This window comes from Hydrogenophaga sp. L99 (assembly GCF_058731905.1).
Window position 1 is genome coordinate 226565 of the sequence record NZ_CM178972.1, and the last position, 55602, is coordinate 282166.

Sequence of the window (55602 nt, forward strand, 5' to 3'; positions counted from 1 at the left end):
ATGGATGCGGGTGGCCACGTCCATTTCGCTGCCGCTCCAGGGGAAGCAGCGCGCCAGCAGTGCCACCAGCGCGGGCAGCGCACTGCCCAGCCACAAAGCCTTGGGCAGTTTGCGCAGCACCACGCGCTCCAGGCCTGCGGGGGTTTGCTGAAAGCCGGGCCAGATGTTGAGCAGATTCATGGTGGCGACTTGGTGAAACAGGGCAGTTTTGACCCGATACACCAATGTAGGCTGCACAATCTGTTTTGTCTAGGACAAAATGCAGGGCCATTCGTTTCTTAGCGTTTTATTTCAGGAGTCGACTCATGGTTCGTTTCACGATCTCCCATTGGCCGCTCCGCCCTTGCGGGGTGGTCCAAGGCGCCACCGGCGGCTGAACGCGCAACGCCATGAGCTACAGCGTGGTCTGGTTCAAACGCGACCTGCGCGTGCACGACCACGCGGCGCTGCACCAGGCCGCCGCGCGCGGGCCGGTGCTGTGCCTGTATGTGGTGGAGCCCAGCCTGTGGGCCGAGCCCGACGCGGCCACCCAGCACCTGCATTTTTTGCGCGAAAGCCTGCTGGATTTGCACGGCGAGCTGAAAGCGCTGGGCGCCCGCCTGCACGTGGTCACTGGTGAAGTGACCGATGTGCTGTCGCGCCTGATGGCGCTGGCGCCGTTTGAAGCGCTGTACGCCCACGAAGAAACCGGCAACGCCGCCACCTACCGGCGCGACTTGGCGGTGGGCCGCTGGTGCCGCGCCAACGGTGTGGCCTGGCAAGAGACGCCCCAGTTTGGCGTGGTGCGCCGCTTGCCCAGTCGCCAGCGCTGGCAGAGCCAGTGGGCCGCGCACACCGGCGCGCCGTGCGTGTTGGCGCCCGCCGAGCTCAGCCCCGTGCCGCTGCCGTGGCGCGAGCCCGCCATGCCCGGCACGGCCCAGTTGGGCTTGCTGGACCCCGACCCGCCCCTGCGCCAGCGCGGTGGGCGCGCCCAGGGTCTGGCTGTGCTGCACGAGTTTCTGGACGCCCGCAGCACCCAGTACCGGGGTGGCATTTCGTCGCCCCTGCGGGCGCCCAGCGCTTGTTCGCGCTTGTCGCCCTACCTGGCGCTGGGCTGCCTGAGCCTGCGCGAGGTGGTGCAAGCCACCCGCGCGCACCTGGCCCAGCTGCCGCCCGAGGCCAGCCGCCAGCAGCAGGGGCTGGCCGCGTTCATGAGCCGGCTGGTGTGGCACTGCCATTTCATTCAGAAGCTGGAAGACGAGCCCGAACTGGAATGGCGCAACCTGCACCGGGGCTACGACGGCCTGCGCGACGAAGCGGGCAACCCGGCCCACCTGGAGGCCCTGATGCAGGGCCGCACCGGCTGGCCCATGGTGGACGCCTGCGTGGCCATGTTGCGCGAGACCGGGTGGCTCAACTTTCGCATGCGGGCGATGCTGGTGTCGGTGGCGGCTTACCCGCTGTGGCTGCACTGGCGCCCGGTGGGGCTGTGGCTGGCGCGCCAGTTTCTCGACTACGAGCCCGGCATCCACTGGAGCCAGCTGCAAATGCAGAGCGGCACCACCGGCATCAACACCACCCGGGTTTACAACCCGCTCAAGCAGGCGCGCGACCACGACCCGCACGGCCACTTTGTGCGCCGCTGGCTACCCGCCATGCGCCGCGTGCCCGACGCCTGGCTGTTTGAACCCTGGCGCATGCCGCCCGACGTGCAGGCGCGCTGCGGCGTGCGGGTGGGTGTGGACATTGCCATGCCGCTGGTCGACCTGGAGGTGGCCACCCGCGAAGCCAAGGCGCTGCTGCATGCGCGGCGGGCGCAGCCCGAGGTGCGGGCCGGCAAAGCCGCCATTGTGGAGAAACATGGCTCGCGCCAACGCCGCACGCCAGCGCGTGCAAAGGCCGGGCCTGTGACGGACCCGGGCCAGGCTTCCTTGTTTTGACCCGGCTCGCTGGCGCGCGACAATCCGGCCACCTTGCTACAAACCGGAGACACCATGGCCCGCCTGCAACCCCTGCCGCCAAGCACCACGCCTGAGCTCAAACCCCATTTCGACTTTTTTCTGGGCACGTTCGGCTTCACGCCCAACAGCGTGCTCACCATGCAGCGCAAGCCCAAGCTGGCCCAGGCGCTGGCGGTGATGAACGCCGCCGTGATGGACCCCGAAGGCGAGGTGGACCTGGGCTTTCGCCGCCTGGTGGGGCATGTTGTGAGCAAGGTCTCGGGCTGCCTGTATTGCCAGGCACACACGCTGCTGGGTGCCAAAAATTTTGGCGTCAGCGACGCCAAGCTGGCCGACGTGTGGACCTATGCCAGCAGCCCGCACTACAGCGCCAAAGAGCGCCTGGCGCTGGACTTTGCCCTGGCCGCGTCTTCACAGCCCAACGCCGTGACCGACGCGCAGTTTGCCGAGCTGCAACAGCACTGGAGCGACGGTGAAATTGTGGAATTGCTGGGCGTGGTGGCCATGTTCGCGTTTCTCAACCGCTGGAACGACACCATGGCCACGCCGCTGGAAGCGGTGCCCACCGCGCTGGCCCTGGATGCGCTGGGCGCTCAGGGCTGGAACCCGGGCAAGCACGGCGCATAGCCGCCCAGGTGGCTTACTTCCAGCGAACCGGCTCAATGTGCACGCTGCCTTGCGTGCTGGACAGCGTGAGCGCACCTTCTTGCACCGTGGCCTGCAGCTGCATGCTGCGCTCGGCCATGCCGGCCAGGGCGGGCGCCACCTCGGTGGGCAGGCGCCACACCTGCAGCCGGTCCAGCCGGGTCAGCTTGGTTTCCATGCCGCGCCACCACACGTCCGCCGCCGAGCCAAAGGCGTAAAGCACCACCGCGTCGGCCTTGCTGCAGGCCTTGGCCAGGGGTTTGTCTTCGGGCTGGCCCACCTCGATCCACAGGCGCTTGCGCCCGGTGTAGTCGGTCAGCGACACGTCCGGGTCTTCCGGGTCAGACAGCCCGGCGCCAAACGCCAGCGTGCCGTCGCCGCGGCAGGTGTCTTGCAGCTCGTGGGCGTGCAGCGCCAGCGCCACCAGCCGCACCATCATGCGTTCGTCGTTCTCGCTGGGGTGGCGGGCGAGGGTGAGTGCGTGGTCGGCGTAGTAGCCGTGGTCGATGTCTGCAATTTGCAGATTCGCCTTGAAGATGGTGGATTTGATGGCCATGGCGCAGGGAGTGCAGCGGAGCGGGCCCGCTGGCTAGAACACAAAGGGGCAGTGTAGCCCGCACCGCTTGGCGCCCCGACCGTGGTCAGCGGGCGTTTGGCTTGGGCCAGGGTTCAAAAACCCGTTTCGCGGACCAGCACCGCCAGCGCCTGGCGCAGGTAGCGGCTGGCCGGGGCTTCCCACCGGGCCTGGATGGCCAGCTGGCCGCGCCAGGCATGCTGGCTCAAAGCCTCCAGGGCGCGCGCCTGGTCAGCGTTCACCGCCAACTGCACGCGGTAAATGGCCCGCTCAGGCACCCATTCGCCGGCTTGCTCGCGCACCAGCACATGCCCGCCCAGGTGCGCCGCCAGTTCGCTGCGCGACAGTACGCGGGTGGCGTCCCGGTCGATGGCTTGAACCGTCAGGCGCAGGGCGGGGCCCGAAGCCGCATCGGTGATGAACAAGGCGCCGTCACCCGGTGCAATGCGCTGCACCGTGTCTTCATCCAGCCAGGTTTCCACCAGCCAGGGGCTGCCTTCGCGCACCAGCATGGCTATCTTTTCCTTGCGCGCCAGCCATTGGCCGGTGTGCAGGTCGGGGTCCATGTCGTGCAGCGTGCCGGCAAAAGGCGCGGTGGGCGCGTTTTGTTTCAGCTCGGCTTGCAGGCTGAGCATTTCGGCCTCGGCGGTGCTCAGGCTGTCCTGGGTCAGCAGCCACTGCTGGCGCGATTCAGAGCCAAACCCCGCCGACGCCGCCTGCCAACGCAACTTGTCGATGCGGGCCTGCAGCGTTTGCTGGCGGCTGTGCAGTTCGGGCACATACAGGCGCGCCAGCAGGTCGCCGGCGGCCACGCGGTCGCCGGTTTTTCGGGGCAGCTCGTCCAGTCGGGCTGCGCTGCTGGTGAAGATCGGCCAACTCTCTGCCGGCCGCAAAAGGCCACTCACGCCCACCTTGCCAGGCCATGGCAGCAGCAACAACAGCAGCAACCCGCCCAGCAGCCAAGCGCTGCGCCGGGCCCGGCGGCTGCCCTGTATGGCCTGGCGCCGTGCGACCCAGGCTTTCCATTCCCGGTGCAGCGGCAGCAGCACAAACCACAGAATCTCCACCGCAAACAGCAGCACGCCCAGCACCTTGAAAAACAGGTGGTACACCAGCAGCGCAATACCCAGGAACAGCACCAGGCGGTAGACCCAGGTGGCCCAGGCAAACGCGATCAGCCAGCGCTGCGCGGTGGGGCTGAAGTGCTCGGGGGGTTCTTCTCCCAGTGCAAACAGCCATTCGCGCAGCTTCCAGCGCGCCAGCGCAAAGCTGCGCTCGTGCAGGTTGGGCATGTCCAGCCAGTCGGACAAGATGAAGTAGCCGTCAAACCGCATGAAGGGGCTGGCGTTGATGGCCAGTGTGGCCACCCAAGACGTGGTGGCCAGCACAAAGGCGGCCGAACGCAGTGCGCCGTCGGGCAGCAAAGCCCAGGCCAGCGTGGCCCAGGCGGCAATCATCAGTTCGGTGGCAATGCCGGCCGATGCCACGCGCAGGCGGTGCAGGCTGTTGGTGAGGCGCCAGGTGTCGTTGGTGTCGGTGTAGGCCACGGGCCACAGCACCAGAAAGGCCACCCCCATGGTGGGCACCCGGCAACCCAGGCGCTTGGCCGTGAACGCGTGGCCCAGTTCGTGCAGCAACTTCACCGCAAACAAGGCCAGGCCGTAGGCCGCCAGCCCTTCCAGGTTGAACGTGTCCACCAGGCTGGTGGTGAACACATCCCAGTTGCGAAACACCAGCGCCGTGCCCAGCACCAGCGCACCCAGCGTCATCCACAAAAACGCGGGCGAGACAAACCAGCCCGCCACGCTTTGCCAGCGCCCCAGCCAGGCGTCGGGCCTCACCAGCGGAACCCTGAAAAACAGATAGTGGTGCAGCATCCATTTGAATGCACTGCCTTGCTGGCGCTCCAGCCGCTCAGCCATCTGGCGGGCGCTGTCCGGGCCGTCGGCCTGGGTCAGTTGGTTGTTCAACAAAAATTGGCCCATGTGCTCCACGTCTGCTGCGTCCATGTGCAACGCCGTGGCAGCGCCAATGTCGTCGGCAATGGCCTGGCGGTCGTTCAGCTGCCAGCGCTGCAAAATCTCAAAGCTGGGCCAGTCGATGCGAAAAAACAGGTTGCGGGCTGGGTCGTGCAGCGTCCAGCTGGGCTGGCCGTCGGGCAACGACGGGCCGGGCAGCAACGCCAGGTCTTCGCGCAGGCGGGGCAGGGCGGGGTTCATAGGCCCACCGTGGTGCGCAAGGCGGCCAGCGGCCGGCGCAGCATCCAGAAGGCCAGCGGTGTCCAGCTGCCCTGCAGGCGCGCGGTGCCCTTGAGTCCCACCCGGTAGTCGGTGGTGCCGTCCAGCGTGGCGCGCACGCGGTAGGCGTGTGTGCCATCGGGGCGCTGCACGGCGTCGTGGGCGATGTACCGCACCCGAGCCGTGACCGGCGCCAGGGGGCTGGCGTTCAGGTACAGCTTCAGTGGCGCCTGGTCGTCCAGCCCAATGGCGTCTGCCAGCGGCAGCCAGGCTTCCACCTCCCTGTCGTCGGGCGCGGCAATGCGCATGATGCGTTCGCCCGTGGTCACGGGCCGGCCAATCCACTCGGAAGGGTCGTCAAACAGCGCCACACCGTCGCGCGGCGCCAGCACGCGGGCGCGAGAACGCTGGTCACTCAGGTAGTCCACCTCGGCGCGCTTTTCTTCAATCTTGCCGCCCAGCATGGCCAGCTGGCCCTTGAATTTGGGGTCCGTCAAGGCTTGCTGCGAGGTCTGGCGGTACTCGGTCTCGGCGCTGGCCAGCACCTGTGCGGCCACCGCCAGCCGGCTTTGTATCAGCGCCTCGTCAAAGCCAAACAGCGGCTGGTCTTTCGTCACGGTCTGGTTGGGCTGCACATGGAATATGTCCACCACCCCGTCCAGCGGCGCACGCACCACCACCGGGCTGGCCGGCACCAGCTCACCCGGGGCCAGCACGCTCAGGCGCACCGGCAGGCACAGCACGACGAGTGCCAGCGCTGCCCAGCGCCAACGCGCCTGCTGCCACCAGCGCTGCCCAGGCTGGCGGCTGAAATGGTGGCGCAGCCGCGCCGTGACGGCGCGCCAACCGCTCGCTTTGGGTCGGTGCAGGGCCGCAAAGGCGTGGTGCCAGGTGTCGAGCCATTCGGTCAGCAGCCGTTGTTCTTCGGTGGTCCATGGCGTGTCGCGGGCCAGCAGCAAGGCCGGCCCAGGCTGTGTCGGGGCAGCGCCCTGTTTCGCGGGCACGCTGAGCCACAGCGCGTGCGCTGGCCACCAGGTGGCCCAGTCATCGGCCAGCGCTGGCGGCAGCTGCGCCGGGTCCACCGCCCGCACCGCGTCACCGCCCTGCGCAGCCAGGTGTTCGCTCAGTTGCAAGAGCCACTGCACGTAAGGCGCATTGGCCTCGGGCTGCACCACGCCCGACAGGGTGTGCACACCCGAGTCCGGCACCCACAGCACGGCCTGGCGGTAAGGCACCAGCTGGTGGGTGTCGTTGGCCAGCAAAAAACCCAGCTCACGGGCTGTGGCCGCCTGGCGCGCGCGGCGCGCCAGGTCCAGCAGCACCGCCAGCGATTGGACCGTGCGAATGGCCGGGTGGTGTGCGTCAGCCATCAGGCGGGTGCCTTCACCGGTGCGGGTTGTGCTCGGGCTTTCAGCTCGTCGCGCTCATCCGTGCGGGCCATGTCAGCCCAACCGTGAGCGCGCCGCGCCTCCAGGCGAAGCTGCTCGCTCAGCGCATTGCGGCCTGTTGGCACCAGCTGAGCGTCTCCCACCCGCAGGCGGAACTGCGTCTTCACTTCATTGCCCTGCTCGTCCCGGGCGGTCACTTCAATCACCAGTTCGCCGCTGAAGTCTGCCGGTGGCTTGGCGGTGAATGTTCCGCTGCGTGGGTCAAAAGTGATCCATGCCGGCAGGTTGTCGCCACTCGCCAATTTCGCTTGCAACAGAATCGTGGCGTCGGCCCTGGCGTGCACGAAGGTGTCGTAAGGCAACACAATGCTGCCAGCAGCGGCCCGCTCAACGAACTGGTCGCTGATGGATCGGTTCAGATTCAACCCACCACCCGCCGCAGGGGACACCAGCGCCTGGAACCCGGTGGCGCGCGTCAAGGTGGCGGGTTCGGTGCGTTCCATCGCAGGCTGAAGCAGGGCCAATACCTCGACCGACAAGGCTGGCATATCCTGCAGCGGTGCGGCCGTGAACGTCGTCGAGTCAAAGCGCAGCGTCGGTGGCAGCGGCGTGGGTTCTGGCTCGGCCGGTGCTGGTGCTTCGGCCACCGGTGCTGCTGGCTCGGTCCCCAGGGCCGGCGCCTTGGGGCGGTCGTCGTCCAGCACGATCTTGGCGGCCGTCAGTTCCTGCGGTGTTGCTGCCGTGGTGCTGTCACCGATCCAGTAGTCGCCTGTGCCATCGTCAACGACGGTGCCCAAGCCAGTGTCAGCCGCGACAGCTTGCAGAACCGCATTTCGCAGCTGCGCAAAAAAATGTCGGTCTGTCTGGGGGCCGGGGAATTCATCCGGTCGGTGCGCAAAGAGGGCTACAAGCTCTGCGTGGATCTGCAAGTCCGCTGATGCTGCGGCCATGAAAAAAGCGGACCCTGTTACCAGAGTCCGCTTTTTAATTTTGGTGGCGATAGGTGGACTTGAACCACCGACATCAGCATTATGAATGCTGCGCTCTAACCAACTGAGCTATATCGCCGAAGCAGGCAGAATTATAGCGACATTTTTGCCCGTTTTTTTGGGCCGTGCTGTGCGCGTTGTCTGGCCACGCAGCCGGGTTCAGGCGTGTTTGAACACCGGCTTGCGCTTGTTCACAAAGGCGTCCATGCCTTCCTTCTGGTCTTCGGTGGCAAACAGGCCGTGGAACAGCCGGCGTTCAAACATCACGCCGTCGGCCAGGCCGCCTTCAAAAGCGCGGTTCACGCATTCTTTGGCCGCCATCACGCTGGGCAGCGAAAACTCACAAATCATGAGCGCGGCACCCAGGGCTTCGTCCATCAGTTTGTCCAGCGGCACCACACGGCTCACCAGCCCGGCGCGTTCGGCCTCGGTGGCGTCCATCATGCGGCCGGTCAGCGCCATGTCCATGGCCTTGGACTTGCCCACCGCGCGCGGCAGGCGCTGCGTGCCGCCGGCACCGGGAATGATGCCCAGCTTGATCTCGGGCTGGCCAAACTTGGCGTTGTCGGCGGCGATGATGAAGTCGCACATCATGGCCAGCTCGCAGCCGCCGCCCAGGGCAAAGCCGCTCACGGCCGCGATCACCGGCTTGCGGATGCTGCGAATGGTTTCCCAGTTGCGGGTGATGTAGTCGCCCTTGTACACGTCGGCAAAGGTGTAGGTGGCCATGGCGCCAATGTCGGCGCCGGCGGCAAACGCCTTTTCACTGCCGGTCACGACCATGCAGCCAATACCGTCGTCCAGGTCAAACGCTTTGAGCGCAGCGCCCAGCTCGTTCATGAGCTGGTCGTTCAGGGCATTGAGCTGCTTGGGGCGGTTCAGCGTGACGATGCCGACACGGCCTTCGGTGCGCACCTGGATCAGTTCGGGGGTGGTGGTTTCGCTCATGGATGTCCTTTAATGGGTGATGCTGTGTTTGACGTGTACGTCAACTATAGCCGGACCGCGAGGCCTGGGTGGTTGGGGCCAACCAAGGGAAAACATTAACCGACTCATCGGTCGGTTAATGGTAAATTGGCGGAAAACCACCCGCCACAAGCGCCGCACAACAGCGGCCCGAGGAGACCTTACCCATGAATGCACCCGCCGCAGGCGCTACCGTGCTCTACGAAACGCGCGGGGCCGTGGCCCTGCTGACCCTGAACCGGCCCGAAGCCCTGAACAGCTTCACGCGCCAGATGCACCGCGACCTGTGGGCCGCACTGGACCGGGCCGAGGCCGACAAAACCATTCGCGCCCTGGTGCTTACCGGCGCCGGCCGTGGCTTTTGCGCCGGGGCCGATTTGGCCGAATTCGACTTTGAGCCCGGCCCCGACTTGGTGCAACGCGCCGACCCCGGCCCGGTGATTGACCAGGCCTTCAACCCCACGGCAAGGCGCATCCAGTCGCTGCGCATGCCGGTGGTGGCGGCGGTGAATGGTGTGGCCGCGGGCGCTGGTGCCTCGCTGGCCATGACGTGTGACATCGCCATTGCGGCCCCGGGCGCCAGTTTCATCCAGGCGTTCAGCAAGATCGGTCTCATTCCCGATGCGGGCGGCAGCTGGTTTCTGGTGGAGCGGCTGGGCCTGGCGCGCGCCATGGCGCTGGCCATGACGGGCGACAAGCTGCCCGCTGCCCAGGCCAAAGAGTGGGGAATGATCTGGGACGTGCAAGACGACCCGCTGGCGGCTGCGCTGGCCATGGCCGAAAAGCTGGCCACCATGCCCACCCAGGCGCTGGTGGCCACCCGCGCTTTGCTGCGCGACGCGGGAACGCGCACGCTCAACGAGCAGCTGGACGTGGAGCGCGACACCCAGTCGGCCATGGGCCGCACGCACGATTACATCGAAGGCGTGATGGCCTTCCGGCAAAAGCGCCCGGCGCAATTCAAGGGGGAATGAGATGACGCCGCAAGAACGGGCCGCGAAGGTCGGTGAAGCCATGTTTGCCGCCGATGTGGCGGCCCGGGAAACCATGGGCATTGAAATTGTGAGCGTGGCGCCGGGCCGCGCTGTGTTGCGCATGGCGGTGAAGCCGCTGCACCTGAATGGCCACAAGATCTGCCACGGCGGTTTTATCTTCACCCTGGCCGACACCACCTTTGCCTACGCCTGCAACAGCTACAACAAAAATGCGGTGGCGGCGGGCTGCAGCATTGAGTTTTTAAAACCCGGGCAGGACGGCGATGTGCTCACCTGCGAGGGTGTGGAGCAAACGCTCAGTGGTCGCCACGGCATTTACGACATGAAGGTCAGCAACCAAAAGGGCGAAGTGATTGCCATGTTCCGTGGCAAAAGCGCGGTGATCCCCGGCCAAGTTTTTCCTGAAGAGGTGCCCGCATGAGCCACTTGCCGCTCGAACCCATTGAAAAGGCCAGCATCGACGAGCTGCGCGGCCTGCAGCTCAAACGGCTGCAAGCCACGCTGCGCCACGCCTACCAAAACTCGCCGGTGTACCGCGCCAAGTTTGACGCGGCCGGTGTGCACCCGGACGACTGCCGCAGCCTGGCCGACCTGAGCAAGTTTCCGTTCACCACCAAACACGACCTGCGCGACAGCTACCCGTTTGGCATGTTTGCTGTGCCACGTGAAAAATGCGCCCGCATCCATGCAAGCAGCGGCACCACGGGCAAGCCCACGGTGGTGGGCTACACGCTCAAAGACATCGACACCTGGGCCACCGTGGTGGCGCGCTCCATTCGCGCGGGCGGTGCCCGCCCGGGCGACATGGTGCATGTGAGCTACGGCTACGGCCTGTTCACCGGCGGCCTGGGCGCGCACTACGGCGCTGAAAAACTGGGCCTCACGGTGGTGCCGTTTGGTGGCGGGCAGACCGAGCGCCAGGTGCAGCTGATGCAGGACTTCAAGCCCACCATCATCATGGTGACGCCGAGCTACATGCTGGCCATTGCCGACGAGTTTGAGCGCCTGGGCCTGGACCCGCGCGAGAGCAGCCTGCGCCTGGGCATCTTTGGTGCCGAGCCCTGGACCAACGACATGCGCGTGGCCATCGAAGCCCGCATGGGCATGGACGCGGTGGACATTTACGGCTTGTCCGAGGTGATGGGCCCCGGCGTGGCCAGCGAATGCGTGGAAACCAAAGACGGCCCCACCATCTGGGAAGACCACTTTTACCCCGAGATCATCAACCCCGAAACGGGCGAGCCGGTGGCCGACGGCGAAATGGGCGAACTGGTGTTCACCAGCCTGACCAAGGAAGCGCTGCCCATCATCCGCTACCGGACGCGCGACCTGACCCGCCTGCTGCCCGGCACCGCGCGCACCATGCGGCGCATGGAAAAGATCACCGGTCGCAGCGACGACATGATGATCGTGCGCGGCGTGAACGTGTTCCCCACCCAGATTGAAGAACTCATTTTGAAGCGCCCCGAGCTGAGCGCGCACTACCAGTGCGTGCTGAGCCGCGAAGGCCCCATGGACAACCTGACCGTGGTGGTGGAAACGCGCCCCGGTTTGTCGCCCGAGAGCATCGAGGCACGGGCTGCTGCCAAGATGCTGCAGCACGAGGTGAAGGTGTTTGTGGGCAGCAGCGTGGCCGTGACCCTGAAACCCGAAGGCGGTGTGGAGCGCAGCCAGGGCAAGGCCAAGCGCGTGGTGGACTTGCGCCCGCGCTGAAAGCTTTTCGCTCAGGTCAGCCGTGTGAGGCGGGCGCCAGCCAGGCGTCCAGCCTTGGGGCATCGGCCACGGTCAGGCGCACGGTCTGGTTTTCGGTGGGCCAGTCCAGCGTGCAGCGCAGCAAGCGCTTGTCGCGCGCCACCAGCGCCACCAGCCGGGTGCGTTGCCCGCGCAGCATCAGCAGTTCGTCCAGTTTGTGGATGCGCCAGGCCTCAGCGGTTGCTCCGCGCTTGGCCGCGGGCATTTCCACGCCCAGCCATTCGTCGCCCGCCGCCAGGCCGGCCGCCTCTGCGGCCCCGCCGCGCAGCACGGTCTTGACGGTGAGGCCGCCCGACTCGCTCACGCGCAAACCCAGTTGCTGGGCCAGCGGTGCTTTGTCGTGGTGCAGCTTGGCGCCCTGGCCTTGCAGCAGGTCGCTGGTGGGTAGGTCGTTGGTGCTGTGTACCCATTGGGCCAGTTCGGTGTCAAACGGGCGCTTGCCCAGCTTTTTCAGCACGCGCAGCAGATCGGCTTCGCGCATGGGGCCGCCCTTGCAGCGCTCCCACAGTTCGCGCATCACCGCGTCCAGCGTGGTGTGGCCCTCAGTGCGCAGGGTCAGGTCCAGGCACAGGGCCACCAGCGATCCCTTGGTGTAGTAGCTCACCGTGGCGTTGGGCGTGTTTTCGTTGATCCGGTAGTACTTCACCCAGGCGTCAAAGCTGGCCTGTGCCACGCTTTGCAGGTGGCGCCCGGGCGTCTGCAGCACCTGGTTGATGGTCTTGGCCAGCAATTGCAGGTAGGCCGCGTCGTCAATCAGGCCGGCACGGCGCAAAAACAGGTCGTCGTAGTAGCTGGTGAAGCCTTCAAAAAACCACAGCAGCTCGGTGTAGTTTTCCTGGGTGTAGTCGTAGCGCGCGAACTCGGCCGGGCGCAAGCGCTTCACGTTCCAGGTGTGAAAGTACTCGTGGCTGATGAGTCCGAGCAGGGTGGTGTAGCCGTCGGTGGCTTTGAGCGCGGCGGGTTTTGCTGCGCCAGTGGACGTTTCACCGCCGGGCCGCCCCAAGGTGAAACCGCCCCCTTGGGGGGCAGCGACCCGCGCCGCGGCGGAGCGTGGGGGCGTTGCATGCAGGCGCGGCAGGTCGGCGCGCTGGCAAATAAGCGCGGTGGAATTGCGGTGTTCCAGCCCGCCGTAGCCGTCGGCGCTGGCGTGCATCATGAACACATAGTGCTCAAAAGGCGGCGCTTCGTCGCCATGCCAAAACGCGATCTGCGCCTCGCAAATGCGGCGGGTGTCGTCCAGCAGGCGCTCACCGTCCAACCAGGCGCCGGCGCCGCTCACCACAAAGCGGTGCGGCACGCCGCCGGCGGTGAAGCTGCCGCTCCAGAAGCGGCCCATTTCGACCGGGCAGTCGGCCAGTTCGTCGTAGTGCTGGGCGCGGTAGTGGCCAAAGCCGTCGCTGTCCACGCTGTGTGGCGCCAGGCCGGTAGCCACCTGCCAGCCGGCGGTGGCCGGGCCGGACACGAGTTCCAGCGCGTGCGGCTGGTCTTCCTGGCCGAGCACCTGCAGGCACAGGCTGGTGGGGTTGAAGAAGCCGCGCGTGGTGTCCAGAAAAGCGGTGCGCACCGACGCGTCGAGTGCGTACACGGCGTATTGCAGCTCCAGCGGCTGGCCAGGCACCGCAGCGGCTTGCCAGCGGTGTTTGTCGAGCTGCTTGAGCGCCACCGGCTGCCCGCCCTGGGTGGCGCTCAGGCCTTGCAGGTGTTGGGAAAACTCGCGCACCAGGTAGCTGCCCGGAATCCACACCGGCAGGCTGACGCGCTGGTTGTTGGCCGGCTGGTCAATGCGCAGCGTGACGGCAAACAGGTGGGCTTGCGCGCTGAGCACCGACACGGTGTAGTGCAGCCCGGCAGGCGCTGGGGCGCTGCGGCTGGCGCTGCGGGCGGGTGCCTTGGCGCGGGTGGTGCGGGCCGCGCTCATAGGGCGCCCGCACCCACAAAGCAACTCAGCGCGGCCACGGTGGACAAGCGAAAGCGCAGCGTGAGCCAGTGTTGCAGGCCGGCACGCACATACAAAGTGCGGTCGGCCAGGTAGCACAACACCAGCACAAAGCCCAGCCAGGCCAAGCCGGCAAACGGCGGCATGAGGAGCCCCGGCCAGGCCAGCAGCGAGGGCACCACGCCCCAGAGCAGGTGGTTGCGCTGGGCGTGGTGGGGTGCTTCGCCGTGTGCTGCGGCATGGCGGGCGGCCAGCCAGGCAATGCCCCAGTGCACGCCACCCATGAACGACGCGATGAGTGCCGCGTAGCCGGCCAGCGCAATGGCCACCCAGGCTTGCAGTTCCACGTTGACCAGCCAGAGCAGGGCGGCCAGCAACACAAAGGGAATCAGCCCGGCGTGCCCCAGCGTGCGGGCCAGGGCGGTGTCGTTGGGGTCGTGCAACACAGGGTTGGCGGTGGCGGCGGTCATGGGGTGGTGCTCGGGCTGGGTTGCGCGCGGTTTTAGGGCTTGGCTTCGGTCAGGAATTTTTCAATGCGGGCTGTGTCAATGGCGCCGGGCACACGCGAGCCGTCGGCAAAGATGATGGTGGGCGTGCCGGTGATGCGGGCCTTTTTGCCAAACTCCACGTTGCGGGCCACCGCAGCGGCGTCGCAGCTGGCGGCAGGGGGCGTCACGTCGCGCACCATCCAGTCGAGGAAAGCTTTGCTTTTGTCTTTGGCGCACCAGATGTTGCGCGACTTTTCGCCCGAATCGGCGCTGAGGATGGGGTAGAGAAACACATGCACTGTCACGTTGTCGATCTTGACCAGATCGCGTTCGAAGCGCTTGCAGTAGCCGCAGTTGGGGTCTTCAAACACGGCCATCTTGCGCTTGCCGTTGCCCCGCACGATGGTGAAGGCGTCCTTGAGCGGCAGGTCTTTGTAGGCAATGGCGGTGAGCTTTTCCAGCCGCTGTTCCGTCAGGTCGACACGTGCCTTGGTGTCGATCATGGAGCCCTGAATCAGGTAGTTGCCTTGCTCGTCCGTGTAGAAAATTTCGCTGTGGTTGACGCGCACCTCGTACAGGCCCGGCATCGGCGTTTTGGTCACTTCGTCGATCTTGGGCAGGTTGGGCAGGCGCTCGGCCAGGTTTTTGCGAATGGCGGCTTCCTGGGCCACAGCGCCCATGGACAGGGCGGCCAGCAGGATGAGCAAGAGGGTTTTGATGGGTTTCATGGCGGTGCCCGGGTTGGGGCCAGTGGGGTGGGGATTTAAAAAAGTCTGCGGTGTCAGCCGCTGATGCCGGAAGCCTGCCGGGCGATCCAGGTCTTGAGCGCACCGCTGCGTTCAAACCCCTTCATGCCCCAGTTGCGCAAGGCCTGAACGCGGCTGTCGGCGTGGGAAAACAGGCCAAACAGCCCGTCGGTCACCCAGCCCATGGCGGCCACGTCGGCTTGCCGCGCCCGCTCGTAGCGCCGCAGCAGCTTCAGGTCGCCCAGCTCGCGCCAGTACTCGCGCGCATGCAGCACCCGCGCCAGTTCGGCCACGTCGGCCAGGCCCACATTGAGTCCCTGTCCGGCCAACGGGTGCATGGCGTGGGCCGCGTCACCGGCCAGGGCCACACCGCCACCGCCCATTTCAGGGCGCAGGCGGGCGATCCAGCGGCGTGCGCGCGACAGCTCCAGCGGCCAGGCCTGTGCTGGGCTCTCCAGTTGCATGTCGCCCAGCACCGCGGCGCAACGCGTTTGCACCGCCTCGGCCAAGGCTTCGGGGGGTGCGGCCAGCCATTCGTCAGCCTGCTGCGTGGGGAGTGACCACACCAGCGCCACAGAGTTCCCTTGCGCGCCACCCAGCGGCAGCAAGGCCATGATCTCGCCGTTTTGGAACCACTGCCGCGCCACGCCGCCGTGCGGTTGTGCACAGGTCAGCCGCGCAGCCAGGGCTTTGTGCGGGTAAGGGCGCACGTCAAATTCCAGCCCCAGTTCGTCGCGGGTGCGGCTGCGCTTGCCCTCACACACCACCGTGAGCGCGGCGGGCGGCGCTTCGGTGAAGCATTCAATGCCGCTTTGAAAACCCACCGCGTCGGCCAGGCGGCGCTCCAGCGCCGGCACGTCCACGATCCAGGTCAGCGCGTCAGCACCCAGGCCTCCAGAAGAAAACTGCACCTCACCGCCATCGTCGCCCCACACCTGCATGGCGCTCACCGGGGTGATGGCGGGCAGGTCGCCGGTGGGCACCGCTGCACCGGTTTCGGGCCAGGCCCGCACCGACTGCAACAAAGCGCGCGACGCCGCGTTCAGCGCGTAGGCGCGCACATCGGTGCCGCTGGCCTGGGGTGCCGGGCTGACCAGCGCCACACGCAGGCGCTCGCGCGCCAGCAGCAGGGCGAGGGTCTGGCCCACCACGCCACCGCCGCGGATGGTGACGTCGAATCGGCGGCGGGCAGAAGAACCGGAGGGAGTTGAAGACATGGGCTGATTTTAGGAGCAGGGCACAATCCGGGGTTTTGCCCATTTCGACGACCCCACGGCCCCGGCAGCGCAGCCTTGGGTGCGCGCCCGACGACCGCTTGCCCGGAGTACCCATGAGCCCAACACCAGCCCCCCAAGACGTGCAAGCCACCATCGACCAGCTCTGGGTCTACCCGGTCAAGTCGTGCGCGGGCATTGCCCTGCCCGAAGCGGAGCTGACCGACACCGGCCTGGCCTACGACCGCACCTGGATGGTGGTGGACAGCGAGGGCGAGTTCGTCACCCAGCGCGAGTTGCCGCGCATGGCGCTGATCCAGCCCGCCTTCAAAATGGGGCAGCTGGTGCTGCGCGCCCCCGGCATGCTGGCGTTGCACCTGGCGCTGGACGCGGCCGAGGCGCCGCTGCGCGTGCGCGTGTGGGACGACGAGGTGGCCGCCTACGACATGGGCGAGGTGGCCGCGCAATGGTTCAGCGACTTTCTGGGCCCCGACGCCCCCGCTGACCTGAAGCGCCTGCGCCTGGCCCGCTTTGACCCCGCCGTGCGCCGCTTGTGCAGCCCAAAATGGACCCACGGGCGCGAAGCCACCACCCAGTTTGCCGACGGTTTTGGCCTGCTCGTGGCCAGCACCGCGTCGTTGGCCGGGCTCAACGAGCGCCTGGCCGCCGCCGGGCACGCGCCGGTGAGCATGCAGCGCTTTCGCCCCAACATCGTTCTGGCCGGCGTGGAGGCCCACGACGAAGACCGCGTAGGGCCGATGCACATTGCCACCGCAGAAGGCGAGGCCGTGATTGAAACCGTGAAGCCCTGCGCGCGCTGCCCCATGCCCAACATCGACCCGGCCACCGCCGCACCGTCACCCGAAGTGGGCGACACCTTGCAGGGCTACCGGCAAGACGCCCGCCTGAACGGCGCAGTGACCTTTGGCATGAACGCCATCGTGCTGCAAGGCGACGGGCTGGTGCTGCGCGTGGGGCAGGCGGTGCGGGCGGATTGGGCGTTTGACTGAAGCCGGAGGTCAGCAGGTTTTGCAAACCGTCTTCGAGCCTTCCCAGTTGCTCAGCGGTCCGCTCAGGTCTGTGCCGCGGCGCAGCGCGGTCATTTCGGCCACGATGCTCAGGGCAATTTCCGGTGGGGTGAGGGCGCCCAGGTTCAGGCCCACCGGGCCGTGCAGGCGGGCGGCTTCTTCGGGGCTCACGTCAAATTCCAGCAGGCGCTCGCGGCGCTTGGCGTTGTTGTGCTGGGAACCCAGCGCGCCCACATAAAACGCGGGGGTGCGCAGCGCTTCCATGAGCGCCAGGTCGTCCAGTTTCGGGTCGTGGGTGACGGCCACCACCGCGCTGTTGTGGTCGAGGTTCATGGCCAGCACCAGGTCGTCGGGCATCACGGTGGACAGCGTCACGCCCGCCATGGCGTCCCAGCCTTCGTGGTACTCGGTGCGCGGCTCGCACACGGTCACCAGGTAGTCCAGCATCACGGCCATGCTGGCCAGGTAGCGCGAAAGCTGGCCACCGCCAATGATGAGCAGGCGCAGGCGCGGGCCGTGCACGGTGCCCAGGGTGGCGCCGTCAAACGCCACACGGTCGCCCTCGGTGGCGGGCACCAGGCGAACCAGGCCGGTCTGCATGTCGAGCCGGCGCTGCACGCGTTGGTGAGCCTCTATGGCCACCAGCAGTTCGCGCAGTTGCGACTGCGGCCCCAGCGGCTCCAGCACGATCTGCACCGTGCCGCCACAGGGCAGACCAAAGCGGCGCACCTCTTCGGCGGTTTCGCCGTAGGTGGTGACCTCGGGTTTGCGCAGCGCCAGCTCGCCCCGGCCCACGCGGCCAATCAGGTCGTCTTCAATGCAGCCGCCCGACACGGAGCCGGCCACCTGGCCGTCGTCGCGGATGACCATGAGCGAGCCCGGCGGACGCGGTGCCGAGCCCCAGGTGCGCACCACCGTGCCCAGCACCACGCGGTGGCCCCGGCCCTGCCAGTCCAGGGCGGTGCGAATCACGTCGATGTCAATGCTGTTCATGAAAGGTTTCTCCGGGTGTTTGAGGATGCACAAAACGGGTGGCGGCTTGCAGCCCCTGGCCCAGCAAGGCCAGGAAGGCGCCGGCGCCCAGCAAGCCATAGGCGGCTTGCAGCACCTGCGGCCCGAGCGTGGGGCTCCACCAGCCAACCGCCAGCAGCAGCGCCGGGCCAGCCAGAGCGCTCCAGCGGCGCGCGGTGTGGGATGCCGGGGGTTGTGGCGCTTGCAGCGCCCAGGCCAGTGCCAGCAGCGCCATGCCGGTTGCGCCGTGCGCCCAGCCATTGCCCAGCTGCAACACGAGCGACCCGGCCAGCACCAGCGTAAGCGGCCCTGCTTGCGCGGTCCACGGCGGCAGATGCCACCGTGAGGCGAGCGCAGGCAGCACTGCCATGAGCAGCACATGAAAGCCCACCACGGTGGCGGGTGGCAAGCCGGCTGTGGCGCACCAGCTGCTGGTCAGCCAGAGCGAACCCATCATCAGCCCCATGGCGGTTTGCGGGAGCGAGGCAGCAGCACCGTTTGGTTTGGCAATGGCGCCGGGCGAACCCGCTTCCAGCGCCGCAGACCACAGCGCCCACACGCCGGCCAGCACCAGCAGCAGCGCGTGCGCCGCAGGGCTGGCGGCCAGACCGGCCACGCCCAAGGCGCCGCCCACCGTGCCCACACCAAGCCACACCGAAGCCCGCCGTGGTAATTGTTTCACCAAGCCGCTTTGAGCAAACAGCACCCGCAAAGCCCACCACAGCGCCACCGCCAGCACGCCACTGGCAACCGACCAGCCCAACCGCTGCCCCTGCTGGCCCAGCCACACCCAGCCCATGAGCAGCGTGGCCCCGTGCGCCAACGCTTGGGCTGACGGGTTTTGTGCGCTGAACACTTTCATGTCAGGTCTCCAGCACGCCGGAGCGCACCGCGCAACGCATGAGACAGCGCCACCCAGGGTACCGCCGGGCTGGCTTTGCCAGACGGCCAGTGCCGCCCCCTTTGGGGTTGAAGCGAAGTGCAGCTGGGGTATTTCATATCCTGTGCTCCAACCCGCCGGAGCGCACCACACAACGTATGAGACAGTGCCACCCAGGGCACCGTCGGGCTGGCTTTGCCAGACGGCCAGTGCCGTCCCCCGGGGGGTAGCGCGAAGCGCTGCGGGGGGATTCCATATCAAGTTGCAGCATAGCCGTGCAACTGGTCGTTGCCACCTGCGGCGTGCACGCTGGCGTTGAACGACACGATGATGCGGTCGGCCTCGCCTGCGTAGGGCATGGCCTGGTGGGGCAGCCACGACGGAAACACCACCAGTTGCCCGGGCAGAGGCGGCACGTCCAGGTGGGCCGACTGCAGGTAGGCGTTGCCAAAGTCCATGTGGGCGCCGCCCAGGTGGTTGAAGTGCGGGCCGTAAAAACGGGTGATGCCGTTGCGCGCGCCCAGCACCGGGTGGGCGCTGCGCTGGGCGTCGGCGTCCACCTGCACGCAGTACACGCCAGACCACGAGCAGTTGCCGTGGGTGTGCACGTCGTGGTGGCTGCCCTGGTTACTGATTTGGAACCACAGGCCGCGCAGCGCAATTTGCAGGCCCGGCGTGGCTTCGGGCCATGCGCCCTGGTTGGCCAGCACCACGGTCTGGCGCACGCTGTCCACGGTGAAGCGCACCAGCGCCTCCCACTCGGGCAGGCGGATGCGCTGCAGCAGGTCGTCGCGGCTGGCGTAAAAGGCCGCCGCCGGATCGGCGTTTGTGTCGCCCGCACGCATGGCACGGAACACCCGCACCAGCAGCGGGTTGACGTCGTCAGCCTGGGTGAAGTGGTGCACGCCGATGGGCGTGGACCAGAGCGACAGCAGTGGATCGGGTGCCATGGTCAGCGGATGCTCAGGCTTCGGTCAGCAGGTCTTTGGGCCACAAGAGGCGGTGGCCGGTGCGGGTCGCCAGCGCCTCGATGTCTTCGGGCGTGTCCACGTCGGTGCGGTACCGCTGGTTGGGGGTAGCCCAGCGGTGCACCTGCTCGGGGTGCGCGGCCTGCCACTGCTTGCAGCCCAGCCGGGCTTCGCCGGCCAAAATCTGCTCGCGCACCTCGCCGCTGAACATCACCGGGTTGCCGGGCTGGCCGTCCACCTCGGGCTGCACCACCAGCGTGCCCGCCGGCCGCTTTTTGTAGGCGCCGATCAGGTCGTTGATGTCTTGCGAGTTGATCAGCGGCTGGTCGGCCAGCGCCACCAGCACGGTGTCGATCTTGGGCGACAGCGCTTGCAGCCCGATGCGCAGCGAAGATACCTGGCCCGCGTCGGGGTCGGGGTTGTGCACCACGGTCACGGGAAACTCTTGCACCGCCAGCGCAATGCGCTCGGCATGGTGGCCGAGCACCACCACCAGCTCGTCCACACCCGCGCCCGACAGCGCAATGATCTGGCGCCGGATCAGCGCAATGCCGCCCAGCTCCAGCAGGCTTTTGGGCCGGTTGCCCATGCGCGAACCGGAGCCTGCGGCCAGCAAAATGCTGCCCACCGCAATGCGGCTGTAGAGGCCACCGCCACCTTTGAGAATGCAGCCCATGGTGTTTTAGCCTCCGCAGCAGGATTTTTTAGGGTCAGCGGTGACGGCCGGTTCAACGGGCGCCTCCGCTTCAGCGGGTGCTGCAGCTTTTTTCGCCGCGCCACCGCAACACGACTTGGCCGCTGTGGGGACAATCGCCTCGGCGATGGCCTCAGTAGCTGCCACCGGAGCCGCCACCAGCGGCGCACGCCGCGCAGCCACCACCGCCACCAGCACGGTGAGCGCAATTTCTTCGGCGGTTTGCGCCCCAATCGGCTCGCCCGCCGGTGCCACGATACCGGCCACCCGGGCCGTGTCTTCGCCGCTGGCGATCAGGCTTTCTTTCAACACGCCAGCCTTGCGGGCGCTGGCCACAAACCACAGGGTGCGCGGTTGCAGCGCCAGCGCGGCTTTCAGCGCGGGCAGGTCGCGCCGGCCCTGGGTGGCCACCACCACAAAACCCGCCGCTGGCAGCGCGGCGCGCACGCTGGCTGCGTCGTCGCTGGGCAGCACGGTCTGCGCGTCGGGGAAGTCGGGCGCGGTGGCGCCGTCGGCGACCACCGCCACGGTAAAGCCCACGCGCGGCGCCAGCACGCTCAGCGCGCGGGCCACGGGCGAATCGCCCAGCACGGTCAGGTGGGCGGCGGGCAGCACCGGGTCAATGAACAGTTCCAGCGTGCCGCCCGAATGGCAGGCCATGCCAAATTCCAGCACATCGCCCAGGGTGCGCTCAGCGGTTTCTTCGGTGGGCGTGATGCGGATGCTCCGCGGCTGCCCGTCGGCCAGCGCGGCGCGCACGGTTTTTATGACCGCAGGCTGGGCGCAGCCGCCACCAATCCAGCCGTGGATGGCGCCGTCGGCGGTGACCAGGGCTTTGTCGCCCGCTTTGGCCGAGGCGGGCGGCTGCACCCGCAGCACCGACACCAGGGCAAAGGGCTGTTGCTGGGCTTGTAGCCGGGCGGCGGCGGTGATCCATTCGGTGTTCATGGCGTTCTCCTGGGGGTCAGTTCAGCGAGCGGCTGGCAGCAGCCAGGTCGTTCAGGCTGGCGAGTGGGTAAAAGCGGTCGATACAAGCGCGTGAGCGCTGCAGCGCGGCGGCGGCAGGCACCGCCCGGGTGGGGTGGAACCAGGTGATGCGGGCGCCCCGGGCGCGCACCGCTTGCAGCGCGGCGGGCAGGGCGTCGGGGGCATCGGTGTCAAAGCCGTCTGAAAAAATCCAGACCCGGGCACCCCGGTTGAGCTGGGCTTTGGCGTGTACCCGCACAAAGTCGTGCAGGCTGCTGGCAATGCGGGTGCCGGCGCCAAAGCCGGCGGTCACGGCGTTGATCTTTTCCTGAATGGCCGACGAGTCGCGCTGCATGAGCGGGGTGATTTCGGCCAGCCGGGTGTGAAACACAAACACCCGCGCCTGGGCGGCCACCGCAAACGCGCGGGCCACCCGCAAAAACAGCGGCGCGTGCGATTCCATGGAGCGGCTCACGTCGGCCAATATGAACAGGCGCGGTGGCTCGCGGCGCTGCACCATCCAGGCCGGGCGCAGCGGCTCGCCGCCCCAGGCCACGCTGCGGCGCAGGGTCTGGCGCAGGTCGAGCCGGTGCCCGGGCTGGGCGGTGTGCCAGCGCCGGGTGGGCCGGGGGCGCAGGCGCGCGGTGATGAGTTTGGCCAGTTGCTGCAGCGCGCCCAGCTCTTGCGGCAGCCACAGTTGGCCATCGCGCTGGTGCAGGGCTTCCACCTGCACCTCGTGCCGGCTGGCGCCGCCCATGGCGCGGGGGCTGCCGGCGTCTTCGGTGTTTGCGTGGGCTCCGGGCAGCTCGCTTGCGGTGTGGGGCGCGGCCTTGCCGGGTGCGCTGGCGGCGGGCGCTTCCATGTTTTTGTGCAGCTCTTGCACCGCCTGACGCAGGTCGCGCGAGGGGCGCATCTGCCCGCTCACCCGCACCTGGCCCTTGAGCCGCTGCGGGTACCAGTAGCGTTCAAACAGCTCGGGCCACTGGCGCCAGTCGCGCGCGCTGTGGCAGGCCATGGCCCGCCAGGCGGCGCACAGGCGCTGGCCTTGCAGCGGCCCCAGCGCCAGCGCAGCCTGCAGCATGGCTTGCTGCTCGCTCACGCCCACTTTCAGGCCGTGGTCGCGCAGCATGGCGGCAAAGCCGGCCAGGCTCTGGCTGGGGGCGCTGGCCTGGGTGTTCATGTGGCGGCCATCACGGCGTCGGTTTTTTCGGCCACGCCCACGCTGCGCCGGCCTTCGACCAGCTGGCGGGCGCGCTCGCCAGTCAGCATGAAGCGGTCTTCGCGGGTTTTCAGCAGGCAGCCCAGGGTGCTCAGCAGCACGGCGGTGTCTTCGGGCAGGGTGTGCTGGCTGAGCTGGTGCAGGGCGCGCACCCAGTCCAGCGTTTCGGCCACACCGGGGGTTTTGGCCAGGTCTTCGGTGCGCAGGCGCTGCACAAACTGCACGCAGTCTTCCACCAGCCGGGTGTCGGCCTCGGGCACGGCCGACTTGACGATGGCGATCTCGCGCGCCAGCGTGGGGTAGTCCAGGTAGTGGTAGAGGCAGCGCCGGCGCAGCGCGTCTGACAGCTCTCGGGTGCCATTGCTGGTCAAGATGACCTGCGGAATGTGCTGGGCTCGCAGCGTACCCAGTTCGGGCACGGTGATCTGGTAGTCGGCCAGCACCTCCAGCAAATAGGCTTCAAAGGCTTCGTCGGCGCGGTCAATTTCGTCGATCAGCAACACGCAGGGGCCGCTTTGGCTGATGGCTTTGAGCAGCGGGCGTTCCAGCAGATAGTCACGCGCAAACACGTCCGACTCTTTGGCGCTGGCGCTGCGCGCTTCGGTCAGGCGGATCGCCATGAGCTGGCGGCCGTAGTTCCATTCGTAAGCCGCCTGCGACAGGTCCAACCCCTCGAAACACTGCAGCCGCACCAGCTCGGCGCCCTGTGCCTTCGCCAGTGCGGTGGCCAGTGCGGTTTTGCCCACGCCGGCATCGCCTTCAACCAGCAGCGGGCGCTGCAGGCGCCCAGCCAGCCAGGTGGTGGTGGCCAAGTCGGCGTCGGCCAGGTAGCCCACGCGCTGCAGTTGCTCGCGCAAGGCGCGTTCGTTGTCCAGGTTGGCGGTGCTGGTGTTCATGTCAGGTATCCGTCATTCAGAGTGCGACCCGCTGCATGCCCCGCCCCGTGGGGGGGTGCGAAGCGGCGCGGGCGTACATCTCAAGTTTTTTTCCCGAACAGGCCCAGCCACCAGTTCTTGATCAGTGCCCAGACGATGGCCAGGCCGTTGATTTCTTGCGCCACCGGCGGTGCGGTGCGCGGTGCGGCAGCGGCGACTGGCGCGGCCTGTGCAGCTTCTGCTGCGCCACCGAACGCGACCGCAGCGTCTTCGGCCATGGCCACCGAAGCGGGCGCTGGCAAGGCCAGCGCAGCCTGGCGGAAATTTTCGACGAACTGCACCAGAATCATTTCAGACACCTGCACCATCATGCGGCCGCCAAACTGGGCGAACTTGCCGTTCACGATCACCGCCGCGTCACCGTGCAACACCGAATGCGCCGGGTTGGCCGGGTCGGCTTCGATGACGGCGGTCAGGTCCATCGAGGCAGACGAGCCGCCCTTGTCGGCCCCTTTGCCGCGCAGCACCATCTTGCGGTCGGCCTCGCTCTTTTCCAGCACGTCCACCGTGCCGCCGAACTGAGCCACGGCAGGGCCCACTTTCACCTTCACGCCACCTTTGTACGAGGTGTCGGACAGCTGCTCGGTGAGTTCGGCGCCGGGCATGCAGCCGGCCACCGCCTTCAGGTCGGCAAGGATGGCCCAGGCGCGGGCCGGGTCCACGTCGAGGGGGTAGCGTTTGTCGAGTTTGACTTCCATGGGATACCTTGTTTGAAGCAAAAATCTAAGAGCCGCCGGAGCGCGATGGGCTGGCATGAAGAGCCGCCAGCTCAGGGCACTGGCCGGCCGGCTTTGCCGGACGGCCAGTGCCCCTTTGGGGGTCGCGCGCAGCGCGGCGGGGGGGTTACAAATTCAAGCCTCGCGCCTTGAGCTCTTTCCACACCCGAAACGCGTTGTGTGGCATGTCCATGTGCGTCATGCCCTGGTGGGAAAACGCGTCCACGATGGCCGAGGTGAAGGTGGGAATGGAGCCCACGTGCGGCGATTCGGCCACGCCCTTGGCACCCAGCGGGTGGTGGGGCGAAGGGGTCACGGTGTGGTCGGTCTCCCAGTGTGGCGTTTCCACGAAGGTGGGCAAGAAATAGTCCATCAGCGTGTTGCCCAGCAGGTTGCCCTGTGCGTCAAACGGCATCTGCTGGCCCATGGCCACCGCGAAACCTTCGGTCAGGCCGCCGTGGATCTGGCCCTCGATGATCATCGGGTTGATGCGGGTGCCGCAGTCGTCGAGCGCGTAGAAGCGGCGGACCTTGGTCTCGCCGGTGGCTCGGTCGATGTCGACCACGCAGAGGTAGATGCCGAACGGGAAGGTGAAGTTCGGCGGGTCGTAGTAGTGCACTGCTTCCAGGCCAGGCTCCAGCCCGGCGGGCGGCTGGTGGTAGGCCTGCCAGGCCACGTCGGCCATGGTCTTGAACTTGCTGTCGTCGCCCTTGACCTTGAAGCGGTCCACTTCCCAGTCGAGGTCGTTCTCGTTCACCTCCAGCATGTGGGCCGCGATCTTGCGCGCCTTCGCGTGGATCTTGCGCGCGGCCAGTGCGATGGCGGCGCCGGCCACCGGCGTGGAGCGTGAGCCGTAGGTGCCCAGGCCGTAGGGCGCGGTACTGGTGTCGCCTTCTTCGACCTGGATCACCTCGCTGGGAATGCCAAGCTCGGTGGCGATGATCTGCGCATAGGTGGTCTGGTGGCCCTGGCCCTGCGTGATCGTGCCCATGCGTGCAATGGCACTGCCGGTGGGGTGGATGCGGATTTCGCACGAGTCGAACATGCCCACGCCCAGGATGTCGCAGATTTTGCTGGGGCCGGCGCCCACCACCTCGGTGAAGGTGACGAGGCCAATGCCCATCAGCGTGGGGCTGTTGGGGTCGGCGCGCTTGGCGGCCTGCTCGGCTCGCAGGCCCTTGTAATCCACCGCGTCCAGCACCTTGTCCAGCGCAGTCTGGTAGTCGCCCGAGTCGTAGTCAAAACCAAAGGCGCTGCGGTAGGGGAACTGTTCCTTTTTGATGAAGTTCTTGGCGCGAATTTCGGCCTTGTCCATGTTCAGCTTGTGCGCCAGCACGTCCACCATGCGCTCGATCAGGTAGACCGCCTCGGTCACGCGGAAGCTGCAGCGGTAGGCCACGCCACCGGGCGCCTTGTTGGTGTAGACGCCTTTCACGCTGGCGTAGGCGGCGGGAATGTCGTAGCTGCCGGAGCAGATGTGGAACAGGCCGGCCGGGAACTTGGTCGGGTCGGCGCAAGCGTCAAACGCGCCGTGGTCGGCCACCACGTTCACACGCAGGCCGGTGATCTTGCCGTCGGCGGTGGCGGCAATTTCGCCGTCCATGTGGTAGTCACGGGCAAAGGCGGTGGACGAGATGTTCTCAATGCGGTCTTCGACCCATTTCACCGGGCGGCCCAGCACGATGGATGCCACGATGGCGCACACATAGCCGGGGTAGATGCCCACTTTGTTGCCGAAGCCGCCGCCGATGTCGGGGCTGACGATGCGCACCTTGCTTTCAGGAATACCCGACAGCATAGACACCACGGTGCGCACCACGTGCGGCGCCTGGCTGGTGATGAAGGTGGTGAGGTCGCCCTTGATCGGGTCGAAGCTGGCCACGCAGCCGCAGGTTTCCAGCGGGCAGGGGTGCACGCGCGGGTAATACATGTGCTGGCTCACCGTCACCGCGGCGTTGTCAAACGCTGCGTCGGCCGCGCTTTTGTCGCCCGCGTCCCAGGTGAAGATGTGGTTGTGGTGCTCGCGCTTGCCGTGGGCTCCTTCGGTCTTGCCGGCCAGGTCTTCGCGGATCACGGGCGCGCCGGGTTGCAGGGCGGCGTACGGGTCCAGCACCACGGGCAGCTCTTCGTATTCCACTTCCACGGCTTCGGCCGCGTCGGCCGCAATGTAGCGGTCGTCGGCGATCACGATGGCCACTTCCTGCATCTGAAAGTGCACCTTGCCGTCGGCCAGCACGGCGGCCACGTCACCGGCCAGCGTGGGCATCCAGTGCAGCTTGAGCGGCTTCAGGTCGTCGGCGGTAAGCACCGCGTGCACGCCGGGCATGGCCAGCGCGGCTTCTTTGTTGATCTTGACGATGCGGCCGTGGGCGATGGGGCTGCGCACGATGTCCATGTGCAGCATGCCGGCCATCTTGATGTCGTCGACGTAGTTGCCCTTGCCTTGAATGAAACGGGCATCTTCTTTGCGCAGGCGCGAAACGCCCATGCCGGCCAGTGCAATTTCACGGGCTTCGGCGGTTTGTACCGGTGCGTTCATGTGTGGTCTCCAGTGTGTTTTGGGCTTCAGGCAGCAACGGGCTCTTGCAGCTTTTTGGCTGCGTACTGCACCGCCTTGACGATGTTCTGGTAGCCGGTGCAGCGGCACAGGTTGCCGGCCATGCCGTGGCGAATCTCTTCTTCGCTCGGGTTCGGGTTTTCCTGCAAAAAGCGGTAGGCGCGCATCAGCATGCCGGGGGTGCAAAAGCCGCACTGCAGGCCGTGTTCTTTGTAAAAACCTTCTTGCACCGCGTGCAGCACGCCTTTGTTGGCCAGGCCTTCCACGGTGAGCACCTCGGAACCGTCGCACTGCACCGCCAGGTGGGTGCAGGCCTTCACCGAGCGGCCATCGATGTCCACCGTGCAGGCGCCGCAGTGGCTGGTTTCGCAGCCAATGTGGGCGCCGGTGAGGTTGAGTTCTTCACGCAAAAAATGGATCAGCAGCGTGCGGGGTTCGACCGCCTTCTCTTCGGTGCGGCCGTTGACGTTGACGGAAATGAGTTTTTTCGACATGTGGGTTTCTCCGGCGGCGGTTCAGGAACAACGGGACCAGGCTTTGGACAGGGCGCGCTTGACCATTTGCCCGGCCATGGCGGTTTTGTATTCAATGTCGCCGCGCAGGTCTTCGGCGGGGTCGCAGGCGGCGGTGGCGGCGTCGGCCGCGGCTTGCAGCGTGGCGGCGTTCAGCGGCTGGCCCAGCAGGGCGGCTTCGGCGGCTTCCACGCGCAGGGCGGTGGGTGCCACGTTGGTCAGCGCCACGCGCACATGGCTGATGGTGTCGCCGGTTTTGCGCATCACCACCGCACAGCCGGCGGTGGCCCAGTCGCCGGTCTTGCGTTTGAGCTTTTCGTAGGCGTAGCCGGTGCCGGGTGCAAACGCCGGCACATGGATCTCGCACATCACCTCGTTTTCTTCCAGCAGCGTCATGTAGGTGCCCAGAAAGAAACCGTCGGCGGGCACGGTGCGCCGGCCGTTCGGGCCTTCCAGCACAAAGTGCGCCTCAATGGCGATGGAGAGTGCCGGGTGGTCGTTGCCGGGGTCGCCGTGGGCAATGTCGCCGCCGATGGTGCCGCGGTTGCGCACCTGGGGGTCGGCAATCAGCAGGGCGGCTTCACACAGCAGCGGCACTTTGGCCTGCAAGATGGGCGAGGTGATCAGGTCGTTTTCAACCGTCATGGCGCCAATCACCACCTTGCCGCCTTCTTCGCGGATGCCGCGCAGCTCGGGAATGCGGTTGATGTCGATCAGGTGCGCGGGCTCGGCAAAGCGCAGCTTCATCATCGGCAGCAGGCTGTGGCCGCCGGCCAGCAGCTTGGCATCGGACCCGAGCTGGCCCAGCAAGGCCACGGCCTCACTGACCGATTTGGGGGCGTGGTATTCGAATCGCGGTGGAATCATGGTTGTCTCCAAATGGTTTTTGTCCAAGACAGAACCAGTGTATGGAGTCCCCAAACCCGACACGAACTGCAGGGATTAAGCGTTGGAAGGCATCAAATGCTGTATTTTTCGCACGAAATGCACGCTGGATTGCACGAAACGCTCAGATCAGGCGCGTGGGTTTTGACAACCCGGGAATGTCCTTAGGCCAACATTTGACGAAAATCAATGACGCGCCAGCAGCCCGAGGGCTTCCCTGAGCTTGCCCACCTCGGCCCGAGAGACCGGGATCGGTTCGCGGTGCTTGCCTTTGAGCACCACCTGCGTCTTGCTGCCTTCGCGCCCGAGCTCGGCCACCGCGTGCAGGTTGACGATGAAACAGCGGTGGACGCGCATGAACTGCGCCGGGTCCAGGCGGGCTTGCAGGTCGCCAATGCTGAGGTTGCAGAAATGAAAGCCGCTGTGGGTCAGCACCCGCGTGTAGTGGGCTTGCGACTCCAGGCACAGCACGTCTTTGGTGTCCACAAACGCCACCTTGTGGTTGGCCACCATGGGGATGCGGTTGAGCCGCAGACCGGGCGCTGGCAGCTCGGCCGCCGGGGCCTCCTGGCTCACCACCTGCGTCACGTCGTAAAAGACCAGAATGAACCCGGTGGTCTTGCCCTCAAAGTCGCCCAGCCGGGTCACCTTGATCAGCAGCACCTGTTCGGGGATGTTGATGATCATCGTCATGGGCACGGCGCTCACCATGGGGCAGCCGCTGGACGCCTGGTCCAGCAAAAAGTTGACCTTGGGTTTGGAGCGCTCGGGGTGAAACGACGACACCAGCTTGTCAAAAGGCTGCTTTTCGCCCACAGGCAACACCTTGCGGGCAAAGTCGTTCATGGCCAGCACGGTGCGCTGGGCGTCCAGGTGGATCACGCCCACCTCGAACTTCTCAAACAGATAAAGGGGCGAGTTGATCGCGGCCTGTGTCTCCATCAACGGTCTCCTGGCCGGTCTGAATGGGTGCCAACCTGCGCGAAGGGTACTGCAAGGTGGCCCATCGCATACACTTTGTGGTTGTTTTTCGAGGTAATCCATGAGTCTCCAATGCGGCATCGTGGGCCTGCCCAACGTCGGCAAGTCCACCCTTTTCAACGCGCTGACCAAAGCCGGCATCGCAGCTGAAAACTATCCCTTTTGCACCATCGAGCCGAACACCGGCGTGGTGGAAGTGCCCGATCCACGCCTGCAGCAGCTGGCCGAGATCATTTCGCCCGAGCGCATCGTGCCGGCCATCGTGGAGTTTGTGGACATCGCGGGCCTGGTGGCCGGTGCCAGCACGGGCGAGGGCCTGGGCAACAAGTTTCTGGCGCATATCCGTGAGACCGACGCCATCGTCAACGTGGTGCGCTGCTTTGAAGACGACAACGTGATCCACGTGGCCAACAAGATCGACCCGATCGCCGACATCGAGGTCATTCAGACCGAGCTGTGCCTGGCCGACCTGGCGGCGGTGGAAAAAGCCTTGCACCGCGTGCAAAAAACGGCACGCTCGGGCGACAAGGAGTCGATCAAGCTGGTGGCGATTCTGGAAAAGTGCCAGGCCGCGCTGAACGACGTGAAGCCGGTGCGCACCATTGATTTCAGCAAGGAAGAACTGCCGCTGTTGAAGCAGTTTTTCCTGATCACGGCCAAGCCCGCCATGTTTGTGGCCAACGTGGCCGAAGACGGCTTTGAAAACAACCCGCTGCTGGACCGCCTGAAGGCATTTGCCGACGCGCAAAACGCGCCGGTGGTGGCCATTTGCGCCAAGCTCGAAGCCGAGATGAGCGAGATGATCGACGAAGACCGCCAGATGTTTCTGGAAGAGCTGGGCCAGAGCGAGCCGGGCCTGAACCGCCTGATTCGCGCCGCCTACAAGTTGCTGGGCCTGCAAACCTATTTCACCGCGGGCGTGAAAGAGGTGCGCGCCTGGACCATCCATGTGGGTGACACCGGCCCGCAGGCGGCTGGCGTGATCCACACCGACTTTGAGAAGGGCTACATCCGCGCCCAGACCATCGCGTTTGACGACTACATCACCTACAAAGGCGAGCAGGGCGCGAAAGATGCCGGCAAGATGCGCGCTGAAGGCAAAGACTACGTGGTCAAAGACGGTGACGTGCTGAACTTTTTGTTCAGCAGCTGAGCATGAGCAACGCCCAGCAGCCCGAAGCCCAGCGCCTGTCCAAGCGCCTGGCGGCCCAGCTGCCCTGCTCGCGCAGCGACGCCGAAAACTACATCGCCGGGGGCTGGGTGCGGGTGGACGGCGTGGTGGTGGAAGAACCCATGGAGCGCGTGCGCGACGAGCAAGCGGTGGTGCTGGACCCCAAGGCCAAGATGGAGGTTTTGGAGTCGATCACGCTGATCTGGCACAAGCCGCACAACCGGGTGCTGCCCGACGAACCGTTTCTGCCCGACGCGCTGGCCGCCAAATGGTTCACCAACACCAACCGTTTCAAGGGCGACCGCTCGGGCGTGCGCCCGCTCAAGGCGCACCGCCACAAGCTGCTGCCGGTGGCCGCACTGTCCACCGCGATGAGTGGGTTGATGGTGTTCACCCAAAACCCGAGCGTGGCGCGCAAGATCACCGACGCGTCGGCCCAGATCGAGCACGAGTGGCTGGTGGAAGTGGCCGAAGATCCGGCGCTGGAAGACGATGCGCGGCGCGATGCGGTGCTCAAGTCGCTTTCCAAAGCGCTGTTTTTCGACGGCTGGACGGTGCCATCGGCGCGCGCGAGCTGGCAGAGCGAGCTGCGGCTGCGCCTGGCCATCAAAGGCAACCTGCCGGGCCAGGTGGAACACCTGTGTGAGCGAGCCGGGCTCAAGATCACGGCCGTGCGCCGGCTGCGGCTGGGTCGAATTGGCCTGGCCGGCTTGCCGGTGGGCGAGTGGCGTTACCTGATGCCCTACGAGCGGTTTTGAACGCGGGTGGCCCAGACGCTCAGCGCCATGGCCGCCAGCATCACCACCAGGCCGACTTCGTGCAGGCGCAGCATCTGGCCTTGCGCAATCATCACGCCGCCCAGCGCGGCCCCCATGCCCTGGCCCGCGTACATGGCTGACGTATTCAGCGCCACCGTGGCCGGCGCCAGCGCTGGCGACATGTGGACCAGCCGGGCCTGCTGTGCCGAGTTGGCGGCAAAGCAGCCAATGGCCCAGGGCACCAGCACCAGCGCCTGCTGCCACAGGCCCGCGCGGCCCAGTGGCCACAGCAGCAGGCTCAGCGCCATGCCGCCCATCATCAGCAGGGCTCCGCGCGAGGCGCCAATGCGGTCGATCCAGCGCGACAGCGCCACGTTGCCTGCCAGACCAAACGCGCCAAACCACAGAAACAGCAGCGACAAGGTGCCGCCGCCGATGCCCAGCGTTTGCACCAGATAGGGCGCAAAGTAGGAAAACAGGGTGAACTGGGCAAACGCGGACAGCAGCGTGACGCCCACCGCCAGCATGAGTGCCGGCGAGCCCAGCGTCTGGCCCCAGGCCTGGCGCGATAGCGCCGCTGGGCGGATGCCGTTGGGCATGTCGCGCCACACCCAGGCGGCGCTGGCGACCGACATCAGCGCCACCAGGCCAAAGGCCCAGCGCCAGCCCAGCGTGCCGCCGATCCAGGCCGACAGCGGCATGCCCATGACCGACGCCACCGACCAGCCCAGAAACACAAACGTGATGGCCCGCCCGCGCTGCGAGGCGGGCACCAGCAAGCCCACGCAGGCGGCGGCCTGCGGCGTGAAAATGGCCGGTGAAATCACCGCCAGCACCCTCAGAGGCAGCAGGGCTGTGTAGTTGGGCGCCAGCGCGCAAATGCCCATGAGCAGTGCGTACCAGACCAGCGAGAGCGTGAGCAGGCGCCGGCGGTCCCAGCCGGCCACCAGGGTGGCAAAGGTGGGTGCGCCCAGGCCCATCAAAATGGCGCCGGCCGTGATGAGCTGGCCCGCCTGCGGAATGGACACGCCCAGCGACTGGCTGATGTCGTTGAGCGTGCCCGGCACCACCATCACACCGGTGCCGATGACGAAATTGCCCATCATCAGCGCCCAGAGGGCGCGCGGCAGGGCGGCGTCGCGTGGGGGGTGGGTCATGTGGGCAGGCGCTTGGCGTGGGGCGTTCAAGTATCGCCCCGAAGCGCCGGGGGCATCAGAACGGGAGTCCCCCCGGGAACACCCAGAGCAGGGCACCCGTCATGGTGAGGTAGCGCGCCAACTTGCCCACCGCCATGTAGGCCACGCAGGGCCAGAACGGAAACTTGAGCCAGCCGGCCACGGCGCACAGCGGGTCGCCCACCACCGGCAGCCACGACAGCAGGCACGCCTTGGGGCCAAAGCGCTCCAGCCAGCGCAGCGCCCGTGGGTGCGGGGTGTGGGTGTGGCGGGCTTTGTCCACCACTTTGTGCGCGCCCAGACCCATGGCCCAGCTGACGGCGCCGCCCAGGGTGTTGCCCGCGGTGGCCACAAAGATCACGGGCCAGAACAGTTCGGGGCTGAGTTTGATGAGCGCAAACACCGCTGGCTCGGAGCCCATGGGCAGCAGCGTGGCTGAAATGAACGCCACCACAAACACGGTGCTCAGGCCGACCTCGGGCAGGGAGAGCAGTTGCAGCAGGGAAACGATCCAGTCGGGCATGGGCGGTCAAGGGTCTCAAGAAAAGTGTGGTGCAGCATATCGCCTGCTGAAAAAACGGGCAGATACAATGCCCATCCTTCCCGCCCAGGTTTTACCGGGCTCTGCGCGCTGCGCACCACCACCCATTCTCCCATCGCCATGCAACTGGGTCCGTACACCCTGCCCAACGCTTTGTTTGTCGCACCCATGGCGGGTGTGACGGACCGGCCGTTTCGCAAGCTCTGCAAGCGACTGGGTGCGGGCTATGCGGTGAGCGAAATGGTGACCTCGCGCCCCGACCTGCAAGACAGCCTGAAGACCTCGCGCCGGGCCGACCACAGCGGAGAGCCTGGCCCCATTGCGGTGCAGATAGCGGGCACCGACGCGCAGATGATGGCCGACGCCGCCCGCTACAACATCGACCGTGGCGCACAAATCATCGACATCAACATGGGCTGCCCGGCCAAAAAAGTGTGCAACAAATGGGCCGGCTCTGCCCTGATGCAGGACGAAGCGCTGGCACTGGAGATCGTGCAAGCCGTGGTGAACGCCTGTGCGCCGCACGGCGTGCCCGTGACCCTGAAAATGCGCACCGGCTGGTGTGCCGAAGGCAAGAATGCGCCGACCATCGCGCTCGCCGCCGAGGCCGCGGGCGTGCAGATGCTGACTGTGCATGGCCGCACCCGCGAGCAAGGCTACAAAGGTTTTGCCGAGCACGACACCGTGGCCCACATCAAGAGCCTGGTGAAGATTCCGGTGGTGGCCAACGGCGACATTGACAGCCCCGAAAAAGCCCGCGCGGTGCTGGCCCGCACCGGCGCCGACGCCCTCATGATCGGCCGCGCTGCCCAGGGCCGTCCCTGGATCTTCCGCGAGATCGCGCACTTTCTCGCCACCGGCGAACAGCTGCCGCCGCCCGACCTGCTGGACGTGAAGGCCTGGTTGCTCGACCACCTGGAAGACCACTACAGCCTGTATGGCGAATTCACCGGCGTGCGCAGCGCGCGCAAGCACCTGGGCTGGTATGCACAGGCCCTGCCCCTGCCCGGTGGCGCCGCGGCGGTGTTTCGCCGCCAGATCAACACGCTCACCACCGCGCAGGCACAGCTGGACTGCGTGCGCGAGCATTTCGACGCCTGGGCTTCTGCACCAGAGCACACCATGACCCGAGAAGACAACTGGAAACTGGCCGCATGAGCAAGCACAACCTGCACGACTGTGTTCGTGCCAGCATGGAAGATTTTTTCCACGACCTCAACGGCACCGACCCGGCGGGCCTGCACGACATGCTCGTGAAAGCGGTGGAAAAACCGCTGCTTGAAGTGGTGATGGAACAGGCCCAAAACAACCAGTCGCGCGCGGCGCAATGGCTGGGCCTGAACCGCAACACGCTGCGCAAAAAACTGCTCGAACACAACCTGCTGTGAGGGCCGGCACCCCGCTGCGGTCCTCCTCTGGCTCCATCCTTTTTTCTTAAAGCTGAACCTTCCCATGCGCGCACTTATTTCCGTCTCCGATAAAACCGGCATCGTCGAACTGGCCCAGACCCTGCACGGCCTGGGCGTGTCCCTCATATCCACCGGCGGCACCGCCAAGCTGCTGGCCGAGCAGGGTCTGCCGGTGACCGAAGTGGCCGAGGTCACGGCCTTTCCCGAAATGCTGGACGGCCGCGTGAAGACCCTGCACCCCAAGGTGCACGGCGGCCTGCTGGCGCGCCGCGATGTACCCGAGCACATGGCCGCTCTGCAGGCGCATGGCATCGACACCATCGACCTGCTGATCGTCAACCTGTACCCGTTTGAAGCCACCGTGGCCAAGCCCGGCTGCACGCTGGAAGACGCGATCGAAAACATCGACATCGGCGGCCCGGCCATGGTGCGCAGTGCGGCCAAAAACTGGAAAGACGTGGCGGTGCTGACCGACGCCGCCCAGTACCCGGCCGTGATCGACGAACTGAAGGCCAGCGGCAAGCTGAGCGACAAGACGCGGTTTGCCCTGTCGGTGGCGGCGTTCAACCGCATCAGCCAGTACGACGGCGCCATCAGCAACTACCTCTCAAGCATCCAGTTCGACCAAGCCGAGGGTGTGCCCCAGCGCAGCGAATACCCCGGCCAGAGCAACACCCAGTTCGTCAAGCTGCAAGACCTGCGCTACGGCGAAAACCCGCACCAGACGGCCGCTTTCTACCGCGACCTGCACCCCGCTGCCGGCTCGCTGGTGACCGCGCAGCAGCTGCAGGGCAAAGAGCTGAGCTACAACAACATTGCCGATGCCGACGCCGCCTGGGAGTGCGTGAAGAGCTTTGACGCGCCCGCGTGCGTGATCGTCAAGCACGCCAACCCCTGCGGTGTGGCCGTGGGCAAAGACGCCCTCGAGTCTTACAGCAAGGCCTTCCAGACCGACCCCACCAGCGCCTTTGGCGGCATCATCGCTTTCAACCGCCCGGTGGACCAGGCCGCGGCCGAGGCGGTCAGCAAGCAGTTTGTCGAGGTGCTGATGGCACCGGCCTACACGCCCGAAGCGCTGGCCGTCTTCAAAGCCAAGGCCAATGTGCGCGTGCTGCAGATTGAGCTGCCCGCGGGCGCGGCTGGCCGCAACAGCCAGGACATCAAGCGCATCGGCTCGGGGCTCTTGATCCAGAGCGCCGACAACCACGAACTCCAGCGCGCCGACCTGAAGGTGGTCACGAAGCTGCAACCCACCGAACAGCAGCTGGACGACCTGATGTTTGCCTGGAAAGTGGCGAAATACGTCAAGTCCAACGCCATCGTGTTTTGTAAAGACGGCATGACCATGGGCGTGGGCGCCGGCCAGATGAGCCGCCTGGATTCAGCCCGCATCGCCAGCATCAAGGCCGGCCACGCGAACCTGACGCTGCAAGGCACTGCGGTGGCCAGCGACGCTTTCTTCCCGTTCCGCGACGGGCTGGATGTGGTGGTGGACGCGGGCGCAACCTGCGTCATCCAACCCGGTGGCTCGATGCGCGACCAGGAAGTGATCGACGCGGCCGACGAACGTGGTGTGGTGATGGTGTACAGCGGCGTACGCCACTTCAGGCACTGAACCAGCGGACGCTTCGCGAGAAGTGTCTTGCTCCCTCTCCCTCTGGGAGCGGGTTGGGGTGAGGGCTCTTCGGGGCCCTTTTCTCTTTCTGCGGCGGTTTCGCTCGTATGCAGTTTCTCGCCAAAATGGGGGGAGGGCAGGGGGTCGGGGCATCCGCTCTCAGGCTCACCTCGCGGGCCGCTGTTCGGGTCCGCTGGCGTTTCCTCGTGAACACGGCTTGGGCGCTCGCTGTCTGTGGCAACCGCGAATGGAGCCTGCGACCAGACTGCCCCAACCCCCTACCCTGATGATGGGTGGGTGTGTCAGCAAGAGCAGCCAACGCGCACTCTGTTGGCTTTTGGTTGGCATGCCCAAACGCATTTGAAGGTGGGTGGTGCGGGCTGACGGGCGCAGGCTCCATTCGCGGTTGCTTCAGTATCAGCGTGCCAGCAACACCGTTGACGAACCGAAGCAGGCGCACCCGAAGCAGCCGCCCGCGAGGTGAGCCGGAGCACGGCAGCTCCACCATCCACCTGGTGCGAGGTGTTGGCGTGAAACGCAGCGGGCAGCACAAAAGCAAATGGCCGGAAGAACCGGCCGACTGAACGTACAACGAAAGAAGGCGAAAGCCGTTACCGGCCCAGCAGCTTGAACACGTCGCGCGCGGCCGAAACGGTGTCGGCAATGTCCTGCGCCGTGTGCGCTGCGCTCACGAACCCCGCCTCGTACAAAGCCGGGGCGATGTACACACCGCGGTCCAGCAGACCGTGGAAGAGTTTGTTGAAGGTTGGGCCGTCGGTCGTCATCACCTTGGCGTAGTTTTGCGGCAGTTCATCGAACAGGAAGAAGCCGAACATGCCGCCCTGGCTATCGCCGCACATCGTCACGCCCTCTGCGGTGGCGGCGGCGGTCAGGCCGCTCACCAGCGACTGCGTGGTAGCAGACAGCGCTTCATAAAAACCAGGCTTCTGGATTTCTTTCAGCGTGGCCAAGCCACAGGCGGTGGCCACCGGGTTGCCGCTCAGCGTGCCAGCTTGGTACACGCCGCCCAGCGGAGCCAGTTGCTCCATCACCGCGCGCTTGGCGCCAAAGGCCGCCAGCGGCATGCCGCCGCCGATCACCTTGCCCATGACCGTCATGTCGGGCTCGAAACCAGGAATCAGCTGGGCATACACGCTCTGCGCGCCGCCGAGCGCGACACGGAAGCCCGTCATCACCTCGTCAAACGCCAGCAGCGCACCGTGCTGCGTGCACAGTTCGCGGCAACGCTTCATGAACGGCACGCTGGCGCGCACAAAGTTCATGTTGCCGGCGATCGGTTCGATCATCAGGCAGGCCACTTCGGGGCCGTGCTCAATGAACGCCGCTTCAAGCTGCTCAATGTTGTTGTATTCGAGCACGATGGTGTGCTGAACCACCTCGGGCGGCACGCCGGCGCTGGTGGGGTTGCCGAAGGTGGCCAGGCCTGAGCCCGCTTTCACCAGCAGCGCGTCAGCATGGCCGTGGTAGCAGCCTTCGAACTTGATGATCTTCTTGCGGCCGGTGGCGCCGCGCGCCAGGCGGATGGTGCTCATGCCGGCTTCGGTTCCCGAACTCACCAGACGCACCATGTCGATGCTGGGCACCAGCTTGATGATTTCTTCGGCCAGTTCCACCTCGCGCTCGGTCGGCGCGCCGTAAGAAAAGCCTTCCAGCACGGCCTTTTGCACCGCTTCCACCACGGCCGGGTGGCCATGGCCCAGGATCATCGGGCCCCAGGAACCGATGTAGTCGATGTATTTCTGGCCATTGGCGTCCCAAAAATAGGCACCCTGCGCACGCTGCACAAAACGCGGCGTGCCGCCCACCGCCTTGAAGGCGCGCACGGGCGAATTCACGCCGCCGGGGATCAGGGCTTTGGCGCGTTCAAACAGTTCTTGGTTGCGGTCGGTCATGGTGGTTTCTCTTCGATGCGTGAGGTTCGGTGGCGGGTCAGTGGCGGGTGGTGTCCAGTGGAAAGTCACCCGCATCCAGTGTGGTTTCAGAGGACGCCTCCGCGTCGTCTGCTTCATCGTCGTCTTCGTGGGCCCAGAACAGGCGGTCGGGTACAGCGTGGCCCATGCCCGGCTGAAAGCCGGCATCCAGGCACTGGTCCAAGTACGTCAGGGCTTCGGCACAGGCCGATTGCAGGTCGGCACCACCCGCGATGAGCGCGCACAGGGCGGCCGACAGTGTGTCGCCCGCGCCAGCAAAGGTGGCGTCGAAGCGTTCGTAGCGGGCGGTGGCCAGCACCGTTTCGGGCGAAGCCAAGTGGCTTTCCAAGTATTGGTCGGCCGCGTTGAAACCCGTCACCAAGGTGTAGGGCACGCCGTGGGTGGCGGCGGCACGCGCAATCTCGCGTGGGCTCGGCGCGCGGTCGCCCTCCCATTCGGGCAGCAGCCAGCGGCACAGGGTGCTGTGGTTGCCCACCAGCACGGTGGTCTGGGGCAGCAGCAATTCGGCGCAGGCATCCAGGTAGGTTTCGATGGCGAGTTCGTCCCACCACGACAGGTCGGGCATGTAGGTCACCACAGGCACATCGGCGTAGTCGGACGTGATTTCGGCGATGACGCTGAGGTTTTCCGGGCTGCCCACAAAACCCACTTTGAAGGCTTGCACGGGCATGTCCTCCAGCACGCAGCGGGCCTGGTCGCCCACAGCCTCTTCGTCAAAGGTCACGTGGTCGTGGATTTCGGTTGTGTCGCGGATGTAGGCGCCGGTCACGACGGAGAGCACATGGGCCGACGCGCTGGACATGGCGGTGATGTCGGCGCTGAGGCCGCCTGCACCGCTCGAATCGTTGGCGTTAAACACCATCACACAAGGCAGGCTGGTTTCACTGGGGACACCGGCCGAAGGGGGCGAAAGGGATTCAGGGGTGTCGGACATGGGGCTGTGTGAGAAGCAGGGCGGGCGGGTCTTGAAAAGGACGCCGACCTGCGTGCAAAGAAATACCAGCGGACAACCGGTCATGAATGACCTGCAAGCGGCCTGCGGGCGGCTTATGGGGGTCGATACAATGATTGCATTCTATGACAATGCCCCCTATAACCATGACCGAAACCAAGACTTGGATGTGCCTGATCTGCGGCTGGATTTACGACGAGGCCACCGGTGATCCCGAGCACGGCGTAGCGCCCGGAACCCCCTGGGCGCAGGTGCCCATGAACTGGACCTGCCCCGAGTGCGGCGCGCGCAAAGAAGATTTTGAAATGGTGCAAATCTGACGCGGGTTCGCCATGCTGTGGTGAGTCTTCGCGGTTCGGGCATCGGGCATGTGTGCCCGCTGCGTGGCCCCTGTCCTGACCTGTTTTCTGGAGCAACCCCACCGTGAGCACGACACCCGCACTGAAAGTTCTGGTGGTTGACGACAGCAACACCATTCGCCGCAGCGCCGAAATTTTCCTCAAGCAGGGCGGGCACGAAGTGCTGTTGGCCGACGACGGCTTTGACGCTTTGTCCAAGATCAACGACTACCAGCCCGATCTGGTGTTTTGCGACATCCTCATGCCCCGGCTGGACGGCTACCAGACCTGCGCCATCATCAAGCGCAACGCCCGTTTTTCCAGCATCCCCGTGGTGATGCTGTCGTCCAAAGATGGTGTGTTCGACAAGGCGCGCGGTCGCATGGTCGGCTCGCAGGAATACCTTACCAAGCCCTTCACCAAAGACCAGTTGTTGCACGCGGTGCAGCAGTTTGGCGCCAACCTCACCGGAGCCGTTTGATGCCCATCCAGAAAGTGCTGATCGTGGACGACTCGAAAACCGAGTTGATGGTTTTGTCGGACCTGCTGGGTAAAAACGGCTACAGCGTGCGCACCGCCGAGAATGCGGAAGAGGCCTTTCGTCGGCTCGGAGAGGAAAAGCCGGAACTGATTTTGATGGACGTGGTGATGCCCGGTCAGAATGGTTTTCAGTTGACGCGAGCGATTGCCCGCGACCCGCAGTATTCGAGCATTCCCATCATCATGTGCACCAGCAAAAATCAGGAAACCGACCGTGTCTGGGGCATGCGCCAAGGCGCGCGTGACTACGTCACGAAGCCGGTGAACGCTGAAGAGCTGCTGTCCAAGATTCGGGCGCTGGGTTGAGCGGCGCCGCCACTCCCTTGCACGCGACCCGATAAACACCCAGCATGGCCAACCGTCAGTCACTCAGGGATTTGCAGGAACGGCTGGCGCAGCGTCTGACCGCCGCCAAATCTGAAGCCGCCACAGCCTCTTGGCTGGCCGTGGAAGCCCGGGGCCAACGCTATTTGTTCCCGTTGGTGCAATCGGGTGAAATCTTCCCCTGGGCTTCGGTTCAGCCCGTGCCTTACACCAAGCCCTGGTATGCGGGCGTGGCCAGTTTGCGTGGCGGCTTGCATGGCGTGGTCGATCTGGGGAGGCTGGTTGAGCGAGCCTCCGATGCGGTGCAGTTGACCGATCGGATCACATCCGAGTCGCGGCTCGTCAGCCTGCATGGCGCGCTGGGTGTCAACGCCGTGTTGTGGATTGACCGGTTGCTGGGCCTGCGCAACCCCGCCATGTTCAGCGCTTTGAGTGAGGCCCCTGCGGGCTCACCCCCTTATTTCACCCGCTGTCTGGTTGATCATCAGGGACTGCCCTGGCAAGAAATTGATCTTCAGGCACTTGCGGCCGAACCCGAATTCCTGGCCATCGCTGCCTGACGGTTGAAAACCGTCGGCTGATGCCGGTGATACGCACTTTGTTTTCTGTTGGAAGGTTTTTTTCATGGCCATGCTTGATCGAATCCAGGGACTGTTCAAGAAAAAAACCGGGGACGAACCCGATTTGAGCGGCGCCACCGATCAGGAGCTGGCAGAACTCGCTGCAGCGCGCTTGGCGCCCGACCTGTCCGCTGACGATTTCGCTCCCAGCCGCATGGCCGGTGATGAAGATATGCCTTTGCAGGCGGGCCTGGTCACGCTCCCCTTGCTCGGGCGCAAGCCGGCCGAACAGCACCAGCGGATGTTGGCATCCTTGCTGGCGTTTGGTTTGGTGGTGCTGGGCGGTGTCACTTTTTTCGCACTGAGCCAGACGGAAAAAATCGGTCAGCAGGTGGCCGCCAGCGGTCAGGCGCTGATGCAGTCGCAGCGCTTGGCCAAGAGCGTTTCCCAGGCCCTGATTGGCAGCCCTTCGGCATTCCCGGAAGTGCGTGAGAGCTCTGACGTGCTGGCGCGCAACCTGCGTGGCCTGCAAGCGGGCGATGCCGAACTGTCCATTGACTCGCTCGGTCCTCAATACGCAGGCCAGCTGGAAGCGCTGCTGCCCAAGGTGGAGGCCGCTGAACGAAACGCTGCGGCGGTGCTCAGCCAGCAAGCCATCTTGACCCAGGTGGGCAATGCCTTGCGCACCATCAACCGCCAGTCGTCTGACTTGCTGGAAATCGCCGAAACCATTTCATCGCTCAAGCTGCAGCAAAACGCGCCGGCTGCTGAAATCTCTGCCTCGGGCCAGCTGGTGATGTTGACGCAGCGCATCGGCAAATCGGCCAACGAGTTTCTGACCATGGAGGGCGTGAGCCCCGAGGCGGTGTTTTTGCTGGGCAAAGACCTGAACACCTTCAAGGAAATCACCGAGGGTTTGCTCAAGGGTAGCGAAGAGTTGCGTTTGGCCCCCGCCACGGACGAGCAGATTCGCGAGCGCCTTGATGCGTTGCTGGCGCTGTACGAAGAAACCCGAACCGAAGCGGGCGCCATTCTGGGCAACCTGCAGGGCCTGGTGTCGGCGCGTGAAGCCCAAGCCAGCATCATTGCCGACAGCGAGCCGCTGCGCCTGAGCCTGCAGACCTTGCAAGGCGATCTGTCTTCGCGCTCGGGCTTGGGAGGGGCGGCTTTGGTGGCGCTGCTGGCTTCGGCGCTGTTTGCGCTGGCTTGCGGCGCTGGTCTGGCCTATGTGCAGCTGCTCGACAGCCGCCAGCGCCAGCGCGTGGCCGAAGGCCAGAAGGTAGCAGCCGAATCGCTGGAACAAGACGCCAAGCGCGTCAACGATGCCAACCAGGCGGCCATTTTGCGGTTGATGAACGAATTGCAGACTGTGGCCGAGGGCGATCTGACGCAAGAAGCCACCGTGACCGAAGACATCACGGGTGCCATCGCCGACTCGGTGAACTACACGGTGGAAGAACTGCGTTCGCTGGTGGGCAACGTGCAGGCCACGGCCACACGGGTGGCGCAAACCACCTCGGCGGTGGAAAGCACGTCCACCGAGCTGCTGGCGGCTTCGAACGAGCAGCTGCGCGAAATTCGCGAAACCGGTCAGTCGGTGGTGGACATGGCGCAGCGCATCAACCAGGTGTCGGGTCAGGCCCAAGAGTCGGCCGCGGTGGCCCGTGTGTCGCTGCAGGCCGCCGAGTCGGGTTTGCAGGCGGTGCAGGATGCCATTGGCGGTATGAACGCCATCCGCGACCAGATCCAGGAAACCTCCAAGCGCATCAAGCGTCTGGGTGAGTCGTCGCAGGAAATTGGTGAAATCACGGAGCTGATTTCTGACATTACCGAACAGACCAACGTGCTGGCGCTGAACGCCGCCATTCAGGCCGCGTCTGCTGGTGAAGCCGGGCGCGGCTTCTCGGTGGTGGCCGAAGAGGTGCAGCGACTCGCTGAACGCTCCGCCGACGCCACCCGCCAGATTGCGGCGCTGGTGAAGGCCATTCAGACCGACACCCAAGACGCGGTGGCCGCTATGGAGCGCTCCACGCAGGGTGTGGTCGAAGGGGCCAAACTGTCGGACAACGCCGGTACCGCGCTGTCTGAAATTGACCGGGTGTCGCGCCGCCTGGCCGAGCTGATCGAGCAAATTTCCAATGCCACGTCCCGCGAAGCCGATTCGGCCAACGAGGTGGCGGGCAACATTCAGCACATCTTTGCCGTGACCGAGCAGACCGGTGAAGGCACGCGTTCCACGGCCCAACAGGTGCGAGAGTTGTCTGTCATGGCCGAGGAGCTGCGCCAGTCGGTGGCACGGTTCAAGATCGCCTGACGTACGGTTAGACCCTGATCGCGCAGAACCCGTTCGAGACCCAACCTCACACCAACATGCTGGACACCACCCGAACCGACAGTTCGCAGACGGACGCTCCGCTCGCCGACCTCGGTCCGCTGGCCTGGGTATTCGACGAGCTGCGCAAATCGCTGGACGCCGCGAACAAAGCCATCAAGCGCTTCGTCCGTGAGACCGAGCAATCGCGCAACAACGACCTGGAAGCGGTCGACCCCAGTTCGTTGCGCGTGGCGCGCCAGCAGATTCACCAGGCCGTGGGTGCGCTCGAAATGGTGGGGCTGGGTGCTCCAGCCCAGGTGCTGCGGGCCATGGAAGCGGCGGTGCAGCGATTTGTGCAGCGCCCTCTGGTGTGCAACGAAGAGGCCGCGCGCAAGGTCGAACAGGCCAGCTTCGCGCTGGTTGAGTACCTGGAGGCGGTGCTCAACAACAAGCCGGTGCAGCCGGTGGCGCTGTTTGTGCAGTACCGCGAAGTGCAGGAGCTGGCCGCCGCCGAGCGGGTACACCCGGCCGACTTGTGGCCCTATGAGCCGCGCGGCGTGAATGTGGCGGCGCCTGCCAACACCACGCCTTTGCGCTGTGATGCACCTTTGCGTTCGCTGTTTGACCGGCTGGTGTTGCTGGTGGTCAAGACGCAAAGCCCGGCGGGTGCACAGCAGCTGGCCAAGCTCAGCGCGGGTTTGTCGGCTGGTGCAGCTGAGCCGCGCGTGCAAACTTTCTGGCGTGTGGCAGCCGCCTACTTTGAGGCGGTGGCCCACCAGTTGCTGCCTGCCGATGTGTATGTCAAGCGCGCGGCGTCGCGCATCTTGTTGCAGTTTGCCTCTTTCGCGCAGGGTCAAAACCAGGTGTCTGAGACCCTGTTGCACGACCTGCTGTTCTTTTGTTCGCAAGCCCACGGCGCCACGCCGGCCAAGACCCCGCACCTGATCGCGGTGCGTGAGGCCTTCGGTTTGCAAGCCGCAGAGCCGGTGGACTACCAGCTGGCGACGCTGGGTCGGTACGACCCGGCCATCCTGGCGCAGGCGCGCAAACGCATCAACGCGGCCAAGGAAGCCTGGTCGCTGTTTTCCGGTGGCGACGCCAGCCGGGGGCGCCAGGTGGTTGACCAGTTCGGCCTGATTGGTGATTCGCTGCTCAAGCTGCACCCGGCCAGCACGGTGCTAGCGCAAGCTTTGCTCAAGGCTGCCGATCAAGCCGCCCAGGAACCGATGGGCGTGCGCCCCGAGCTCGCCATGGAGGTGGCCACGACCACCTTGTACCTGGAAGCGGCGTTTGAAGATTTTGACCCGAACGACGCGGAGATGACCGAGCGCACCCAGGCGCTGGCGGCCCGCCTGGAACAGGTGCTGGCCGGTGCTCCCGCGCAGCCACTGGCGCCCTGGATGGAGCAGCTCTACCGCCGCGTGAGCGACCGCCAGACCATGGGCAGCGTCGTGGGTGAGCTCAAGGTGTCTCTGGGTGAGGCCGAAAAATCACTCGACCAGTTTTTCCGCGCTCCCAACGAAAAAGGCTGCCTGCACGTGGCGGTGTCGCAGCTGGCGCAAATGCGCGGTGTGCTGTCCGTGCTCGGGCTCGACCAGGCGGTACAGACGGTGGCGCGCATGCGTGCCACGGTCGACCAGATTCTGGACACCGAAGTGGACGAAGCCCTGGCCCGTGAGGCCGGCACCTTCCAGCAGTTGGGCAACAACCTGAGCGCCTTGAGCTTTCTGGTTGACATGCTGAACTACCAGCCGGCGCTGGCCAAGAAGCTGTTTGTGTTTGACGAAGAAAAAGGCGAGTTGCTGCCGCTCATGGGCCGCACCTTGACCCCAGAGGCCTCCCAGCCGTCGGCCCAACAAGACGTCGACGCCATCAGTGCGGGCGTGCAGCGCGTGGTGGAGGGCGTACAGGACGGTGTGAATCTGGCCGACCTGAGCCAGCAGCTGGACAGCCTGGCGACCCAGGCCTCGTTGGCTGAGCAGCCCGGTGTGGCCCGCGCCGCCCGCGACGCGGCCCAGGCCGTGGTGCGCGATGACGCAGCCGCTGGCGCTCAGGCGCTGGTCGATCTGTCTCAGACCGCGCCCGCCGCCAGTGCCCCGCTGGCCAACGCCCTGGCCAGCGAAGACAACGAAGAAGACGACCTGCTGGACATTTTCTTGGAAGAGGCCCGCGAAGTCGTGGGCAATGGTCTGGAGGCCGTGGGCTTGCTGCAAGTGCAGCCTGCCGATCTGGAGCACCTCACCACCCTGCGCCGCGCCTTTCACACGCTCAAAGGCAGCTCGCGCATGGTGGGGCTGGGCGAGTTTGGCGAGGCCGCCTGGGCCATGGAACAGCTGGTCAACGCCGTGTTGGCCGAGCAGCAGCCCGCGCACCCCGACATGCTCAGGCTGTCCGGCGAAGCTATGGGCGCACTGTCGCGCTGGGTTGAAGACATTGCCGCCCGAACCGATGTGGCTTGGAGCGCGCAGCCGTTTCGCGCCAGCGCCGAAGCCTGGCGCAACCAGGCGCAGTACCTGCCACTGGGCTTGCAGGCCGCGCCTCAAGCGCCAGAAGCCGACGAGCCTGTGGCCGGCTTGCCGACCGGCCATACCGATGTCTGGGAGGGTACCGAAGAACCCGCTGCGTCCACGACAGACACCCCGGCCGACGCCGAGGCTTCGCCTGATGTGACCGAGGCGGTTGCCTCGCCATCCGACCTGGCGTTTGAACTGCCGGTGGTCGATGAGACGCCGGCTGACACAGAAGAGCCCGCGCAGGCCCAAGACCGCAGCCACGGGCACGCCGATTTTGTCGATACCTCGCCTTTTGGCGACGACACCGAAGACCGTGCCGACGTGCTGTTTGTCGAGGTAGCCGGTCAGGTGCAAGAGCAGCCGATGTTCGATGAAATCGACTTCGGCAGCTTGGCAGCCTTGTCCTCACGCGCCCAATCTGCCGAGCCCGCTGCGCCGCTGCCCGGTGGCGTCGAGGCCGAGCCCGCTATTTCAACCGATGCAAAAACCGAGGCGGAAACGCCACCCGATGAACCCGCGGCGGCGGCTGCTGAACCCTTGGGGAATTTGTCCTCGGTGCTGGATGGCCTGTCGCTGGATCTGGATGACGGGCTTTCAACGGCCGCTGAAACAGAAGCCGAGCCCGAGCTTGCTGATGTGGACTTCGACTTCGATCTGGATGCCGATGCCCTGGCTTTCCCGGCCGAACAAGCGCCTGGGGTGGCATTGGACGCCACCGCAACGGTCCCGGCCGAGGGCTTTGCGTCCGAGCCGCCATGGATCGATGCCGACGCGCCTGCGCCGGACGCAGCGGATGCCGTGTCCGAGCCGATCGAGCTGCCGATGGACGCCGCCACGGAGACGGCCGATTCGGCTTATGGCGACATCCTCGACGAGCAAACCCGGGTCATTGGGTCGTTGCGCATTGGCATCAAGCTTTACAACGTATACCTCAACGAAGCCGACGAATGGTCGCGCCGTCTGGGGACCGAGCTGGCCGAATGGGCGCTTGAGCGCCACAAGCCTGTGCCAGCACCGGCCGAAGCGCTCGCCCACTCGCTGGCTGGCAGTTCGGCCACGGTGGGCTTTCAGTCGCTGTCCGACATTGCCCGGGCGCTGGAGCACGCCATTGAAGCGGTGGGCTTGCACCAGCAGGCCGGCTGGCCTGCCACGGCCGAACAGGCCGATTTGTTTGTTGCCGCGTCCGAAGAGATCCGGCGCCTGCTGCACCAGTTTGCGGCGGGCTTCCTGAAGGAGCCCAACCCCGAGCTGCTGGACGAGCTGTACCGCGTGGTGCACGAACCTGTGCCGGACGGCCTGGCGCCCGAGGCCATCGACGCGCAGGACGAGGCGCCTGCGACCGATCTGGACATTGAACTCTCCACGCAGTGGGGCGCTGAGCCCTTGGCCGCGGCAGAAGCGCCTGCCGCTCCCGTCGCCGATGTGGAGCCGGTGCCGCCAGCCGCGTTTGAAGATTCGGTGTTTGGCGAGCCCGCCACCGAATTTGCTGGCTTGCCCGAGTTGCGATCGCCGGCTGCTGGACCGGTGCAAGACATCGACGACGACATCGATGCGCTGGACACCATTGACGTGGATCTGTTCCCGATTTTTGCCGACGAGGCGCTGGAGCTGCTGCCCCAGCTGGGCGGTGCCTTGCGTCAGTGGGTGGCGCGCCCGGACAACGGCAGTGCCCGTTCCGAGGTGTTGCGCAACCTGCACACGCTCAAGGGCAGCGCGCGGTTGGCGGGTGCCTTGCGCTTGGGCGAAATGGCGCACCGCATGGAAACCACGGCCGAGCGGCTGGGGTCTGACGTGCAGCGCAGCGCCGATCTGGAGCCGTTGCAGGCCGCGTTTGACGCGATCAACGCCCGCTTTGAACTGCTGCGCCGTACCGATCCCGAGTCGCACGGCGTGGTTCAGCGGGCGCCCGAGCAGGCGCTGACTGGCATGGTGCCGGTGTTGCCCACGGCGGTGGAGACGCCCGCGCCGGCTGCGCCCGTGGCCGCGAGCCTGGAGCCTGGTCAAGGGCTCTCGGGCCTGTCGCTGCCGCGAGCGCCCACGCCGGTACAGGTGCGCGCGGGGGCTGCGGTGCGTGTGCGCCCCGAGCTGCTGGACCGGCTGGTGAACCAGACTGGCGAGGTGATGATCACGCGCTCGCGCATGGAGTCCGAGCTGGCGACCCTGCGCGGCTCGCTCAAAGACCTGACCGGCAACCTGGACCGCTTGCGCCAGCAGCTGCGCGACATCGAACTGCAAGCCGAAACCCAGATGCAGTCGCGGCTGGCCCAGGCGCGCGATGCCGACCAGTCGTTTGACCCGCTCGAATTTGACCGCTTCACCCGGGTGCAAGAGCTCACCCGCATGATGGCCGAGTCGGTGAACGACGTTGCCACGGTGCAGCGCAACCTGCAACGCGCCGTGGAATCCACCGAAGACGGCCTGGTGGCGCAAGCGCGCCAGACCCGTGAGCTGCAGCGCGACCTGCTGCGCACGCGCATGGTTGAATTTGAAGGCATTTCTGAACGCCTCTACCGCGTGGTGCGTCAGGCATCGAAAGAAACCGGCAAGCAGGTGCGGCTGGACATCACCGGTGGCCACATTGAAATGGACCGCGGCGTGCTGGACCGCATGACCGCCGCTTTTGAACACCTGCTGCGCAACAGCGTGGTGCACGGTATTGAATTGCCTGAAACCCGCCTGGCGGCAGGCAAGGCAGCTGAAGGCCGCATTGACATTCGGTTGGCGCAGGAGCTCAACGATGTTTCGGTGGTGTTCCACGACGACGGTGCCGGGCTGGATCTGCCGCGTCTGCGCGAAAAAGCCGAAGCCCAGGGCTTTGTGTTGCCCGGCGCCCAGTTGACCGACGACGCTGCGGCCCAGCTGGTGTTTGCCGCCGGGCTCAGCACGGCGCGCGAGGTGTCTGAGCTGGCCGGCCGAGGCATTGGCATGGACGTGGTGCGCACCGATGTGGTGGCACTGGGTGGCCGCATTGAAACCAGCACCCAGCCAGGCCAGGGCACCAGCTTCAAACTGGTGCTGCCGCTGACCACCGCGGTCACCCAGGTGGTGATGGTGCGCGCGGGCCCGCTCACGCTGGGCGTGCCGTCGAATCTGGTGGAGCTGGTGCGCCGTGTCAGCAGCGATGAGCTGTCTCAGGCTTACGCCAAGGGCAGCCTCACGGTGGGTGGCGAAGAGGTTCCGTTCTATTGGGCGGGTGCGTTGTTGCAGTCGTCGGCGCAGTCGCTGGAGGCCCAGGGCCGCACCTTGCCGGTGGTGATTTTCCGAAGCGCGGCCCAGCGCGTGGCCATGCATGTGGACGAGGTGCTGGGCAACCAGGAAGTGGTGGTGAAGAACCTCGGGCCGCAGCTGTCACGCTTGCCGGGCTTGGCGGGTATGTCGGTGCTCGCTTCGGGTGCCGTGGCGTTGATCTACAACCCGGTGGCGTTGGCCACGGTGTATGGCGCCCAGGTGCGCGAATGGGTGGCCAGCCAGCAGCGGCACGCGCCGCATGTGTCGGGCGATGCTCAGGCCCCGTTGGACATGGCGGTCAACGCGGTGCCGCTGGTGCTGGTGGTCGACGATTCCATCACCGTGCGGCGGGTCACGCAGCGCCTGCTGCAGCGCGAAGGCTACCGCGTGTCACTCGCTGCCGACGGCCTGCAGGCACTGGAGCGCTTGCAGCAAGAGCGGCCCACGGTGGTGCTGTCCGACATTGAAATGCCGCGCATGGACGGCTTCGATCTGGTGCGCAACATCCGAAGCGATCCGCGCCTGTCGGCCTTGCCGGTGATCATGATCACCTCGCGCATTGCCGAGAAGCACCGCGAACATGCGCGCGAACTCGGTGTGGACCACTACCTGGGCAAGCCGTATTCGGAAGACGAGTTGCTGGCGCTGATTGCGCATTACGCCAAGATTGCCGCCGAAGCCTGAACGCGCTCACCGGCATGTCCTCTCTGCTCGGAGGTCGGCCCACAAGAAAAACCCCGGTCACCGTGCCGGGGTTTTTGTTGAGGCGATCCACCGCAGGGCCGCCCCAAGGTGGATCAGCCCCTTTGGGGGCAGCGACCCGCTTAGCGGCGGAGCGTGGGGGCTAACCGACTTTGCCCGGTTTTTTGACCACCGCGTAGCGCAGCAGCGTGCGCTCGCGTGCCTCGGCGTGGTCTACCACCGGCGCCGGGTAGTGCGTGCCCAGCACCACACCCGCACTGGCCATTTCGATTTCGTTGGCTTTCCAGGGCGCGTGAATGGCAGCGTCGGGCAGCGCAGCCAGCTGCGGCAGGTAGCGCCGGATAAATTTACCGTGCGGGTCAAACTTTTCGCTCTGCGTGACCGGGTTGAAGATGCGGAAATAGGGCTGGGCGTCGCAACCACTGGAGCTGGCCCACTGCCAGCCGCCGTTGTTGGCGGCCAGGTCAAAGTCGATCAAGTGTTCGGCGAAATAGCGCTCGCCCCAGCGCCAGTCAATACCCAGGTCTTTCACCAGAAAACTGGCCACCACCATGCGCAGGCGGTTGTGCATATAGCCGGTCTGGTTGATCTGGGCCATGGCGGCGTCCACCAGCGGGTAGCCGGTGCGCCCCTCGCACCAAGCGGCAAACAGCGCCTTGCCATGCTTGCCGTGTTCAAACTTGATGTGGTCGTATTCCGGCTTGAAGGCCTTGTCCACCACATGCGGAAAGTTGGCCAGCACCTGGTGGTAAAAGTCGCGCCAGATCAATTCAGACAGCCAGGTGCTGGCGCCAGCCATGCCCTGCAAGTGCATCTGGTAGGCCACGGACGCAATCTGCCGCACGGAGATGGTGCCAAAGCGCAGGTGCACGCTGAGGTAGCTGGGGCCTTTGACGGCGGGGAAATTGCGGGCCTCGTCGTAGCGGTCGATGCGCTGCACGAAGTCTTCAAACAATTGGTGGGCGCCGCTTTCACCGGTGGGCATGGGCAGCTGGCTCAGGTTGGTCTTCTCAAACCCGATGTCGCTCAGCTGCGGCACGGGCACAGCCCATTGCGCGGGCACGGCCGCCAGCGACTTGGCGTAGCGCGCCACCGGGTAAGGCTTCAGGTGGTAAGGCGTGAGTTGCTTGAACCAAGCATTTTTGTACGGCGTGAACACACCAAAGGCGTGGCCGGCCTGGGTCAGCACCTCGCGGCGCTCAAAGATCACGTGGTCTTTGTGGCTGTGCAGCAAGATGCCCGCGTGGGCCAGCGTGCCAAAAATGTGGGCGTCGCGGGCCAGCGCGGCGGGCTCGTCGTCGTGGTTCGCAAAAACTGCCTGCACCTGCAGCTGCTGGGCCAGCGCTGGAATGGCCGTCAGCGCCTGGTCGTTCAGCACGATCAGGCCCACGTCTTCGGCGCCGTTCGCTCGGCCCATGGCGCGCAAATTGGCGTCCAGTTCCACCAGCGACTCGCGGATGAATTCCACCCGGCGGTCGGCGCGGGGCAGCGGGTTCAGAATGTCGGTGTCGAACACGAACACGCACCACACTTGGCGGCACACCTTGAGCGCGTGGTAGAGCGCGGCGTTGTCTTGCGCACGCAGATCGCGGCGGAACCACATCAGCCCTTTGGTGTAGGTGTTCATGGGAGGCAGTCGAATGTCGGCACGGCCGTGCGCGGTGGGGTGGGCGGCTTAAAATGACCGCATGTCTGCTGATTTTGCCCCCATCAATCTGACCAATCACTTTCTGATTGCGATGCCCGGTCTCAGCGACGAGCTATTTGGCCGCAGCGTGGTGTTCATGTGTGAACACAGCGAACGTGGCGCGCTGGGTCTGGTGATCAACAAACCCAGCGACATTTTGTTGCCCCGGTTGTTTGAAAAAGTGGACCTGCCCATGGGCCGTGACGACCTGGCCTTGCAGCCGGTGTTTCAAGGTGGCCCGGTGCAAACCGAGCGCGGCTTTGTGCTGCACGAAGCCATTGAGGGCGGTGAGGGCGAGTCGGTTTACGCCTCCACGCTGTCCATTCCCGGCGGGCTGGAAATGACCACTTCCAAAGACGTGCTCGAAGCCATGGCGTCGGGCGCGGGGCCGCGCAAGGTTTTCGTGACGCTGGGCTATGCGTCCTGGGCGCAGGGGCAGCTGGAGTCGGAGATCACCGAAAACAGCTGGCTCACCGTGGAGGCCGACCCGAGCCTGATTTTTGACGCGCCGGTGGCCGAGCGCTACGAGCGGGCCATGGCCCTGCTTGGCTTGCAGCCCTGGATGCTGTCGCCCGACGCGGGCCACGCATGAGCCTGGCTGCCCCCATGCCAGTCTCGCCCCAGGTGCCCGCACGCTGCCAACGTTTTCTGGCTTTTGACTACGGTCTCAAGCGCACCGGGGTGGCCAGCGGCAACCGCTTGACCGCCACGGCAACCCCGCAAGCCACCATCAAAGCCGAGGGCGACGCACGCCTGGTGCAGATTGCTGCGCGCATCCGGGAATGGCAGCCCGATGCCCTGGTGGTCGGCGTGCCGTACCACCCCGACGGTGCCGCGCACGAAAACACCGCCCGAGCGCTGAAGTTTGCCCGGCAGCTGCGTGGCCGCTCGGGTCTGCCGGTGTTTGAGGTGGACGAGCGCTACAGCACCACCGAAGCCCATGCCCTGGGCGCCAAGGACGCCGACGCCGCGTCGGCCTGCATCATCCTGGAACAGTTTTTGAGGAGTTTGTCTTGACCCAATCGATCCAGCTGGACGCGGAAGCGCTCTACACCGAGCTCTTGCGTGGCGTGAAAAAGCTCATTGCGGCCACGCCGCAACCGCTGTATCTGGCGGGCATCACATCGGGTGGTGCCTGGCTGGCCATGCGCCTGCAAAAAGACCTGGGACTTGAGGGCGACGCCGGTGTGATTTCATCGAGCATGCACCGCGACGACTTTGCCAAGCGCGGCCTGGCGCTCAGTGCGCAGACCATGCTGCCATTTGACGTGAACGGCGCCCATGTGTTGCTGGTGGACGATGTGCTTTACACCGGGCGCACGCTGCGCGCCGTGATCAACGAATTGTTTGACTACGGCCGGCCTGCCAGCGTGAAGCTGGCGGTGCTGGCGGACCGTGGCGGGCGCGAACTGCCCATTGAGGCCAATGTGTGCGCCGCCACGCTGAATTTGCCCGAAGACCAGTCACTCGAACTCGCGCGCGACGAGAGCGGGCGTCTGAGCTTCGTGCTGGAAAGAAAGGAGGCCTGACCGTGCCACGCAATCCCCAGCTCAACAAAAACGGCGAGCTCATTCACTTGCTGTCCACCGAAGGGTTGTCGCGCGACATCCTCACCAACATCCTGGATACCGCCGGCAACTTCGTGAGCGTGAGCAACCGCGAGGTGAAAAAGGTGCCGTTGCTACGCGGCAAGAGCGTGTTCAACCTGTTTTTCGAAAACAGCACCCGCACCCGCACCACGTTTGAAATTGCCGCCACGCGCCTGAGCGCCGACGTGATCAACCTCGACATTGCGCGGTCGTCCGCCTCCAAGGGCGAGAGTCTGCTGGACACCATTGCCAACCTGAGCGCCATGGCGGCCGACATCTTTGTGGTGCGCCACAGCGAGTCGGGCGCGCCTTACCTGATTGCCCAGCACGTCGCTCCGCATGTGCACGTGGTCAACGCGGGCGACGGCCGCCACGCGCACCCCACGCAGGGCCTGCTGGACATGTACACCATCCGGCACTACAAAAAAGACTTCACCCAGCTGTCGGTGGCCATCGTGGGTGATGTGCTGCACTCGCGCGTGGCGCGCTCGGACATCCACGCGCTGACCACCCTGGGCTGTCCGGACGTGCGCGTGGTCGGCCCGCGCACCCTGGTGCCGAGCGACATGTCGCACATGGGCGTGCGCGTGTGCCACACACTGGAAGAAGGCATCAAAGACTGCGACGTGGTGATAACCCTGCGCTTGCAAAACGAGCGCATGAGCGGCGCGCTGCTGCCGTCCAGCCAAGAGTATTTCAAAAGCTTTGGCCTCACGCCTGAGCGCCTGCACTGGGCCAAGCCCGACGCCATCGTGATGCACCCAGGCCCGATCAACCGGGGCGTGGAAATTGATTCGGCCGTGGTGGATGGCCCGCAAAGTGTGATCTTGCCGCAGGTGACTTTTGGCATCGCCGTGCGCATGGCGGTGATGGGCATCGTTTCCAGTCACGATGCATGAGCAAGGCCTCCACACTCCGCCGCTGCGCGGGTCGTTGCCCCCCGAGGGGGTTGGCCTTGCTTGGGGCGGCCCTGCGCTGCGGCCGCACGCTTTCAGAGAGAGAGTTCAACCTATGAAAATCCTGATTCAGAACGGCCGCGTCATGGACCCGGCCACCGGACGCGACGAACCGGCCGATGTGGCGATTGCCGCTGGACGCATCATCGCCATGGGTCAGATCGCGCCCGACTTTCAGCCCAACCGCACCATCGATGCCCGCGGTTGCGTGGTGGCGCCTGGCCTGGTGGACTTGTCGGTGCGGCTGCGCGAGCCCGGCCAGGAACACGCCGGCATGCTGGAGAGCGAAATGGCGGCGGCCGTGGCCGGTGGCGTCACGTCGCTGGTGTGCCCGCCCGACACCGACCCCGTGCTCGACGAGCCGGGCCTGGTGGACATGCTCAAGTTTCGTGCTGAAAAACTGCACCTGGCGCGCGTGTTCCCGCTGGGCGCGCTCACACGCGGGCTCAAGGGCGAGGTGCTGACCGAAATGGCCGAGCTCACCGAGTCCGGCTGCATTGGTTTTGGCCAGGCCGAGGTGCCCATCGTCAACGTGCAGGTGCTGCAGCGTGCGCTGCAATACGCGGCCACCTTTGGCTACACCGTGTGGCTGCGCCCGCAAGACTTCTGGCTCGGCAAGGGCGTGGCCGCCAGCGGTCCGCTGGCCACGCGGCTGGGTTTGTCGGGCATTCCGGCAGCCGCCGAAACCATTGCGCTGCACACCTTGTTTGAGCTCATGCGCGCGGTGCAGGGCAAGCCCGCGGGCAGCCCGGGTGCGAGGGTGCACCTGTGCCGCATCAGCAGCGCGGCCGGCTTGGCCCTGGTGCGCCAGGCCAAGGCCGAAGGTCTGCCCGTGACCTGCGATGTGAGCGTGCACAACCTGCACCTGATCGACGTGGACATTGGCTTTTACGACAGCCGCCTGCGCCTGCAGCCACCGGTGCGCCAGCAGCGCGACCGCGACGCGCTGCGTGCGGGGCTGGCCGACGGCACCATCGACGCCCTGGTGTCCGACCACAACCCGGTGGACAGCGATGCCAAGACACTCCCGTTTGCCGAAGCCGAACCCGGAGCCACCGGCGTGGAACTGCTGTTGGGCCTGGCCTGCAAATGGGCGCAGCAAGACGGCCACAGCCTCATGCAAGCGCTGACTGTGCTCACCCGTGGCCCGCAGGCGGTGCTGGGGGCCAGCCTGGGTACGTTGCAGGCCAGCGTGGGCCGCCTGGCGGTGGGCGGTGTGGCCGACCTCTGCGTGTTCGACCCCAGCCAAGGCTGGACGGTGCAGCGCGGCGCGCTGCGCAGCCAGGGCAAGCACACGCCTTTTGAAGGCCACGAATTGCCGGTCTCCGTGCGTGCCACGCTGGTGGGTGGGCAATTTGCCCACCAGGCTGCGGGCACCGATCAGGCTTTTGCTGCGTGAGCCGCCTGCGCGCCACCGGGCGCGCACTGCGTGCCGTGGGCCACGTGGTGCGCGGGCTGTGGATCATCCGCAGCGAGTTTGCCCAACTCACGCCCGCCCAAACCCAGTTGCACGTACGCGAATGGTCGCGCCAGATGCTGTGCATCATGGGCGTGGAGTTGTTGGTGCGCGATACACCGCCCGGCACAGGCCCGGCGCTGCTGGTGGCCAACCATGTGTCGTGGCTCGACATTTTGGTGATGAACGCCGCACACCCGGCCCGCTTTGTCTCCAAGGCCGACGTGAAGCACTGGCCCGTGTTGGGCTCGCTGATCACCGGCGCCGGCACGCTCTATATTGAGCGCGAAAGCCGGCGCGACGCCATGCGCGTGGTGCACCACATGGCCGAGCGGCTGCAGGCACAGGACACGCTGGCGGTGTTCCCCGAGGGCACCACAGGTGACGGCCGCACGCTGCTGCCTTTTCATGCCAACCTGTTTCAGGCGGCCATTGCAGCCCAGGCACCGGTGGTGCCGGTGGCCTTGCGGTTTGTGGATGGCGCGAGCGGACAGCGCAGCGACGCCCCGGTGTTCATTGGTGACACCACGCTGATCGCGTCCATCTGGACCACACTGCGCGCCAGCAGCCTGCAGGCCGTGGTGGCCTATGGCGAGCCAC

50 protein-coding genes and 1 tRNA gene (2 of these 51 only partly in view) are annotated in these 55602 nt (G+C 65.9%); 23 read left to right on the top strand and 28 right to left on the bottom strand.

Translation table 11 applies throughout. The features are described from left to right. A protein-coding gene (locus AC4QBL_RS00980; protein WP_472900959.1) for a hypothetical protein crosses the window boundary here: on the bottom strand, positions 1-180 show its 5' portion. Its footprint begins 162 nt before the window's first position; only the first 180 of its 342 coding nucleotides appear in the window; the start codon lies at positions 178-180; its stop codon lies off the left edge, out of view. A 209-nt stretch (positions 181-389) separates the two neighbouring features. Between AC4QBL_RS00980 and AC4QBL_RS00985 the strand changes: the two genes are divergently transcribed. Together AC4QBL_RS00985 and AC4QBL_RS00990 are read left to right on the top strand one after the other, a co-directional pair. Further along, positions 390-1919: an FAD-binding domain-containing protein gene (locus AC4QBL_RS00985; protein ID WP_472900960.1), complete on the top strand. Its 1530-nt coding sequence runs from the start codon at positions 390-392 to the stop codon at positions 1917-1919. Positions 1920-1973: 54 nt separating this feature from the next. Then, a complete protein-coding gene (locus AC4QBL_RS00990; RefSeq protein WP_472900961.1) occupies positions 1974-2567 on the top strand; it encodes a carboxymuconolactone decarboxylase family protein in 594 nt (197 codons plus the stop codon). A gap of 13 nt (positions 2568-2580) precedes the next feature. On the opposite strand, the gene AC4QBL_RS00995 is transcribed toward AC4QBL_RS00990, so the two are convergent. The 6 genes from AC4QBL_RS00995 to AC4QBL_RS01020 form a co-directional block, all read right to left on the bottom strand. Next, positions 2581-3141 carry a YaeQ family protein gene (locus AC4QBL_RS00995; RefSeq protein WP_472900962.1) on the bottom strand — a complete coding sequence of 187 codons (561 nt, stop codon included), beginning with the start codon at positions 3139-3141 and terminating at the stop codon, positions 2581-2583. A gap of 113 nt (positions 3142-3254) precedes the next feature. Further along, on the bottom strand, positions 3255-5378 hold the full coding sequence (locus AC4QBL_RS01000) for a site-2 protease family protein (RefSeq protein WP_472900963.1): 2124 nt from the start codon (positions 5376-5378) through the stop codon (positions 3255-3257). After that, a complete protein-coding gene (locus AC4QBL_RS01005) occupies positions 5375-6766 on the bottom strand; it encodes an efflux RND transporter periplasmic adaptor subunit (protein ID WP_472900964.1) in 1392 nt (463 codons plus the stop codon). The genes AC4QBL_RS01000 and AC4QBL_RS01005 overlap by 4 nt, the downstream gene beginning before the upstream one ends. Further along, complete coding sequence (locus AC4QBL_RS01010; RefSeq protein WP_472900965.1) at positions 6766-7581, bottom strand: putative Ig domain-containing protein; 816 nt, start codon at positions 7579-7581, stop codon at positions 6766-6768. The genes AC4QBL_RS01005 and AC4QBL_RS01010 overlap by 1 nt, the downstream gene beginning before the upstream one ends. 194 nt (positions 7582-7775) lie before the next feature. Continuing rightward, positions 7776-7852, bottom strand: a tRNA-Met gene (locus tag AC4QBL_RS01015). 80 nt (positions 7853-7932) lie between these two features. Next, a complete protein-coding gene (locus AC4QBL_RS01020) occupies positions 7933-8721 on the bottom strand; it encodes an enoyl-CoA hydratase (protein ID WP_472900966.1) in 789 nt (262 codons plus the stop codon). A 185-nt stretch (positions 8722-8906) separates the two neighbouring features. Here AC4QBL_RS01020 and AC4QBL_RS01025 point away from each other — a divergent pair, with 185 nt between their 5' ends. Genes AC4QBL_RS01025 through paaK form a run of 3 tightly spaced genes read left to right on the top strand, consistent with a single transcriptional unit; the run spans position 8907 to position 11447 of the window. Further along, positions 8907-9713: an enoyl-CoA hydratase-related protein gene (locus AC4QBL_RS01025; RefSeq protein ID WP_472900967.1), complete on the top strand. Its 807-nt coding sequence runs from the start codon at positions 8907-8909 to the stop codon at positions 9711-9713. 1 nt (position 9714) lies between these two features. Continuing rightward, positions 9715-10155 (top strand): hydroxyphenylacetyl-CoA thioesterase PaaI, encoded by a 441-nt coding sequence (gene paaI, locus AC4QBL_RS01030; protein WP_472900968.1) that lies wholly within the window; start codon positions 9715-9717, stop codon positions 10153-10155. After that, positions 10152-11447, top strand: a complete 1296-nt coding sequence (paaK, locus tag AC4QBL_RS01035; RefSeq protein WP_472900969.1) for a phenylacetate--CoA ligase PaaK — start codon at positions 10152-10154, stop codon at positions 11445-11447. Before paaI ends, paaK begins: the two co-directional genes overlap by 4 nt. A 16-nt stretch (positions 11448-11463) precedes the next feature. On the opposite strand, the gene AC4QBL_RS01040 is transcribed toward paaK, so the two are convergent. From AC4QBL_RS01040 to AC4QBL_RS01055, 4 genes are read right to left on the bottom strand one after another with little or no spacing between them, the layout of a single operon-like run. Further along, entirely contained in the window at positions 11464-13404 is a 1941-nt protein-coding gene (locus tag AC4QBL_RS01040) for a M61 family metallopeptidase (RefSeq protein WP_472900970.1), read from the bottom strand. Further along, entirely contained in the window at positions 13401-13892 is a 492-nt protein-coding gene (locus AC4QBL_RS01045) for a DUF3429 domain-containing protein (protein ID WP_472900971.1), read from the bottom strand. The genes AC4QBL_RS01040 and AC4QBL_RS01045 overlap by 4 nt, the downstream gene beginning before the upstream one ends. 32 nt (positions 13893-13924) lie before the next feature. Then, entirely contained in the window at positions 13925-14638 is a 714-nt protein-coding gene (locus AC4QBL_RS01050; protein ID WP_472900972.1) for a DsbC family protein, read from the bottom strand. A 53-nt stretch (positions 14639-14691) separates the two neighbouring features. After that, the gene (locus AC4QBL_RS01055) at positions 14692-15873 is read right to left on the bottom strand and encodes an FAD-dependent monooxygenase (RefSeq protein WP_472906791.1); all 1182 of its coding nucleotides are present in this window, start codon (positions 15871-15873) and stop codon (positions 14692-14694) included. A 113-nt stretch (positions 15874-15986) separates the two neighbouring features. On the opposite strand from AC4QBL_RS01055, the gene AC4QBL_RS01060 reads away from it, so the two are divergent. Continuing rightward, positions 15987-16880, top strand: a complete 894-nt coding sequence (locus AC4QBL_RS01060) for an MOSC domain-containing protein (protein WP_472906790.1) — start codon at positions 15987-15989, stop codon at positions 16878-16880. 9 nt (positions 16881-16889) lie between these two features. Here the strand turns inward: AC4QBL_RS01060 and AC4QBL_RS01065 are convergent, their stop codons facing one another. From AC4QBL_RS01065 to AC4QBL_RS01120, 12 genes are all read right to left on the bottom strand, one after another. Continuing rightward, on the bottom strand, positions 16890-17891 hold the full coding sequence (locus AC4QBL_RS01065; protein WP_472906789.1) for an XdhC family protein: 1002 nt from the start codon (positions 17889-17891) through the stop codon (positions 16890-16892). Further along, entirely contained in the window at positions 17878-18771 is an 894-nt protein-coding gene (locus AC4QBL_RS01070; protein ID WP_472902194.1) for a hypothetical protein, read from the bottom strand. Before AC4QBL_RS01070 ends, AC4QBL_RS01065 begins: the two co-directional genes overlap by 14 nt. A 275-nt stretch (positions 18772-19046) precedes the next feature. Then, entirely contained in the window at positions 19047-19739 is a 693-nt protein-coding gene (locus AC4QBL_RS01075; protein WP_472902195.1) for a TIGR02466 family protein, read from the bottom strand. 13 nt (positions 19740-19752) lie between these two features. Continuing rightward, the gene (locus AC4QBL_RS01080) at positions 19753-20433 is read right to left on the bottom strand and encodes a nucleotidyltransferase family protein (protein WP_472902196.1); all 681 of its coding nucleotides are present in this window, start codon (positions 20431-20433) and stop codon (positions 19753-19755) included. Between the two features lie 6 nt (positions 20434-20439). Next, positions 20440-21399: an XdhC family protein gene (locus tag AC4QBL_RS01085; RefSeq protein ID WP_472902197.1), complete on the bottom strand. Its 960-nt coding sequence runs from the start codon at positions 21397-21399 to the stop codon at positions 20440-20442. Between the two features lie 16 nt (positions 21400-21415). After that, entirely contained in the window at positions 21416-22597 is a 1182-nt protein-coding gene (locus AC4QBL_RS01090; RefSeq protein ID WP_472902198.1) for a VWA domain-containing protein, read from the bottom strand. After that, complete coding sequence (locus AC4QBL_RS01095) at positions 22594-23532, bottom strand: AAA family ATPase (protein ID WP_472902199.1); 939 nt, start codon at positions 23530-23532, stop codon at positions 22594-22596. The genes AC4QBL_RS01090 and AC4QBL_RS01095 overlap by 4 nt, the downstream gene beginning before the upstream one ends. Before the next feature lie 80 nt (positions 23533-23612). After that, positions 23613-24269: an SRPBCC family protein gene (locus tag AC4QBL_RS01100; RefSeq protein WP_305715565.1), complete on the bottom strand. Its 657-nt coding sequence runs from the start codon at positions 24267-24269 to the stop codon at positions 23613-23615. Between the two features lie 145 nt (positions 24270-24414). Next, positions 24415-26826, bottom strand: a complete 2412-nt coding sequence (locus AC4QBL_RS01105) for an aerobic carbon-monoxide dehydrogenase large subunit (protein WP_472906788.1) — start codon at positions 26824-26826, stop codon at positions 24415-24417. 26 nt (positions 26827-26852) lie between these two features. Then, complete coding sequence (locus AC4QBL_RS01110; protein ID WP_305715567.1) at positions 26853-27338, bottom strand: (2Fe-2S)-binding protein; 486 nt, start codon at positions 27336-27338, stop codon at positions 26853-26855. 21 nt (positions 27339-27359) lie between these two features. Next, complete coding sequence (locus AC4QBL_RS01115; protein WP_472906787.1) at positions 27360-28223, bottom strand: FAD binding domain-containing protein; 864 nt, start codon at positions 28221-28223, stop codon at positions 27360-27362. Between the two features lie 204 nt (positions 28224-28427). Then, positions 28428-29183 carry a LytTR family DNA-binding domain-containing protein gene (locus AC4QBL_RS01120; RefSeq protein ID WP_472906786.1) on the bottom strand — a complete coding sequence of 252 codons (756 nt, stop codon included), beginning with the start codon at positions 29181-29183 and terminating at the stop codon, positions 28428-28430. Between the two features lie 100 nt (positions 29184-29283). Here AC4QBL_RS01120 and ychF point away from each other — a divergent pair, with 100 nt between their 5' ends. Then, the gene (gene ychF / locus AC4QBL_RS01125) at positions 29284-30375 is read left to right on the top strand and encodes a redox-regulated ATPase YchF (protein WP_472902045.1); all 1092 of its coding nucleotides are present in this window, start codon (positions 29284-29286) and stop codon (positions 30373-30375) included. Between the two features lie 2 nt (positions 30376-30377). Beyond that, the gene (locus AC4QBL_RS01130; protein ID WP_472906785.1) at positions 30378-31151 is read left to right on the top strand and encodes an RNA pseudouridine synthase; all 774 of its coding nucleotides are present in this window, start codon (positions 30378-30380) and stop codon (positions 31149-31151) included. Here the strand turns inward: AC4QBL_RS01130 and AC4QBL_RS01135 are convergent. After that, positions 31136-32308, bottom strand: a complete 1173-nt coding sequence (locus AC4QBL_RS01135) for an MFS transporter (RefSeq protein ID WP_472906784.1) — start codon at positions 32306-32308, stop codon at positions 31136-31138. The two genes, AC4QBL_RS01130 and AC4QBL_RS01135, sit on opposite strands and share 16 nt — an antisense overlap. 55 nt (positions 32309-32363) lie before the next feature. Continuing rightward, positions 32364-32849 carry a YqaA family protein gene (locus AC4QBL_RS01140; RefSeq protein ID WP_472906783.1) on the bottom strand — a complete coding sequence of 162 codons (486 nt, stop codon included), beginning with the start codon at positions 32847-32849 and terminating at the stop codon, positions 32364-32366. Between the two features lie 138 nt (positions 32850-32987). Here AC4QBL_RS01140 and dusB point away from each other — a divergent pair, with 138 nt between their 5' ends. From dusB to purH, 3 genes are all read left to right on the top strand, one after another. After that, on the top strand, positions 32988-34025 hold the full coding sequence (gene dusB / locus AC4QBL_RS01145; RefSeq protein WP_472902075.1) for a tRNA dihydrouridine synthase DusB: 1038 nt from the start codon (positions 32988-32990) through the stop codon (positions 34023-34025). Continuing rightward, positions 34022-34255, top strand: coding sequence for a helix-turn-helix domain-containing protein (locus tag AC4QBL_RS01150; RefSeq protein ID WP_304835887.1), 234 nt, complete (start codon positions 34022-34024; stop codon positions 34253-34255). Before dusB ends, AC4QBL_RS01150 begins: the two co-directional genes overlap by 4 nt. 64 nt (positions 34256-34319) lie before the next feature. Beyond that, on the top strand, positions 34320-35891 hold the full coding sequence (gene purH, locus AC4QBL_RS01155) for a bifunctional phosphoribosylaminoimidazolecarboxamide formyltransferase/IMP cyclohydrolase (protein WP_472902049.1): 1572 nt from the start codon (positions 34320-34322) through the stop codon (positions 35889-35891). A 611-nt stretch (positions 35892-36502) separates the two neighbouring features. Here the strand turns inward: purH and hemL are convergent. Together hemL and thiD are read right to left on the bottom strand one after the other, a co-directional pair. Beyond that, positions 36503-37804 carry a glutamate-1-semialdehyde 2,1-aminomutase gene (gene hemL / locus AC4QBL_RS01160; protein WP_472902050.1) on the bottom strand — a complete coding sequence of 434 codons (1302 nt, stop codon included), beginning with the start codon at positions 37802-37804 and terminating at the stop codon, positions 36503-36505. A 37-nt stretch (positions 37805-37841) separates the two neighbouring features. Then, entirely contained in the window at positions 37842-38777 is a 936-nt protein-coding gene (thiD, locus tag AC4QBL_RS01165) for a bifunctional hydroxymethylpyrimidine kinase/phosphomethylpyrimidine kinase (RefSeq protein ID WP_472902051.1), read from the bottom strand. 164 nt (positions 38778-38941) lie between these two features. On the opposite strand from thiD, the gene AC4QBL_RS01170 reads away from it, so the two are divergent. The 6 genes from AC4QBL_RS01170 (at position 38942) to AC4QBL_RS01195 (ending at position 49296) form a co-directional block, all read left to right on the top strand. After that, entirely contained in the window at positions 38942-39115 is a 174-nt protein-coding gene (locus AC4QBL_RS01170) for a rubredoxin (RefSeq protein WP_472902052.1), read from the top strand. A gap of 103 nt (positions 39116-39218) precedes the next feature. Continuing rightward, positions 39219-39614 (top strand): response regulator, encoded by a 396-nt coding sequence (locus AC4QBL_RS01175; protein WP_472902053.1) that lies wholly within the window; start codon positions 39219-39221, stop codon positions 39612-39614. Further along, complete coding sequence (locus AC4QBL_RS01180) at positions 39614-39979, top strand: response regulator (RefSeq protein ID WP_472902054.1); 366 nt, start codon at positions 39614-39616, stop codon at positions 39977-39979. The genes AC4QBL_RS01175 and AC4QBL_RS01180 overlap by 1 nt, the downstream gene beginning before the upstream one ends. A gap of 44 nt (positions 39980-40023) precedes the next feature. Beyond that, entirely contained in the window at positions 40024-40557 is a 534-nt protein-coding gene (locus AC4QBL_RS01185; RefSeq protein ID WP_472902055.1) for a chemotaxis protein CheW, read from the top strand. Between the two features lie 64 nt (positions 40558-40621). Beyond that, positions 40622-42871 carry a methyl-accepting chemotaxis protein gene (locus tag AC4QBL_RS01190; RefSeq protein WP_472902056.1) on the top strand — a complete coding sequence of 750 codons (2250 nt, stop codon included), beginning with the start codon at positions 40622-40624 and terminating at the stop codon, positions 42869-42871. Positions 42872-42927: 56 nt separating this feature from the next. Continuing rightward, positions 42928-49296: a hybrid sensor histidine kinase/response regulator gene (locus AC4QBL_RS01195; protein ID WP_472906782.1), complete on the top strand. Its 6369-nt coding sequence runs from the start codon at positions 42928-42930 to the stop codon at positions 49294-49296. A 160-nt stretch (positions 49297-49456) separates the two neighbouring features. Here the strand turns inward: AC4QBL_RS01195 and AC4QBL_RS01200 are convergent, their stop codons facing one another. Then, the gene (locus AC4QBL_RS01200; RefSeq protein ID WP_472906781.1) at positions 49457-50941 is read right to left on the bottom strand and encodes a cryptochrome/photolyase family protein; all 1485 of its coding nucleotides are present in this window, start codon (positions 50939-50941) and stop codon (positions 49457-49459) included. Positions 50942-51002: 61 nt separating this feature from the next. Between AC4QBL_RS01200 and AC4QBL_RS01205 the strand changes: the two genes are divergently transcribed. The 6 genes from AC4QBL_RS01205 to AC4QBL_RS01230 all read left to right on the top strand — a co-directional run. Continuing rightward, positions 51003-51593: a YqgE/AlgH family protein gene (locus AC4QBL_RS01205; RefSeq protein WP_472902059.1), complete on the top strand. Its 591-nt coding sequence runs from the start codon at positions 51003-51005 to the stop codon at positions 51591-51593. Continuing rightward, the gene (gene ruvX / locus AC4QBL_RS01210) at positions 51590-52018 is read left to right on the top strand and encodes a Holliday junction resolvase RuvX (RefSeq protein WP_472906780.1); all 429 of its coding nucleotides are present in this window, start codon (positions 51590-51592) and stop codon (positions 52016-52018) included. Before AC4QBL_RS01205 ends, ruvX begins: the two co-directional genes overlap by 4 nt. Continuing rightward, a complete protein-coding gene (gene pyrR / locus AC4QBL_RS01215; protein ID WP_472906779.1) occupies positions 52015-52530 on the top strand; it encodes a bifunctional pyr operon transcriptional regulator/uracil phosphoribosyltransferase PyrR in 516 nt (171 codons plus the stop codon). The genes ruvX and pyrR overlap by 4 nt, the downstream gene beginning before the upstream one ends. Then, the gene (locus AC4QBL_RS01220; protein ID WP_472902076.1) at positions 52527-53489 is read left to right on the top strand and encodes an aspartate carbamoyltransferase catalytic subunit; all 963 of its coding nucleotides are present in this window, start codon (positions 52527-52529) and stop codon (positions 53487-53489) included. Before pyrR ends, AC4QBL_RS01220 begins: the two co-directional genes overlap by 4 nt. Before the next feature lie 112 nt (positions 53490-53601). After that, positions 53602-54945, top strand: a complete 1344-nt coding sequence (locus AC4QBL_RS01225; protein ID WP_472902062.1) for a dihydroorotase — start codon at positions 53602-53604, stop codon at positions 54943-54945. Next, positions 54942-55602 carry the 5' portion of a lysophospholipid acyltransferase family protein gene (locus AC4QBL_RS01230; RefSeq protein ID WP_472902063.1) on the top strand. It continues 92 nt past the right edge of the window, so the window shows 661 of its 753 coding nt (coding positions 1-661); its start codon is at positions 54942-54944; its stop codon lies off the right edge, out of view. Before AC4QBL_RS01225 ends, AC4QBL_RS01230 begins: the two co-directional genes overlap by 4 nt.

Coding starts and splice junctions, on each gene's coding strand:
- purH (WP_472902049.1), top strand. CDS start 34,320: ATGCGCGCACTTATTTCCGTCTCCGATAAAACCGGCATCGTCGAACTG.
- AC4QBL_RS01040 (WP_472900970.1), bottom strand. CDS start 13,404: ATGAGCGCGGCCCGCACCACCCGCGCCAAGGCACCCGCCCGCAGCGCC.
- AC4QBL_RS01065 (WP_472906789.1), bottom strand. CDS start 17,891: ATGAACAGCATTGACATCGACGTGATTCGCACCGCCCTGGACTGGCAG.
- AC4QBL_RS01055 (WP_472906791.1), bottom strand. CDS start 15,873: ATGTCTTCAACTCCCTCCGGTTCTTCTGCCCGCCGCCGATTCGACGTC.
- AC4QBL_RS01190 (WP_472902056.1), top strand. CDS start 40,622: ATGGCCATGCTTGATCGAATCCAGGGACTGTTCAAGAAAAAAACCGGG.
- AC4QBL_RS01075 (WP_472902195.1), bottom strand. CDS start 19,739: ATGGCACCCGATCCACTGCTGTCGCTCTGGTCCACGCCCATCGGCGTG.
- AC4QBL_RS01100 (WP_305715565.1), bottom strand. CDS start 24,269: ATGGAAGTCAAACTCGACAAACGCTACCCCCTCGACGTGGACCCGGCC.
- AC4QBL_RS01050 (WP_472900972.1), bottom strand. CDS start 14,638: ATGAAACCCATCAAAACCCTCTTGCTCATCCTGCTGGCCGCCCTGTCC.
- AC4QBL_RS01070 (WP_472902194.1), bottom strand. CDS start 18,771: ATGAAAGTGTTCAGCGCACAAAACCCGTCAGCCCAAGCGTTGGCGCAC.
- AC4QBL_RS01020 (WP_472900966.1), bottom strand. CDS start 8,721: ATGAGCGAAACCACCACCCCCGAACTGATCCAGGTGCGCACCGAAGGC.
- AC4QBL_RS01105 (WP_472906788.1), bottom strand. CDS start 26,826: ATGAACGCACCGGTACAAACCGCCGAAGCCCGTGAAATTGCACTGGCC.
- AC4QBL_RS01140 (WP_472906783.1), bottom strand. CDS start 32,849: ATGCCCGACTGGATCGTTTCCCTGCTGCAACTGCTCTCCCTGCCCGAG.
- AC4QBL_RS00995 (WP_472900962.1), bottom strand. CDS start 3,141: ATGGCCATCAAATCCACCATCTTCAAGGCGAATCTGCAAATTGCAGAC.
- AC4QBL_RS01025 (WP_472900967.1), top strand. CDS start 8,907: ATGAATGCACCCGCCGCAGGCGCTACCGTGCTCTACGAAACGCGCGGG.
- AC4QBL_RS01000 (WP_472900963.1), bottom strand. CDS start 5,378: ATGAACCCCGCCCTGCCCCGCCTGCGCGAAGACCTGGCGTTGCTGCCC.
- AC4QBL_RS01200 (WP_472906781.1), bottom strand. CDS start 50,941: ATGAACACCTACACCAAAGGGCTGATGTGGTTCCGCCGCGATCTGCGT.
- AC4QBL_RS01120 (WP_472906786.1), bottom strand. CDS start 29,183: ATGGAGACACAGGCCGCGATCAACTCGCCCCTTTATCTGTTTGAGAAG.
- AC4QBL_RS01180 (WP_472902054.1), top strand. CDS start 39,614: ATGCCCATCCAGAAAGTGCTGATCGTGGACGACTCGAAAACCGAGTTG.
- AC4QBL_RS01090 (WP_472902198.1), bottom strand. CDS start 22,597: ATGAACACCCAGGCCAGCGCCCCCAGCCAGAGCCTGGCCGGCTTTGCC.
- AC4QBL_RS01225 (WP_472902062.1), top strand. CDS start 53,602: ATGAAAATCCTGATTCAGAACGGCCGCGTCATGGACCCGGCCACCGGA.
- ychF (WP_472902045.1), top strand. CDS start 29,284: ATGAGTCTCCAATGCGGCATCGTGGGCCTGCCCAACGTCGGCAAGTCC.
- AC4QBL_RS01170 (WP_472902052.1), top strand. CDS start 38,942: ATGACCGAAACCAAGACTTGGATGTGCCTGATCTGCGGCTGGATTTAC.
- AC4QBL_RS01095 (WP_472902199.1), bottom strand. CDS start 23,532: ATGAACACCAGCACCGCCAACCTGGACAACGAACGCGCCTTGCGCGAG.
- AC4QBL_RS01150 (WP_304835887.1), top strand. CDS start 34,022: ATGAGCAAGCACAACCTGCACGACTGTGTTCGTGCCAGCATGGAAGAT.
- dusB (WP_472902075.1), top strand. CDS start 32,988: ATGCAACTGGGTCCGTACACCCTGCCCAACGCTTTGTTTGTCGCACCC.
- AC4QBL_RS01115 (WP_472906787.1), bottom strand. CDS start 28,223: ATGATTCCACCGCGATTCGAATACCACGCCCCCAAATCGGTCAGTGAG.
- thiD (WP_472902051.1), bottom strand. CDS start 38,777: ATGTCCGACACCCCTGAATCCCTTTCGCCCCCTTCGGCCGGTGTCCCC.
- AC4QBL_RS01085 (WP_472902197.1), bottom strand. CDS start 21,399: ATGAACACCGAATGGATCACCGCCGCCGCCCGGCTACAAGCCCAGCAA.
- AC4QBL_RS01005 (WP_472900964.1), bottom strand. CDS start 6,766: ATGGCTGACGCACACCACCCGGCCATTCGCACGGTCCAATCGCTGGCG.
- hemL (WP_472902050.1), bottom strand. CDS start 37,804: ATGACCGACCGCAACCAAGAACTGTTTGAACGCGCCAAAGCCCTGATC.
- AC4QBL_RS01185 (WP_472902055.1), top strand. CDS start 40,024: ATGGCCAACCGTCAGTCACTCAGGGATTTGCAGGAACGGCTGGCGCAG.
- AC4QBL_RS01205 (WP_472902059.1), top strand. CDS start 51,003: ATGTCTGCTGATTTTGCCCCCATCAATCTGACCAATCACTTTCTGATT.
- AC4QBL_RS01110 (WP_305715567.1), bottom strand. CDS start 27,338: ATGTCGAAAAAACTCATTTCCGTCAACGTCAACGGCCGCACCGAAGAG.
- ruvX (WP_472906780.1), top strand. CDS start 51,590: ATGAGCCTGGCTGCCCCCATGCCAGTCTCGCCCCAGGTGCCCGCACGC.
- AC4QBL_RS00985 (WP_472900960.1), top strand. CDS start 390: ATGAGCTACAGCGTGGTCTGGTTCAAACGCGACCTGCGCGTGCACGAC.
- paaK (WP_472900969.1), top strand. CDS start 10,152: ATGAGCCACTTGCCGCTCGAACCCATTGAAAAGGCCAGCATCGACGAG.
- AC4QBL_RS01195 (WP_472906782.1), top strand. CDS start 42,928: ATGCTGGACACCACCCGAACCGACAGTTCGCAGACGGACGCTCCGCTC.
- AC4QBL_RS01135 (WP_472906784.1), bottom strand. CDS start 32,308: ATGACCCACCCCCCACGCGACGCCGCCCTGCCGCGCGCCCTCTGGGCG.
- AC4QBL_RS00990 (WP_472900961.1), top strand. CDS start 1,974: ATGGCCCGCCTGCAACCCCTGCCGCCAAGCACCACGCCTGAGCTCAAA.
- AC4QBL_RS01080 (WP_472902196.1), bottom strand. CDS start 20,433: ATGGGCTGCATTCTCAAAGGTGGCGGTGGCCTCTACAGCCGCATTGCG.
- paaI (WP_472900968.1), top strand. CDS start 9,715: ATGACGCCGCAAGAACGGGCCGCGAAGGTCGGTGAAGCCATGTTTGCC.
- AC4QBL_RS01060 (WP_472906790.1), top strand. CDS start 15,987: ATGAGCCCAACACCAGCCCCCCAAGACGTGCAAGCCACCATCGACCAG.
- AC4QBL_RS01045 (WP_472900971.1), bottom strand. CDS start 13,892: ATGACCGCCGCCACCGCCAACCCTGTGTTGCACGACCCCAACGACACC.
- AC4QBL_RS01130 (WP_472906785.1), top strand. CDS start 30,378: ATGAGCAACGCCCAGCAGCCCGAAGCCCAGCGCCTGTCCAAGCGCCTG.